General features: G+C 50.7%; 53 protein-coding genes (2 of these 53 cut by a window edge). 19 read left to right on the forward strand and 34 right to left on the reverse strand.

Annotated elements, in window-relative coordinates; all coding sequences use genetic code 11:
* Positions 1–166 carry the 3' end of a YbaK/EbsC family protein gene (locus tag J1C60_RS15115; protein WP_128179001.1) on the forward strand. It extends 299 nt beyond the left edge of the window, so 166 of the gene's 465 nt are visible here — the last part of the coding sequence; its start codon lies beyond the left edge, outside the window; its stop codon occupies positions 164–166.
* A 92-nt stretch (positions 167–258) separates the two neighbouring features.
* Here J1C60_RS15115 and J1C60_RS15120 read toward each other — a convergent pair whose 3' ends face one another.
* The 7 genes from J1C60_RS15120 to J1C60_RS15150 all read right to left on the reverse strand — a co-directional run bounded on the left by J1C60_RS15120 (position 259) and on the right by J1C60_RS15150 (position 6,757).
* The gene (locus J1C60_RS15120) at positions 259–1,008 is read right to left on the reverse strand and encodes an anti-sigma factor family protein (RefSeq protein WP_128179002.1); all 750 of its coding nucleotides are present in this window, start codon (positions 1,006–1,008) and stop codon (positions 259–261) included.
* Complete coding sequence (locus tag J1C60_RS15125) at positions 1,005–1,505, reverse strand: RNA polymerase sigma factor (protein ID WP_128179148.1); 501 nt, start codon at positions 1,503–1,505, stop codon at positions 1,005–1,007. The genes J1C60_RS15120 and J1C60_RS15125 overlap by 4 nt, the downstream gene beginning before the upstream one ends.
* Positions 1,506–1,518: 13 nt before the next feature.
* Entirely contained in the window at positions 1,519–2,058 is a 540-nt protein-coding gene (locus J1C60_RS15130) for a cytochrome b (RefSeq protein ID WP_128179003.1), read from the reverse strand.
* Positions 2,055–3,113 (reverse strand): catalase family peroxidase, encoded by a 1,059-nt coding sequence (locus tag J1C60_RS15135; RefSeq protein WP_128179004.1) that lies wholly within the window; start codon positions 3,111–3,113, stop codon positions 2,055–2,057. The genes J1C60_RS15130 and J1C60_RS15135 overlap by 4 nt, the downstream gene beginning before the upstream one ends.
* A 115-nt stretch (positions 3,114–3,228) precedes the next feature.
* A complete protein-coding gene (locus J1C60_RS15140) occupies positions 3,229–4,215 on the reverse strand; it encodes a nucleoside hydrolase (protein ID WP_128179005.1) in 987 nt (328 codons plus the stop codon).
* Between the two features lie 13 nt (positions 4,216–4,228).
* Positions 4,229–5,263, reverse strand: a complete 1,035-nt coding sequence (locus J1C60_RS15145; protein ID WP_128179006.1) for a LacI family DNA-binding transcriptional regulator — start codon at positions 5,261–5,263, stop codon at positions 4,229–4,231.
* Positions 5,264–5,362: 99 nt separating this feature from the next.
* Positions 5,363–6,757, reverse strand: a complete 1,395-nt coding sequence (locus J1C60_RS15150; RefSeq protein WP_128179007.1) for an MFS transporter — start codon at positions 6,755–6,757, stop codon at positions 5,363–5,365.
* Positions 6,758–7,791: 1,034 nt separating this feature from the next.
* Here J1C60_RS15150 and J1C60_RS15155 point away from each other — a divergent pair.
* Positions 7,792–8,640, forward strand: a complete 849-nt coding sequence (locus tag J1C60_RS15155) for a class I fructose-bisphosphate aldolase (protein ID WP_128179008.1) — start codon at positions 7,792–7,794, stop codon at positions 8,638–8,640.
* A 363-nt stretch (positions 8,641–9,003) separates the two neighbouring features.
* Entirely contained in the window at positions 9,004–11,304 is a 2,301-nt protein-coding gene (opgB, locus tag J1C60_RS15160) for a phosphatidylglycerol--membrane-oligosaccharide glycerophosphotransferase (protein WP_128179009.1), read from the forward strand.
* 82 nt (positions 11,305–11,386) lie between these two features.
* On the opposite strand, the gene J1C60_RS15165 is transcribed toward opgB, so the two are convergent.
* The 8 genes from J1C60_RS15165 to J1C60_RS15200 all read right to left on the reverse strand — a co-directional run bounded on the left by J1C60_RS15165 (position 11,387) and on the right by J1C60_RS15200 (position 20,675).
* Complete coding sequence (locus tag J1C60_RS15165) at positions 11,387–12,514, reverse strand: fimbrial protein (RefSeq protein ID WP_128179010.1); 1,128 nt, start codon at positions 12,512–12,514, stop codon at positions 11,387–11,389.
* Between the two features lie 411 nt (positions 12,515–12,925).
* Entirely contained in the window at positions 12,926–14,053 is a 1,128-nt protein-coding gene (locus tag J1C60_RS15170; RefSeq protein ID WP_128179011.1) for a fimbrial protein, read from the reverse strand.
* 234 nt (positions 14,054–14,287) lie between these two features.
* Positions 14,288–14,860, reverse strand: a complete 573-nt coding sequence (locus J1C60_RS15175) for a response regulator transcription factor (protein WP_128179012.1) — start codon at positions 14,858–14,860, stop codon at positions 14,288–14,290.
* Between the two features lie 105 nt (positions 14,861–14,965).
* Entirely contained in the window at positions 14,966–16,105 is a 1,140-nt protein-coding gene (locus J1C60_RS15180; RefSeq protein WP_242080464.1) for a fimbrial protein, read from the reverse strand.
* A gap of 26 nt (positions 16,106–16,131) precedes the next feature.
* Positions 16,132–18,786 carry a fimbria/pilus outer membrane usher protein gene (locus J1C60_RS15185; RefSeq protein ID WP_375139770.1) on the reverse strand — a complete coding sequence of 885 codons (2,655 nt, stop codon included), beginning with the start codon at positions 18,784–18,786 and terminating at the stop codon, positions 16,132–16,134.
* 52 nt (positions 18,787–18,838) lie between these two features.
* Positions 18,839–19,537, reverse strand: coding sequence for a fimbria/pilus periplasmic chaperone (locus tag J1C60_RS15190; RefSeq protein WP_128179014.1), 699 nt, complete (start codon positions 19,535–19,537; stop codon positions 18,839–18,841).
* A gap of 62 nt (positions 19,538–19,599) precedes the next feature.
* Positions 19,600–20,142, reverse strand: a complete 543-nt coding sequence (locus J1C60_RS15195) for a fimbrial protein (RefSeq protein WP_128179015.1) — start codon at positions 20,140–20,142, stop codon at positions 19,600–19,602.
* Between the two features lie 134 nt (positions 20,143–20,276).
* On the reverse strand, positions 20,277–20,675 hold the full coding sequence (locus J1C60_RS15200; RefSeq protein ID WP_128179016.1) for a winged helix-turn-helix domain-containing protein: 399 nt from the start codon (positions 20,673–20,675) through the stop codon (positions 20,277–20,279).
* 760 nt (positions 20,676–21,435) lie between these two features.
* Here J1C60_RS15200 and J1C60_RS15205 point away from each other — a divergent pair.
* Both J1C60_RS15205 and J1C60_RS15210 read left to right on the forward strand, forming a co-directional pair.
* Positions 21,436–22,245 (forward strand): winged helix-turn-helix domain-containing protein, encoded by an 810-nt coding sequence (locus J1C60_RS15205; RefSeq protein WP_128179017.1) that lies wholly within the window; start codon positions 21,436–21,438, stop codon positions 22,243–22,245.
* Positions 22,242–22,709 (forward strand): hypothetical protein, encoded by a 468-nt coding sequence (locus J1C60_RS15210; protein ID WP_128179018.1) that lies wholly within the window; start codon positions 22,242–22,244, stop codon positions 22,707–22,709. Before J1C60_RS15205 ends, J1C60_RS15210 begins: the two co-directional genes overlap by 4 nt.
* Before the next feature lie 220 nt (positions 22,710–22,929).
* On the opposite strand, the gene J1C60_RS15215 is transcribed toward J1C60_RS15210, so the two are convergent.
* On the reverse strand, positions 22,930–23,823 hold the full coding sequence (locus tag J1C60_RS15215; RefSeq protein ID WP_128179019.1) for a LysR family transcriptional regulator: 894 nt from the start codon (positions 23,821–23,823) through the stop codon (positions 22,930–22,932).
* An 876-nt stretch (positions 23,824–24,699) separates the two neighbouring features.
* Between J1C60_RS15215 and J1C60_RS15220 the strand changes: the two genes are divergently transcribed.
* Positions 24,700–25,065: a DUF4156 domain-containing protein gene (locus J1C60_RS15220; RefSeq protein WP_128179020.1), complete on the forward strand. Its 366-nt coding sequence runs from the start codon at positions 24,700–24,702 to the stop codon at positions 25,063–25,065.
* Positions 25,066–25,235: 170 nt separating this feature from the next.
* Here J1C60_RS15220 and J1C60_RS15225 read toward each other — a convergent pair whose 3' ends face one another.
* A complete protein-coding gene (locus J1C60_RS15225; protein ID WP_128179021.1) occupies positions 25,236–25,457 on the reverse strand; it encodes a YgdI/YgdR family lipoprotein in 222 nt (73 codons plus the stop codon).
* A 509-nt stretch (positions 25,458–25,966) separates the two neighbouring features.
* On the opposite strand from J1C60_RS15225, the gene sodC reads away from it, so the two are divergent.
* Together sodC and J1C60_RS15235 are read left to right on the forward strand one after the other, a co-directional pair.
* Positions 25,967–26,488 (forward strand): superoxide dismutase family protein, encoded by a 522-nt coding sequence (sodC, locus tag J1C60_RS15230; RefSeq protein ID WP_128179022.1) that lies wholly within the window; start codon positions 25,967–25,969, stop codon positions 26,486–26,488.
* Complete coding sequence (locus J1C60_RS15235; protein ID WP_128179023.1) at positions 26,488–26,997, forward strand: DUF3455 domain-containing protein; 510 nt, start codon at positions 26,488–26,490, stop codon at positions 26,995–26,997. The genes sodC and J1C60_RS15235 overlap by 1 nt, the downstream gene beginning before the upstream one ends.
* 70 nt (positions 26,998–27,067) lie before the next feature.
* On the opposite strand, the gene J1C60_RS15240 is transcribed toward J1C60_RS15235, so the two are convergent.
* From J1C60_RS15240 to J1C60_RS15250, 3 genes are read right to left on the reverse strand one after another with little or no spacing between them, the layout of a single operon-like run.
* Entirely contained in the window at positions 27,068–27,871 is an 804-nt protein-coding gene (locus J1C60_RS15240) for a MetQ/NlpA family ABC transporter substrate-binding protein (RefSeq protein ID WP_128179024.1), read from the reverse strand.
* A 21-nt stretch (positions 27,872–27,892) separates the two neighbouring features.
* Complete coding sequence (locus J1C60_RS15245; protein WP_128179025.1) at positions 27,893–28,561, reverse strand: methionine ABC transporter permease; 669 nt, start codon at positions 28,559–28,561, stop codon at positions 27,893–27,895.
* Positions 28,554–29,576: a methionine ABC transporter ATP-binding protein gene (locus J1C60_RS15250; RefSeq protein ID WP_128179026.1), complete on the reverse strand. Its 1,023-nt coding sequence runs from the start codon at positions 29,574–29,576 to the stop codon at positions 28,554–28,556. The genes J1C60_RS15245 and J1C60_RS15250 overlap by 8 nt, the downstream gene beginning before the upstream one ends.
* Positions 29,577–29,913: 337 nt before the next feature.
* Here J1C60_RS15250 and J1C60_RS15255 point away from each other — a divergent pair, with 337 nt between their 5' ends.
* Genes J1C60_RS15255 through J1C60_RS15280 form a run of 6 tightly spaced genes read left to right on the forward strand, consistent with a single transcriptional unit; the run spans position 29,914 to position 35,453 of the window.
* Positions 29,914–30,939 (forward strand): substrate-binding domain-containing protein, encoded by a 1,026-nt coding sequence (locus tag J1C60_RS15255; protein ID WP_128179027.1) that lies wholly within the window; start codon positions 29,914–29,916, stop codon positions 30,937–30,939.
* 5 nt (positions 30,940–30,944) lie between these two features.
* On the forward strand, positions 30,945–31,940 hold the full coding sequence (locus J1C60_RS15260; RefSeq protein ID WP_375139771.1) for an ABC transporter substrate-binding protein: 996 nt from the start codon (positions 30,945–30,947) through the stop codon (positions 31,938–31,940).
* Positions 31,940–32,815, forward strand: coding sequence for an ABC transporter permease (locus tag J1C60_RS15265; protein WP_128179029.1), 876 nt, complete (start codon positions 31,940–31,942; stop codon positions 32,813–32,815). Before J1C60_RS15260 ends, J1C60_RS15265 begins: the two co-directional genes overlap by 1 nt.
* Positions 32,816–32,819: 4 nt before the next feature.
* Complete coding sequence (locus tag J1C60_RS15270; RefSeq protein WP_128179030.1) at positions 32,820–33,629, forward strand: ABC transporter permease; 810 nt, start codon at positions 32,820–32,822, stop codon at positions 33,627–33,629.
* A complete protein-coding gene (locus J1C60_RS15275; RefSeq protein WP_128179031.1) occupies positions 33,626–34,612 on the forward strand; it encodes an ABC transporter ATP-binding protein in 987 nt (328 codons plus the stop codon). The genes J1C60_RS15270 and J1C60_RS15275 overlap by 4 nt, the downstream gene beginning before the upstream one ends.
* A 10-nt stretch (positions 34,613–34,622) precedes the next feature.
* Positions 34,623–35,453: a phosphodiesterase gene (locus J1C60_RS15280; protein ID WP_128179032.1), complete on the forward strand. Its 831-nt coding sequence runs from the start codon at positions 34,623–34,625 to the stop codon at positions 35,451–35,453.
* A 17-nt stretch (positions 35,454–35,470) separates the two neighbouring features.
* Here J1C60_RS15280 and J1C60_RS15285 read toward each other — a convergent pair whose 3' ends face one another.
* The 3 genes from J1C60_RS15285 to J1C60_RS15295 all read right to left on the reverse strand — a co-directional run bounded on the left by J1C60_RS15285 (position 35,471) and on the right by J1C60_RS15295 (position 39,173).
* Entirely contained in the window at positions 35,471–36,679 is a 1,209-nt protein-coding gene (locus J1C60_RS15285; RefSeq protein WP_128179033.1) for an aminotransferase class I/II-fold pyridoxal phosphate-dependent enzyme, read from the reverse strand.
* A 61-nt stretch (positions 36,680–36,740) separates the two neighbouring features.
* Entirely contained in the window at positions 36,741–38,048 is a 1,308-nt protein-coding gene (locus tag J1C60_RS15290) for an LLM class flavin-dependent oxidoreductase (RefSeq protein ID WP_128179034.1), read from the reverse strand.
* 54 nt (positions 38,049–38,102) lie between these two features.
* Positions 38,103–39,173, reverse strand: a complete 1,071-nt coding sequence (locus tag J1C60_RS15295) for an iron-containing alcohol dehydrogenase family protein (RefSeq protein WP_128179035.1) — start codon at positions 39,171–39,173, stop codon at positions 38,103–38,105.
* 329 nt (positions 39,174–39,502) lie between these two features.
* Between J1C60_RS15295 and J1C60_RS15300 the strand changes: the two genes are divergently transcribed.
* From J1C60_RS15300 to J1C60_RS15310, 3 genes are read left to right on the forward strand one after another with little or no spacing between them, the layout of a single operon-like run.
* Positions 39,503–40,087 carry a GNAT family N-acetyltransferase gene (locus tag J1C60_RS15300; protein ID WP_128179036.1) on the forward strand — a complete coding sequence of 195 codons (585 nt, stop codon included), beginning with the start codon at positions 39,503–39,505 and terminating at the stop codon, positions 40,085–40,087.
* Positions 40,084–41,241, forward strand: a complete 1,158-nt coding sequence (locus tag J1C60_RS15305; protein ID WP_128179037.1) for an amidohydrolase — start codon at positions 40,084–40,086, stop codon at positions 41,239–41,241. Before J1C60_RS15300 ends, J1C60_RS15305 begins: the two co-directional genes overlap by 4 nt.
* A gap of 16 nt (positions 41,242–41,257) precedes the next feature.
* Complete coding sequence (locus J1C60_RS15310) at positions 41,258–42,592, forward strand: MmgE/PrpD family protein (RefSeq protein ID WP_128179038.1); 1,335 nt, start codon at positions 41,258–41,260, stop codon at positions 42,590–42,592.
* A gap of 280 nt (positions 42,593–42,872) precedes the next feature.
* Here the strand turns inward: J1C60_RS15310 and J1C60_RS15315 are convergent, their stop codons facing one another.
* The 4 genes from J1C60_RS15315 to J1C60_RS15330 form a co-directional block, all read right to left on the reverse strand.
* Positions 42,873–43,634 (reverse strand): amino acid ABC transporter ATP-binding protein, encoded by a 762-nt coding sequence (locus J1C60_RS15315; protein WP_128179039.1) that lies wholly within the window; start codon positions 43,632–43,634, stop codon positions 42,873–42,875.
* Positions 43,627–44,553 (reverse strand): amino acid ABC transporter permease, encoded by a 927-nt coding sequence (locus J1C60_RS15320; protein ID WP_128179040.1) that lies wholly within the window; start codon positions 44,551–44,553, stop codon positions 43,627–43,629. The genes J1C60_RS15315 and J1C60_RS15320 overlap by 8 nt, the downstream gene beginning before the upstream one ends.
* Positions 44,550–45,446: an ABC transporter substrate-binding protein gene (locus J1C60_RS15325; RefSeq protein ID WP_128179041.1), complete on the reverse strand. Its 897-nt coding sequence runs from the start codon at positions 45,444–45,446 to the stop codon at positions 44,550–44,552. Before J1C60_RS15325 ends, J1C60_RS15320 begins: the two co-directional genes overlap by 4 nt.
* A 390-nt stretch (positions 45,447–45,836) precedes the next feature.
* Positions 45,837–46,973 (reverse strand): porin, encoded by a 1,137-nt coding sequence (locus J1C60_RS15330; protein WP_128179042.1) that lies wholly within the window; start codon positions 46,971–46,973, stop codon positions 45,837–45,839.
* A gap of 1,192 nt (positions 46,974–48,165) precedes the next feature.
* Between J1C60_RS15330 and J1C60_RS15335 the strand changes: the two genes are divergently transcribed.
* Positions 48,166–49,179 (forward strand): LacI family DNA-binding transcriptional regulator, encoded by a 1,014-nt coding sequence (locus tag J1C60_RS15335; RefSeq protein WP_128179043.1) that lies wholly within the window; start codon positions 48,166–48,168, stop codon positions 49,177–49,179.
* 93 nt (positions 49,180–49,272) lie between these two features.
* Here the strand turns inward: J1C60_RS15335 and J1C60_RS15340 are convergent, their stop codons facing one another.
* From J1C60_RS15340 to J1C60_RS15370, 7 genes are all read right to left on the reverse strand, one after another.
* The gene (locus J1C60_RS15340; protein ID WP_128179044.1) at positions 49,273–49,770 is read right to left on the reverse strand and encodes an ureidoglycolate lyase; all 498 of its coding nucleotides are present in this window, start codon (positions 49,768–49,770) and stop codon (positions 49,273–49,275) included.
* The gene (locus tag J1C60_RS15345) at positions 49,770–50,687 is read right to left on the reverse strand and encodes an allantoinase PuuE (RefSeq protein WP_128179045.1); all 918 of its coding nucleotides are present in this window, start codon (positions 50,685–50,687) and stop codon (positions 49,770–49,772) included. Before J1C60_RS15345 ends, J1C60_RS15340 begins: the two co-directional genes overlap by 1 nt.
* Positions 50,688–50,721: 34 nt before the next feature.
* Positions 50,722–51,732 (reverse strand): ABC transporter permease, encoded by a 1,011-nt coding sequence (locus J1C60_RS15350; protein WP_128179046.1) that lies wholly within the window; start codon positions 51,730–51,732, stop codon positions 50,722–50,724.
* A gap of 18 nt (positions 51,733–51,750) precedes the next feature.
* Positions 51,751–53,307: a sugar ABC transporter ATP-binding protein gene (locus J1C60_RS15355; RefSeq protein ID WP_164877305.1), complete on the reverse strand. Its 1,557-nt coding sequence runs from the start codon at positions 53,305–53,307 to the stop codon at positions 51,751–51,753.
* Entirely contained in the window at positions 53,304–54,419 is a 1,116-nt protein-coding gene (locus J1C60_RS15360; RefSeq protein WP_128179048.1) for a sugar ABC transporter substrate-binding protein, read from the reverse strand. Before J1C60_RS15360 ends, J1C60_RS15355 begins: the two co-directional genes overlap by 4 nt.
* Before the next feature lie 291 nt (positions 54,420–54,710).
* Positions 54,711–55,487 (reverse strand): GntR family transcriptional regulator, encoded by a 777-nt coding sequence (locus J1C60_RS15365; protein WP_128179049.1) that lies wholly within the window; start codon positions 55,485–55,487, stop codon positions 54,711–54,713.
* A gap of 226 nt (positions 55,488–55,713) precedes the next feature.
* Positions 55,714–56,904 (reverse strand): amidohydrolase family protein, encoded by a 1,191-nt coding sequence (locus J1C60_RS15370; RefSeq protein ID WP_128179050.1) that lies wholly within the window; start codon positions 56,902–56,904, stop codon positions 55,714–55,716.
* A gap of 323 nt (positions 56,905–57,227) precedes the next feature.
* Here J1C60_RS15370 and J1C60_RS15375 point away from each other — a divergent pair, with 323 nt between their 5' ends.
* Positions 57,228–57,671, forward strand: the 5' portion of a protein-coding gene (locus J1C60_RS15375; protein ID WP_128179051.1) for an oxidoreductase. It continues 396 nt past the right edge of the window; only the first 444 of its 840 coding nucleotides appear in the window; the start codon lies at positions 57,228–57,230; its stop codon lies off the right edge, out of view.

Below are 57,671 nucleotides of genomic sequence, written 5' to 3' on the forward strand. Positions count from 1 at the left end.
ATTTGGGCTTGAAAATCCGTTACAGGTATTTTGTGATATCTCGCTGAAAAGCTTCGATGAGGTACTGCCTGCCGCTGGAGCAATCCACAGCGCGGTCCGTATTTCACCGCAATACATGGCAGAATTAACCAACGCGCAGTGGGTTGATGTCTGTCTGCCCGCCTGATCTCACATCATTACACTAAGCAAGAGGAAAGGCGGGCTGACAGCGCGCCAGATAAGAGGTCCGGCGAAGCCAGGTAGTAGAATATCAATCGCTTAGCTATTGGACAGCGCAACGGCTTTGCGCAAATCGCCAATCTGCGAATGCGTAGACATCGGGCTAACCAGCGCATAATTATAGTGATTATCACTCCAGTATTGCGCGATCAACTCATCGGCCTGACGTTGACCATGTGGCAGTTTGAGCGGGCGTATTGGACGTATATACCAGGCTACCCGTAGCCCCTGCGGATTCTGATACATCACTAATGCGGATGGCCCCTGTTCAGTTGCCATGAGGCGGGCTCCCAACTGTTTGAAACCAAACTGTTCAAGATTTGGCGGGACATTACCGTTGATAAAATAGCGGCTCATCCACTGGCCTACCACCTGTTGTTGGCTGGCAGAGATATCTAAGCTGGCCAGCGCCGTTCCCCCAAAAAGCTTATAGGCCTGTACCGCATCTTCCATCGGCAAACGTTGTGCGGAAAGCTGGGAATCTTTCAGTTGCCAACCTGAATATCCGCCGACTCCCAGCGTCATTATCAGCGCGAAAGCGCCAGCCAATTTCCATTGCCGCTGCTGCCGTACGCGTCGGCGCAACTGCTGCGGCACCGATTGCGCCATGCTAAATCGCTGAAGGGGCATGGCCTGACGCAGTAACTGCGCGTCGCGCCGCCATCCCTCCACCTCTTCGGCTCGTTGCGGATGGGCTACGAGATAATCTTCAATGCGCCGGGATAACGTCGCATCCGCTTCACCATCCAGCCATGCATGTAGATCCTGCTCATTAGGCGGTAGGCTCATTTCAATCTCCTCAGAGGCTTGGGTGGCGCATTCCCTTCCATCTTTTCATGCAGTTGCTTACGCGCGCGGGACAGGCGGGACATCACCGTGCCAACAGGAATATCCAGCGCTTCTGCTGCCTCCTGATAACTGAGTCCCTCAACGCTAATCAGCAATAACAAGGCACGATAATCGGTAGGTAACGTGGCGAATTGCGCCAACGTATCATCAACAATGGCGAGCGTTTCGGCTGACGCGCTGACGCCCTCCTCGCCGGTGAAAAAGGTCAACAGCTTTTGATAACGCTTGCGCCGCCGCTCACCATCAATAAACAGCCGGTACAGGATCGCAAATAGCCACGCACGCAGACTCTGCTGCTCATTACGCTGATGCTGACGCATCAGCGCTTTTGTCAGACAAGACTGAACCAGATCCTCTGCACTGTGCGGGTTACGCGTCAGCCACAGTGCAAAACGCTGCAGATGTGGTGTTACTTCACGGATCTCACTATCGGTCATCACGTTGTGGTACCTAACGTTTACGCGTGCCGGCCATGCTGCTGAACACACCGTCCCGCAGTAGCAGCGCATGGAAAAGCGCAGCGGCTAAGTGGAGTAACACGGCAATAAATAGCGCCAACGCAACAACACTGTGAAGCGAACGCAGTACGGCGTACCAATCATTATTCACCGGGACGATTGGCGGTAACAGCAGGGTAGAGCCCAGCGTAATCGGATAGCCTGCCGCAGAAAGCATTGCCCAGCCGATCAACGGCTGAGCAATCATCAGTCCATATAGCACCCCGTGTGAAAGATGCGCCAGCGCCTGCTGCCAGCCAGATAACGAAGCGGGTAAGGCGGGGGTAACATAGCGAAAGCGTAGCCACAAACGAATCATAACCAGCAGCAAAATCATGATTCCCAGAGGCTTATGGATCATTACCAGCATGCTATGCAGTGATGACACCGTTGAAACCATCGCCACACCAATAAACAACATTGCCAGAATCGCGACGGCCATCAGCCAGTGAATAACGCGCAGCGCCGGATGGAAATGCGTAACCTTTTTCATGAACGATTTCCCTGATGAGCCGCTTCTTCATGCGTGCGGAGATTATAGGATTTAGCATACGCGGCTGAACGTGCATTCAGTAATGGATCGTCTGATGCCGCAATACCATTCGGCAAAATCAGCGGATCATAATTGATGTTATTGCAAGGGCCATCCATTTGATCAACAGCAGAGTTGATCACCAGCGTACCGGCATTCAGCGTCTGACGATCGACTGGCCACGCCTTAGATGCATCGTTACTCACATCACCAGGCTGTGCCAGCGTGACGATCAGATCCCATTTCAAAGGACCTTGCGTCAAACGCTGTTTCAGATCCTGCTGCAGAAAGTTTTTATTTTCCTTATCTGCCGCCCCGATTGGCTGCCAGGATGTTTGCGGTACCATGCTCCAGCGCACCAAATGGCTATTTCCGGATTTATCGATAAAACGAAATGCATTCAGGCTGTTAAATCGATCGCTGGCCCAGCTTGATGATGGCGTGCGTTGTTTTACCCATGCCATAAACGCTTTCACTTCGGGATGGGCGGCAATAAATGCCTGCATCTTCGCTGGATTCGGTTTTCCGGTTGCAGGATCAGGCAAAGAAGCGCTCTGCTGATCGTAAAAACCGGCTACCGTCGCCACCGGGAAAAAAGGAAGCGCATTCATCCCCGTGCGCCATTCTTCACCTCCCGCCATATGGAAAGATAGCGCCATACTGCGCACTGGCACCGCGAAATCTGCCGCATTCGGATTGCCACCAGCGATAGCAAGACGACCAATAACCGGCGTACTACCTGCCGCAAACAGTGTTGCCTGCGACAGATCACTGGCGCGACCGTTAGATTCAAAACTGCCAATCACACACAGGCCTTTAGCATGATTTCGCCGGTAGCCAGGATGATCGCCTCCTGCCTGCTGCAGCACATTGACCAACTTGTCAGCAGAGAGTTGCTGTGGCGTCAGCCAACCTCCAGCCCAAAGTAAAAGCAGTACCAGCAGCAGCGGGATAGCACCGATCACCGTTAGCCGTAGCAAACGTTGTCCGGCAGATAAAGCGTTGGATTGACTCATGGTTATTGCTCGTCTCACACTCAATGAGCCTATAAGACGTACGCGCTTTCACTTTATTCCCGTGACGCAATATTATTTTTTCATCCTTGTTTTTATCGGCACACCAGCCCGACAATCAGCAGGGTGAATGCGCAAGGATGTTTTCCAGCATCGTCAGTAGCTGCACGTTATTCACCGATTGCAAAATATGCACCATACCGCCGACTGGCTGCTCAATACCCACATCGACCCGCAGTGGCTGACGATAACGCCAGGATTTGCCGCGCGTTGCACCCGCGCGTAACTCAATATCGGCGTAATAATCCGCCGCCGTTGCAACATGCTGGTTTAGCAACCAGGCAACCACCAGCGCATCATGGATCCAGCAACCGGATAAATGCCGACTTCTCATGGAGTAATCGATCCATGGACGGAAGGTTTCGGTCACAAAACGCGCCAGAGGCTTATTAATTCGCGCAATACGATCGAGATCCTGATGCGTCATAAGCGTCTGCGTCGTGACATCCATCGGCACCAGCGTAATATTGGCACCGCTATTCAATACCTGATGCGCCGCCTCAGGATCAAGACCGAAGTTAGTATCTTTGATGTAATCATCCAGCGCGAATACGCCTCCCATAATGGCAATTTCCGCTACCGATTCCGCCATCTGCGGGTAGCGCTGCATCGCCAGCGCTACATTGGTCAGCGGCCCGATCGCCACCAGCGTCATTTCGCCGGGGTTGTCACAAATCAACTGCCCCATCGCATCCACCGCACCCTGTTCAGGCGGCTCCGTTGACTGCGGTTGACGCACTCCCTGCCATAAATGCGACAGCGCCAGATCGTCCACACGTTTATCAAGCGCCTGCCGCCATGGGCCCGCGGGCTCACAAAGCGCCTGAGTTTCTCCCTGCCGGACCGGAATAGTTAATCCCAACCGCGCCAGCAGATCTTTCACTACACGGTATCCCACCTCACTCGGCGTGTTTCCTGCCACGGTGGTGATCAGTTCAAGAGCGATGTCAGGAGAGGCAATCGCCAACGCGAGTGCCAGACCATCATCGACGTTCGCCCCAGCAATACCATTCCCCGGATCACAATCAATAATTAATCGTTTCATTTTTTTCTTAGCTTTATTTTATCGTGTTTTGCTGCTTAACCTGTTTGCAGCCGCAGGATTCGCCTATCTCGAGCCGATGGGCAAATTCACGCACCATCGCCTCGCCATTCCACTCCTTAAGCATCGCCATCGCAGTTTTTGCCATCTCTCCGAGAGGCTGACGCACCGTCGTCAGCGACGGGACATGAAATGCTGACAGATCCGTACCGTTAAAACAGACCAGTGCGATCTGCTGCGGCACCTCTATTCGATGCTCGGACAACGCGCGGATACAGCCTATTGCCTGCGCTTCATTGCTGGTGAAAAGCGCACGCGGTAGGCTGTTGCTCTGCAACATGCGCTGTACAGCGTCATAACCGCCCTCGCGCGTATAACTGGCGGGGAAAATCCAGTCAGGATTAATGGTCAAGTGGTGGCTTTCCATCGCATCCCGCCAGCCATTGATACGATCCTGCGCGTTCAGCATATCGGGAGGACCGCAAATAATGCCTACATCCTGATAGCCATGACTTAACAGATGTTCCGTGACCTGCCGAGAAGCTGCGCGCTCATCGACGCGTAACATACTGACGTTTAATTCCGGATCAACGCGATCCAGCATCACAAAAGGGGTTCCACTGGCCTTGAGCACATCAATGTAAGGATGACGATCCACGCTGTTATAAAAAAGGCCGTCAACCTGGCGTCCCAGCAGGCTATGGATAAGTTCAAGTTCACGTTGCCGATCATCACCGGCATCGCCCAGCAGCATCACCTGTCCGTCATTCAATGACTCCTGCAGCAGAGCATGTGCCAGCGAGGCGACAAAAGGGTTGGATATATTGGGCACCACCAACCCGTAGGTTTTGGTCGTGCCGGAAGCCAGGGCTCGCGCCACCCCGTTGGGCCGATATCCAGTCTGCTTGATAGCATCGAGCACGCGTTGCCGCGTTGCCTCCGCTACCGGGCGAGGCCCATTATTCACTACATAGCTCACCACAGCGACAGAGGTTCCGGCCAGTTTAGCGACATCAGAACGTGTCACGCGATGAGGGGGTTGTTTAGTCAAACGTTTACCTGTGCATAATGACGTCAAACAAAAAAGCCAGTCGGGCTAAACCCGACCAGCGTGATCTATAATTCTGGCTTACTCTGCATTATCGTGCGGTTAAATCGCATCCTCAGGAAGATTAAGGTCACGTCCCCGCGTTTCCGGCGCCACAAAAGTGGTAAAGAACCCAATCGCTGCCATAGCAGAGAAGTAAATGGCAATTGGCCACCAGTGGCCGGTCCAGGTGAGCATTGCCGCCGCAATCAGCGGTGCGGTACCACCTGACAAAATTGACCCTAACTCTTTCGCGAAAGCCATTTTAGTATAGCGATGATGCACGCCGAACATTTCAACGCCCCATGCCGCCTGTACGCCAAAAATCCCTAACGACGCTAACGCCATTCCCACCACAATTGTCGGGATGACAATCGCGGGTTCACGCGTATCAAGTAACATAAAGGCGGGCCAGGCATAAATAATCAGCAGCAGACAAAAGCTGCGATAGGTCACACGGCGTCCAAAACGGTCAGACAAAAAACCAGCCAGAGGAATAATTAAGAAGCCCAGTACGGAAGCAATTAATACCGCCGTCGTGGGAACTGATTTATCGACCATCAGCACTTTCGCCACGTAGCCAACAATAAAGCCCTGGGACAAATATGAAGGGCCGTTTTCACCAATACGTAGCCCAACCATAATCCAGAACGCTTTACTGCGCTGCCAGACGCTACGCGTATCGTTCTGATGGCGGGTGGTCTTCATTACGTCGGCACGCTGTGCCTGGAGCTGTGCTTTTTTACGTTCAAATACCGGAGTTTCACGCAGGTTACGGCGGATCCACAGTGCGGTCAGAGCAATCAACGAACTGCACAGGAAAGGAATACGCCATCCCCAATCCTGTAATTGTTGCTGATCTAACTGTACAACCAGCAACCACACCAGCGCAGCCAATAATGTGCCGCTGTTAGAACCCAGAGCAATAACGGACGACACCAGGCCACGACGCTCAACAGGTGCATATTCGCCAAGCATCACGGTACCGCCAGATAGCTCAGCGCCAGCACCAAATCCCTGGGAAAAACGCAGGATGACCAGGCAGGCAGGCGCCCACAGACCAATTGATGCATAGCTGGGGATTAAACCAATCAACGTGGTAGAGAGCCCCATAAGGATAATGGTGGCAATCATTACGACTTTACGACCTTTGCGATCGCCCAACCAGCCAAAGAACAGCGCACCAATGGGACGTGCAATAAAACCGACTGACCAGGTAGCAAAACTGGAGAGTAACGCCATTGCGGGGGTAGATTCGGGGAAAAAAACATCGCCAAAGATGATCCCGGCCGCCAGGCCATACAGGGCAAAATCAGCGTATTCCATTGCGGTTCCGAGCCAGCAGGAGAAGGTCGCGCGCCAAAAATCTTTACGCCCTTCGTCCGTACTCAGACGCTCATCGGCAGCCGAACGCGATGCCAAAGAGGCATGTTGCTCAGCAGAGTGGTGTGCAGTCATGTAAAAATTCCCTGATTTGAGGAGATCTTATGAGCACCGTTCCGTGAATCAACCCCCGTATAAGCCTGCAGAGGGGTAACGTCACGGTGGAGACGCTCTGTTGCTGAGCCATGTTGAAAGGTCAGTAAAGGGTTCCCTGGTGTTAGGATCTTATTTTTAGTCTGCGCTCGTTGGTTTTAACGTAACCAATCGCATAAATAACACAAACCTAAAGTAGACCAACACTGAACAGCCAGAACATCAAACACCGTGCGTTATCACTACTCTTCGATTGTATCTACGCGCGTAGATAAATCAATAGAGAAAATCAGTAATAGTTAAATAATCTTCACATTCCTGAGGGTGGCTTTTTCAGTTTTCTGAGAAAATCAGTAAGTTAAATCACGATGCCGCATAAAAAAAACGCGAAAAATTTACAAAAATGATGGTTTTCTGTCCATTTGCAGGGAACACATCCTGTGCTGTACTTTCGACTCGGTCACTTTTTAGCATATAAAAATGTCAATAAAATGAATGATTGCCAAAAACAGACCATTCTTCAGCACTGCCTGAAACGTTTGCATAGCGACAGTAAAAAGCAAAACGGCGACCTGCGATGGCAACGTAATTTACGGGCCCTTACTGCCTTGCTCATCACTTCAAAGTGTCCAACCTTACGGATCTCTCGCCAGGGGCGTCAGTCAGTGAAAATGTACGGCATAAACCCGTTTTTGCTTCTTTCATTCTTGATCCTTCTCACACTTATGTAACGGACTATTTACCGTTTATCGCTCGTGCCCTCCCCCCAAAAAACAAACCTAAGAAACTGATTAATAAAAATTAAAAGCAACATCCTGATGAAGGGCGCCTTCTTTTTTTGCCTCGTACAGCGAGATAAATTTTTCGGGTACGAATGCCATAGAACGCTATCTTAAAAAAGGGTTTACCGCCCTATCGACCATCATACGCATCCAGATCGGCCGCAAGCGGTGCACCTTCACGCCTCGCAAACCTGCGCAGGTTCAACGTCATCCACTATGATAAGGAATAACGCCATGCCAGGACCTCATAAAGTACGACTCAACCGCCTGTTCAACCTGGGTAAATGTCTGGATGTTGCCATCGATCACGGCATCGCCAATGAACCCGATTTTCTGATAGGGCTGGAAGACATTAGCAAAGTAATGGGAAGTTTGATCGACGCGTGTCCTGATGCTATCCAGGTCAATGTTGGCCAGGCTGATCTCCTGCAACAGGTTGCCCGACAGCCCAAGCCCGCCCTGGTCATGCGCACTGACGTCGGTAATGCTTATAACACTACGCGACACCGTGAAATGTGGGCAGTGTTGCACAACCCCGAAGAGCCGATCCTGGCCGCGTTGCAGCTGGATGCCGCCGCGGTGGTCGTCAACCTGTATATGATCCCCGATGAACCCGGTATTTTCCGTCAGTGCGTAGAAAATATTAGCCGGTTGCGTCACGCCTGTGACAAATATGCGATGCCGTTGATGATTGAGCCATTGGTCATGGCACCTGCCGGGCAAGGAGCAGCTTACGGTTCACTCGGCGATGTAGAGAAGATTGTCCCTCTGGTGCGGCTGGCACGCGAACTTGGTGCCGATATTATTAAAGCCGATCCCACTGAAAACGTATCCGATTTTCATCGGGTCGTTGAAGCTGCCCGCTGTCCTACGCTGGTTCGCGGCGGCGGTAAAGGCGATATCGCTGGCGTGCTGGAAAAAAGTGCGGCGCTAATGGCACAGGGCGCTTCAGGTATGGTGTATGGCCGTAATGTGTATCAGCACGACAACCCATCCCGTATGGTAAAAGCACTTATGGCCATCATTCACCAGGGTGCCAGCGGTGGGGAAGCACTGGCAATTTATACCGCAACGGGGCGGTGAATCCTCATACCCTATCCTCTCGCTGACACCAGACTGCGCCTGCGGCGGCGGTTAATCCTAAACGTCGAAAGTAACCAGCATCGAGCTATTCACACTGACGCAGTCAACAAACCTGTAGCTCTAAGTATGACGGGCATAACACACAATTCTGATACGACAAGTTGCCTGTCCTTCACTGCCGCGTTAGATTGTTGGGCTTTATTGTTGCCGGTAGCGAGAACTTCAGCGACGAAAAATGCATCAACCTGTGACGCTGGCAATACTGCCCGGACAAGATCGAGAACACTGATAATAATCAGCGATCTGCCATTGTAGTCGTTGATGTGCACGGGACAGTCGATGTGAGCAAAAGAGGAGTGAACGGTGTCTGAACTACTTTCAGTCATTCTATTTTTAGCATCAATTTCAATTTATTCAGCAAAAGCCGGGCGGAACAAAATTTGGTTTATGACCCTTCTGGCGATCCTGGGTCTGTTTATTATTCTTAATGCGACTTTATTGGCCAGCAACTATTTTACTGGCGACGGCATTAATGATGCGGTGATTTATACCCTGACCAATAGCATGCAAGGCGCAGGGCTAAGTAAATACGTGCTGCCAGCCATTGGGTTAATCCTGGCGCTTTTTTTAATTTTCTGTCTGCTGTCATGGGTTCTGTCACGCCATAAAGATAAACCACATCACTTTGGCTGGAGCCTGTTTGCTCTTGTGCTGGCACTGGCATCGATTAAAACAACCCCAGCTTTTCAACAGGTTACCGATTTAGTTCGTACCCAAACGCGACACGGCGCATCGGATTTTCATGAGCACTATAAAGTGCCGAACAAAACCATGAGCGGTGATAAACCCAACCTGGTCTACATCTATGGTGAAAGCCTGGAACGCACCTATTTCGATGAAAAAGCGTTCCCGGGATTAACTGCAGAACTTAACGCGCAGAAAGCGCAGGCAATTGACTTCAACCAAACCGAACAGCTGCCGGGCACGGAGTACACCATTGCCGGAATAGTCGCTTCCCAGTGTGGCATCCCTTTGTTCGCTCCATTTGAAGGCAATGCCTCTTCCTCACTTTCCAGCTTTTATCCACGGAACATCTGTCTTGGCGATATTCTTAAGGCTTCCGGTTATGAGAACTACTTCTTGCAGGGTGCCGATCTGCGGTTTGCAGGTAAAGACCTGTTTCTTAAATCGCACGGCTTCGATAGCCAAAATATGTATGGTCTTAATGAGCTAAAAAATAGCGTTGACGATCCTAATTATCGCAATAATTGGGGTTACTATGACGACACGGTGCTGGAAGAGGTTTACCGCAAGTTTATCGATCTGTCTCAACAGAATAAACGCTTCGCACTCTTCACTCTGACAGTCGATACCCATCACCCGGATGGCTTTGTTTCCCGCAGCTGTCAGCGCAAAAGTTACAGCGTAGATGGCAAACCTAATCAGTCATTTAGCGCTGTCGCCTGTAGCCAGGAACATATTGCGCATCTGATCGAACGCATCAAGGCCTCACCCTATTTTAAAAATACCGTAATTGTGGTTTCCAACGATCATCTGGCCATGAATAATACAGCCTATAAATACCTGACTAAAGAGGACAGGAAAAACCTGTTCTTTGTTATCCGTGGTGATAAACCGCAGACGGAACTGAGCTCGGTGAAGCGCAGTTCTCTGGATAATGGTGCCACGGTACTGGATATCCTTGGCGGCGATAATTATATCGGGCTCGGGCGCAGTAGCGTCTCCAGCAGTTCACTTTCCTCTACCTTTCTCGATATGAAGAAAAAAATTAACGAGTGGAAACCGAATATTATCCAGTTATGGAACTTCCCCAAAGCCATTAGCAGCTACACCATCGACAAAGAAAATGGCAGTTTCAGCTTCTCGGGCTCCCACTTCAGGCTACCGCTGCTGCTGCGGGTCAGTAAAAATCAGGTCGAGCCGATGCTTGAAGGCGAGTATTCCGCACCGCTGCGCTATCAGCTGGCAGATTATGCCGCAAGTGATAAATTCGTCTGGGTGGATAAATGTTACAAGATGGCCCGATTGTGGCACCCCGAGCTGGCACTCTCCAGTGAGCTTTGCCTGTCGCATGGCCAACTCGGTGGCAAACCGGAAGTCACGTTAATCCCAGGCAACCGTTATCAAGGTAAAGTCGCCTTTACTGATACCGCCGTTAGCGACGAGCAGTTCAAACATAATGTTGAACAACTCAGGATCCTTGATAACGATATCCGTTACCCGGCGGATAGCTTTATCTTTAATATTGTCGGTGCTCCGCAGACGGTAAAAAGATTCGAGGGTATTTCACGCGCCGAGGAGTGGGGACGTTGGTCAAACGCAAATCTCGCGCCGGAAGTGAAAATTGAGTATATCGATCCGCTGCCTCAAAATATTGATGTGGTGATTACCGCGCGCGCCATCGGGCCTAATGTGCATCGGCCAATACCCGTCAGCCTTGGCAATGAGAAGCAGATGCTGACATTAGGTGAAACCGACAGCACCACGACGCTACATTTTCGCAACCCACAGAAATCCAATACGTTAGTGATTGCACCACCCGAGCCGCTCGCCTCTAATGAAGGGAATATTATTGGGCAGGACCCACGCAAATTGGGTATCGGTATGGTCAATATCAAAATCGAGACGACAACACAGCCTTAATAGCCAAGGTCTAATGCCGGTGGACCACCGGCTTATACCGTCCTGGTACTGGTGCTTATCTGCCTTAGTACCAGGACGTGGGTTAATAATAATTAATAATAAATTTCATCATGCCATCTGCACTTCCGGGAGTCACATTACTCTCAGTTTGGATATAACGCGACACTAAGGGCAGCGTCACATCCCCCTGTGAGCCAATCGCCTGCACATATTTTTTACTTTGCCCTAAATTGACCGGTGTCGCGGATGACGGCGTGCCATACGCCAACTGAATCCCCACTCCGGAAGCCGAGCCCGGACGCTCATTGAGCGCGATAATTCCCTGAATACTGTCCAGAACCTTTGTGACCGGCGAGAATTGCAGCTCCAGCGAATTCTGCGTTGGCCTGCCGGGCCCATTGGTCCCGGCGGCATCAAGATACCAGTTACCATAGCCATTGTAGCCATGGAAAGCCGGGCAATCGGTAAGTTTGATCGAAGTATCAACCCAGGGCGTCGTTGATCCCTTCCCATTAAATTCCTGCACCTGATATTTTCCTAAATTGACGTTCACATCGGGGGTTTTACAGGTGTTAGAGACAATATTCACACTGCCAGTCATGCAGGTGTTTGATATCATATTCTGCGCGGTGTTCACGTCATTGGTATAGTTGACCTGAACGCAAGGGAGGCTGCTTCCAAGTACGGTTCCCGGGCTTACCGGGCCAGTTTTGATCAAAACCACATCCCAGCGTCTGTAGTTCCCCATCACCGTACATTTACCGGTAGCGCACCCAGATCCGGGCGCCGTATTGTACTCCGAAGTCGCAAGCTTACTGATCGGCACAGCACTCGCGCCCTGAACGCCCTGATGAATCCACACGCCAATACCCGGTACGTTTGTCTGATAAACTTTTCCGTTGGCGGCCCCTGACGGTGACCAGGAGGCGAGCGGCATGGGTAATTTTGATAAGGAATAGTTAACCATGACAGGCCGTGGATCGGTACAGGTCACCGTATTCCATGATTTCCCACCCTGGGTAAGATTCATGTTGTAAGTGAGCCACATTAACTGTGTGCCCAATGGGGCATCTGCACCTACGGTAATATTCGCCGCTTGCAAAGGCATGGGGGTGATATTTGAGATCACATTCACTGTGCAGGAAGCATAGCCAGTATTGATAAACAAACCCGAAGTCATCAGCACGATTAAAATAAGTATTCTATTCAACAGGAAACCCCATCTCATTGCTCATATGCCCGTAACTGTGTTATCGCGATGAATAACCGGGAGCGTTAAACCCGCAATCATAATCCAGATTCAGCTATCGCGGATAGAGCCCAGTTACCCGGATTACATGCCGACGATAATTGTAGACCATCCCAAATCAGCCTTTCCCGCAGATTTCTTTACATGGAAATACGGGTAACGTTGCAAAAGTTTGGTAAAAATGGTCGTACTGTCTATGTCGAGAATACAGGCCCTATTGACCATAAATGGCACGGCGTCAGGGTGTTACAGGGAAGATACGTTTTACGTGCGGCAATTATCAGAGATTTTTATCGCAGGGGAGACGGAAATGATGGGCAAGAGGATACGTGATTTTCCCTCCCGATACCGCTGTCGGGAGGGAGCGATGACTCAATAATAGTTGATAATAAATTTCATCATACCGTTTGCTTTACCCGGTTTGAGCTTATCTTCGGTCTGAATATAGCGTGAAACCAACGGGATCGTGACATTGCTCTGTGAACCGATTGGTTGCGGGTATTCCTTCTTCTGACCTAAATTAAAGGGGACGGCTGATGCACTCGTCCCACTGGCTATCTGAATACCTATTCCTGAGGCAGAATTAGACTCTTCGCTTAATCCGATAATTCCCTGGGCGCTATCCAGCACGGTAGTCACCGGGGAAAACTCCAGCTCCAGCGAGTTTTGCGTGGGGCTCCCTGCATTATTGGTTCCGGAGCCATCAACATACCAGCTACCGGCACTATTATAACCATGGAAAGTCGGGCAATTTGTCAGATTGATTGAAGTATCTACCCACTCGGTGGCACTTCCTTTACCTTTAAAATCCTGAACCTGATGCGTGCCTAAAATGACATTTACGTCAGGTGTTTTACAGGTGCTTGAAACAATATTTATCGCTCCCGTAATACAGGTATTCGATAACATATTAGCGGGAGTATTTACGTCATTGGTATAGTTAACCTGAACGCAGGGCAGGCTGCTCCCCAGCAGTGTTCCTGGTTTTACTGGCCCCGTTTTTATCAGCACAACATCCCAGCGTTTATAGTTACCAATAACCAAGCAGGTTCCTGACTCACACCCTGTACCGGCGGGAGCATTATTTTCATTAGAGGCCAGTTTACTCACCGGTATAGCCTGAGCGCCTACAACACCCTGATGAAATAACACTCCAATCCCGGGTACATTCGTTTGGTATACCTTACCTGCGGAATAATCGTTCGGTGACCAGGGCGATAACGGCATCGGCGTTTTTGAAAAGGTATAATTGGCCTTCACAGGCTTTTTATCAGTACAGGTCACCGTATACCAGGACGCCGCACCTGTAGCAAAATCTAGGTTATAGGTTTGCCATAATAACCGGCTACCTACAGGAATTTCATCACCTACCGTGATATTCGTCGCCTGTAACGGCATCGGTGTCATAATGGCCTGCGTATTCACCGTACAGGAGGCATAGCTGCTGTTTATAAATAAACTGGAAGCAAGCGTTGCCATCGTAATAAATATTTTCTTCATACAATATTATCTCGTTTCACTGGCATGATGGATATCAACATTATTTCTAAGCAGATTTTCCCAGGGCCACCGGTGAGGTAAACCTTTACGGGTAATCCAGGTATATTAATTGCACCCGCGCATGTCAGATATTTTTTCAAAGGGTTATAATTTTCTTATGATAAATACTCTGCCAACTGCCGTTGTTGATTTCCATCATACAATCAGTAATGATTAATCAGTAACGAAAATTTTTTATTTTATCAGGTGTCGGTAAAAATTATTAAAATTTTGAAAGCCATATTTTTGCATGATGTTTCGTCTGTGTGTATAAACAGACTTTTCGCTGAGGTTATAAATTTCGGCTATTTTCCGGATAGGCAATCCCAGCATAAAAAAGTTAAACACCTCACGTTCTCTTCTGGTCAGCCGGATATCACTCTCATTCACCACACTTGTGCTTTGGAGATTACACCTAATCTGATAATTTATTTTTTCAAACTCACACTTAACCGCTAACAGATCCGAAGACATATCAATATAATAACTGTTTTTTCCTGTGCTTTCTTTACCTGAACAGGTTGAAAACGTTAGTATAACAGGCGTTATGCATTGATAAATATTAGTATAAACATCTTGCCACAGGCTAATGGTTTTTGATGGAAGCCTATCATCAATTAATAATATCAGTTTTTCGCCTTGTACTTCCTTATCGATTAACTCCTCACTGACATGGCACTTCATTGGGGGCAAGCCTAAATATTTATCACTCATCGCTCGATAAAGAAACAAATCCTCCGAAAGAAGAATACAACTATATGTTGACATATATTTTCCTCAGGAAGCACCCGTAATAATATACCGGGTGCTTTTACTGAAACTAAAATTATTCAGAAATAGCCGATCAAAACTCCTGAATGCCGAATTAAAAGGTTACCGATAAGAAATGGTAAAGGTTAACTTCCCGTCTGCCTTGCCAGGCTTAATGGCTCTTTCCGTTCGAATATAACGTGCAACTAACGGAAGTTTGGCATTATTCCCCTCAGCAGAGGGCGAATCGTAAGGTTTTTCCTGAGAAAAATTAAAATTCACAGGGGTGCCATTTAACTCACCAGTTGCAATTTGTATCCCGATACCGCTGGCCGCACTGCCGCCTGCTGAATCAATGGCCATAATTCCCTGGGCCGCATCAATAATACCGTTGTTCGGCTTCAGGGAAAGGCCAAGCATATTCGGGGTCGCTTTGCCCTGATTGAGCGTACCTGAACCCCTTATCCAGTTAACAGCAGCTTTCGGGTAGTAGCCATGGAAGACGGGACAATCCTTAAGCAAGAGCGATGAATCCACCCACGGCGTCGCCGACCCTACGTTCGGAATCTGGCTGGCATCATATTTACCCAGATTCACCATCAAATCCGGCGTCACACAGGTGCTGGACTTAATAAACAGATTACCGGTAAAACGTACGGTTTTTAGCGTCAACGGCAGGCCTGTGTAACCGGCCTTAGCCGGGATAGTTTCCCGAAGTGTTGGCAACTTCGCACCGTCAATCACACCAGGCGTTACAGGACCGGTCTTAATAATCATAAGATCATATCCCGTAGGGACCACGGCAAAGTCCCTTTCTGGCCATGCATTTGTATAGGATAGATGTTTTGGAAAAACCCCATCACCATCATACGTTCCCAGGTATACCGACAGGCCAGGTACGCCGGTTTCATAAACAGTGCCCGTTCTGGCACCCGACCAGGCAGTGCTGGGCATTGGTTTCGTTAAATAATCTATATTGCTGGTAAAATTAAAAGATCCGTTACAGGCCACACCATTTGTTATTTGCCCACCACTGGCCTGGGTCGAAGTAAACACGATACTTCCAACGGGAACATCCGGCCCCACAGAAATCGTTATTCCCCCCAGATTAATCATATTTTCTTCTGGGGTGCGACCTATCTCCCCGCCTTCATGCAATGCCTGGGCAGTGTAGTGACAATCTATCGCATACGCAGAACCACTCATCCAAACGGGGGCAATAAACAATATATTTTTTAATATTTTTGCGAGATTCAGTTTCATATTAACCTCAAAAGTATTCCGTTCCGTCAGCCGTATGGCGTCGCGTCATGGTTGCTCTGTGCCATTTGGCCAGCACCCTGCGATACGGGGCTCACAGTTTCTTCACATACCGCGTTTAAGCGCGTTATAGACTGTGCGGCCTCTGTCTTCGACTTCACTGGCAAATGGTAAGAGAGTGAACACTGTTGATCTGCCGCCTCGCCCCATTTAACACTCAGTTTCCCTTGATCTTTATCTACTCGGGCATAAATCTGTCCGCCCTGACCTACAGAGCCCACGCTGTTGCCCTTGCTATCTACAACATTTGCACCGAAAGGCACCGGCTCACCGTTAAGCGTTGAAGTCACCAGCACTGGCGTTCCGCGACGGGTGTTATACTTCAGCATGACCACAGCACCCGAGTAAGGCGCAACTTTCTGTGAAGTATTCTCCAACTCAACATCGTTGGACATTCCCTTAGGATCGATACTGACTTCGTTTAGCGCATAAGGGTTCATGTAAGGCACTGCGGCATAACCAAACCGGTCTACATACACCCCCGGATAAGAAGAAACCGCCGCGCCTGCTGCGCCTTTTGCTTCAACTATCGCCATTGTCTCAGAGGTATAAGGCGTCAACGTAATCCCCCCCGGGTGAGCAATGACCGTCCCCGTTAAGCCCATAGAAGCACCCTGGTAATGTTTCCCGGCGCTATAGGTCGCGTTCATCGACGTCATCTGGCTACGATACTGCCCATTTACCGAACCGCTGCTGCCCGTTCCCTGGTTAGCGTTCATGGCCGTTACACCATAGCTATACTGGTTGTTCGCCCCCCCCGTACCGGAGATAGTGGCTTGTTCCCCATAACGCCCGTTATTGTCATGGCTAAGATCGAGTCGAACTTGCGGCGTATGCACACTATCAGCACGTCCTAACGGCATACTAAAACTGAGCAGATAGTTGTTTTGCGCTCGCCCGTAATTCGAGAAGCTACGGCTCATCGTCAGCCCATAAGTCAGACGTTTATAGCTGTTGTTGTAACCGACCTGAAATTGGCTATCACTTCCCTCTTTATTCCAGTAATTCTGTACTGAACCACTGGCATAAAATTGTCCCCAGTTATCCGGTAAACCCTGGCCTGCAGTCACGGTAAAGCGGTTCTTCGCGCGCCAGACCGTATCAGGGTTCAGACCATCAGCAACCGCATCACGCGTTTGCATTGCGGTCATATAATCCATATAGCCGTTAGTAGAAAAGCGATAGGCGGCCAGCGACAGATTACTGTTGGTTTCGCTGATGGCTTTGCTATAACTGATCTGATAGCTTTGTCCACTCAGTGTATTGCCGGATTGAACTCGGCCTGATTCATCGCTGTTTTTGCCCAGATGAGTACGTGCCTGAGTGGCGTCAAAAGCCAGCGCACCAATTGGCGTACCCAGTGCCACACCTAACTGTAATGCGTAATAATTCTGGCTCGCCTGCACACCACCATAGCCGGTGATGGCATTGGTTAGTCCGCGCTGATAAACCGCCTGATACAACGCTGGCTTGCCACGAATATTTTCATTACGGGCTTCACCCAGCGTCACGGAATAACGGGATGACCCCGGACGTAAAAGCTGCGCCACAGAGGCATACGGCACCAGGAAAGTCTGCTCACTACCATCGGCCTCATGAACAGTAACTTCGAGGTTACCGCCGTAGCCGGTGGGGTACAGGTCATTGATCAGAAACTCGCCGGGTGTCACCGTGGTTTCATAAATGGTCTGGCCACTCTGTTTTACCGTTACCCGCGCATTTGTCCGGGCAATACCGTGGATATCCGGCGCGTAACCGCGTTGTGATTCTGGCAACATACGTTCGTCACTTGCCAGTTGAATACCGGAGAACGGTAAGGTGTCGAATACCTGTCCTTGCGTGTTCGATTGCCCCATTAATACCCGACCCTGTAGCGCAGGAATATCACGCTGCAAATAGGTGTTAATAGTGTTGTATTGTTTCGGGCCATTATCCATCCAGTTATAAGAACCGTTATGGCGTAAATACCAGGCACCGATATTCAATCCGGCATTTAATCCGGCATAAAAAGAATTTGTTGATGTTCCGCGTGAACGATTGTTATAGCCATTGAGGTTATAACCGACGAATGCGGCAGGCACACCGCTATCCCACAATGCCGGGCTAACGCTGCCACGAGCCAATTTATTAATATAAATTTGTGGGATCGTGATATCCAAACGCTGTTCACCACTATCAAAGCTAATCTGCGTTTCAGGCAGTTGTTTTTCCAGATCGACACACTCTTGCCCGGCAACCCCGGCACTGAGCGCATTCGCCGGAAGCTTTTCATAATTAAAAGGAATATTTTTTAATAACGAGGGCGTCAGGCAAGGAAAAACCGTTTTATCCTCACGTGCAATAAACTTAATTTCTTCATTGCTAATCAGCTGTTTATTGACATAAACCGCAGTACGATAAACACCGGGTAATGCTGAGGCTCCGTTGGCAAAGCGTGTTAAATCCACAGAAGTATTGTTGGCCAGGTTGAGAAATGAGGGATCAAACTCCACATTCTTCGCTATTTCTTGTGTCGCCGCTGGCATAACTTCGGCCCATACTGTCGCTCCTGGCAACGCCGAAAGTAAAGCGATAACGAGCGGCGACATCTTCCATGAATATCCATCTCGAGAAAATTTACGCATGATGATCCCTTTCAACCCTTGATGCTGAAATAATTAAGAACTGCTGAGAATATTATTTAATCGTGCTTTCGAATTTATTTATCGCGCCGTAATCATTGACAAATTCGCCGCTAATTTTACTTCCAGATGAGGCGGCTAATTTAAATGTACGCGTTGATTTAGGTGCTACCATCTCTCCCTCAGCCTGCTTACCATTCGCAGAAATCGTTACCAGCGATACGTAATAGGGCGTTGGGTTTGTTGCCTTCACGCCACCAGAAACAGCCTGCCAGGTCAGTTCAGTACCAGCATCATTCGCATTACCCTGCAGTCCGGTTGGGCGATAGAACAACTTGATACGAGAACGGAAAGCCAGTTGCAGAAGATTCTCGGTGGTTTTAGCCTGCTTTTTAGCCGGAATCTCTAATACATTCAGCCAGAACACACTTTCACGATCGGCGGGCAGTGATGTTGCCGTAGAGCTGATGCGCAGTGTTTGACCTTTAGCCGGATCGACACGATTCATCGGCGGAGTAATAATGAACGGAACTTTAATCGAATCGGGCTTAGCCTCGACGTCGCCGGTATCAATCCAACTCTGGATGAGTACCGGATTAGAACCCACATTACTTAACTTAACGGTGACTTCTTTAGCATCAGACGGATAAATAACGCGAGTTCCACTGATGATGATACTGGCATAAGATGTTGCACTCGCCAGACACAATGCAAACACACTGATAATATTGAATATCCAGGCAAACTTCTTCATACAACACCTCATTAAGAAAAAAGTAGAGAGGGCGAACCCTCTCTTGAGAGACACAATGTTACTTATTTGTACTGAACAGAGTAGATCACGTTGCTAACAACGGTACCGGCAGTGGTTTTACCGTTCGCATAGTACTCAACGTGGTAAGGCAGATTAGCGGAACCAGAGCTAACATCAACATAAGTGGTGTTTTTAGTCTGATTTGAGTTACCCGCTTTGATAACTTCGTTAGAAGCATTTGAACCATCACGCAGCTGCAGGCTAACATTGGTCGCGCTACCAGAAACGTTTTTCAGGCGGCCAGTCACCAGGTCAACAGATGAACCCGCTTCGAAGAATGCAGAAGCAGTTTTCAGCGTGCCTTCACAGTTGCTCAGAGCCATATTAAAGCCAGTCTGACCAGCAGTCTGACCTGCTGCAGTCAGTTGGTTAATACCAACAGTTGGCAGTACGATGGTCGCATCAGCAGCCTGACCATCAACAATTACGTCACACGTCGTGGCGGTTAACTCGCCGTTAAAAGTGATGGTACCGGTTGACGCGGCCTGAGCATTAACACCAGCGAAAGCAGCAACAACAGCAGCAGCAACGATTAACTTTTTCATGATATTTCCTTTTCAATTACGACATTTTATTTAATTAAATAAATCCATTTTCCATGTAATGGATCTACATTCAGGTTCACCATCTAAGGTGTGTTTTTCTCTACGGAAGTCTTATTCTTCAGATAGAGATGCTACTAATACTCAATCGTTTTCTTATAGTAGAGAGGCGTAACAGCCCCTTCACGAATAAAGAATCCTTTCGTCTCGACACGTATAATAAAATCATTCGGAATGCCTACTGCATTTAACCGCTGCCTGAGCGCCTGCATGACTTGCCACAATCTTTGTGTTGATGAGCTAAGTTCATACTTGTCCCAAACGTTAAGTAAAATTTCATCATTCTGAATAACTTTTCCATTCGCGTTTTCAAGTAAATAAGCCAGTAAACGCATCATGGTTTTTCTCAGGGTAATAATGTTACCGCCCCTGGATAGTCCTACAGCGTTGATGTTTATTATTCTGTTATGAACAATATCAACCTGTACATCCGGATGAATGAAATACCCAAAAACCTGTCTATTAGCATCATTCATCCTTTCCTCCTTTTTATTACTACTCCTTTCATATCCTCACCTAAACAAACAGGAAGCAATTTACTGCTATTTACCCGCTGTTATTTTCGGTCGGATATACTATGCGCTTAACTGTAATGTTGACAATCACATCAAAAACTCACAGTAAACCGCTAAAACACCCTCCTTTATAGATTATTCCACTGAAAAATCCGAAAACAATCAAAATTTAATTCTGCACAATAAGGATAATGCAACACCTTAAACCAATCGCAATCACATTCAAATCATCAAATGATTATGCTGTTTTTGATTCTATATAGAGAGAATAAAACCGCCTCACATTTATTATGAAAGTTTTGATGTTTACTGTTAACATAATCGAAACATCAATCTCATCTATAATTTATCTAAAACTTTTATCTATTCAGGAAAGCGTGTTGCCCCCTGTTGATGAGATAAATATTATGCTTCACCAAACCTTAATAGAAGTGAAGTCGTTGTAATAAAATCTCATCCGAAACTTTATGAGAATGGTTAAATATTCCTATTGTAAATTTATATGACAATCCACATAACAAATTCGCAACAAATTTATCTTAAGTTATATTTTTCAATGAGTTATGAAGATCAGTTTTTAGCCAATGCGTATTAGAGTAAATATCACCAGAATTTACCAAGAAAGTTCTTAATTCAGCTATGATATACTTTGTGATCTTAATAAGGTCACAATAAACGCGGTTAAGATGCCGTTAAGAGGCTGACAAGCAGGATTTCATCTATGAGTAAAGGTTATTTGATTAACAATACCCTCGAATTTTGGCCAGAAGATCATCTGCTGGTCTCGAGAGGTGCAGAACGCAAGACAATTTCAATCAATGTTCCTGCCAGTCGGTGCTTTTTATTAATCCTGGAGAGAGAAGGAGAGCTCATACCACAGCTCGACTTTTTCAATTTTGTGTGGGGAGAAGCGGGAGAAAATGTCCCGCCTAATACGTTATACCAGAACATATCCATACTAAGAAGAGGGTTGAAGGCAGTAATGGAACAGCCTACTGATTTGGTTGTTACTGTGCCTAAGCAGGGATTTAAGCTGAGTGACGGAACTCATGTTATTGTGCTGGAAAGTGAAAACGATCCCGAACTTAACATATCCCTTCCCGAAGAAATTAACGGACAGATAAATACTCTATCATCGGAGAATGAACTACCATCTGAGCCGACAGCTCTGCCATCCGGAAATTTTCGAAAATGGTACGCCATGCTCGCTATATTGTTATTACTGATCACTGCCGTACATTACTATCTGCTAAACCGGGAACATGTTTACCCCTACTTTGATAATTACACGGCGCTGAAGAACAGCGGGCAGTGCCATATATATGTTAACAGCGATGCCGAAGATTACTCGGTGCATCAGAAAGCCCTGCAAATGATCAATCTCAATTGTCGACGTTATCCCTATGTTTATCTCTCCGCTTACAAGGTTATGCCCTCCGTATCATTCATTACCTGTAACCGGCCATTCGACGATCAGAAACAGACGTTAAGTTGTGCTTCCTATAATTTGCGTGGGGTTCATTTACCATGAAAAAACCCATCGTTTACATGCTCACTTTGGTTGCTGTTTTCTTCATAGGAAATACAGCAATGCATGACAGCGAAATAAAAGATGATAGCCCATTTAGCTGTACTGCCCGTTATACCACGCAGATGAATGACGTGCAGATAAGCGCTATCATCCGTTTTATATTTAATAACGGTGACGGTATTGCTACTCTTGACGGCAGCATGATCGATGGCCCTGGCCCACAAAAAACCGTGAGCAGAAAAGTGTTGTTTAAATACCAGCGAGAAAATACCAGTTACTTTCTCACAACAACCAATGCCATTACCCAGCTAGATGATGACAGCAATACCGATGAACTGAAGAAAAACATACCCGACTTTTATCTCATGAAGGATGGCACAATAAATTTCGGCATCTATCCACTGAAGCAAAAAAGTTACCTATTCACCACGCGTAAAATTCCTTTTTTTTACTGCAAAACATAGTCTACTGTCCGTACGTCAGCAGAGCGGCCTCAGCCACATATCGCTACCGCTCTGCTGTTATGTTCTCCTTCCCCGCTTCGGCCTTCATCATCATTTACTGCTGTAGCCTCGCCCACCGCTAACCGCTAAGAATACCGTTGCCGCCGCATAAAGGTTCTCATTCGACTCTTTCTGTTCGCACCATGCTATGTCTGCAAAAAAAGGTGTCCGGCTATCCCACTCACAACCGGCGCTCGCGAATAAAATCGACAAAAGCCTTTAACACCGTTGGTAGCTGACGCCGGCTGGGGTAATAGAGATATAGCCCAGGATACGAAGGACACCAGTCTTCAAGTACCCGCACCAATCGCCCATCTGCTAATGGCGCGGTCACCAGTTTCTCGAAAGCATAAGCAATGCCTCCACCATACAATGCGGCCTCAACCGTTAACCCCATATCGTTTAGCGTAATCGGTCCGTTCACTTCGTTGTCCAGCTTCACACCCTCTTTTTCAAACTCCCACCTATACAGGCTTCCGTTGGAAAAGCGCAGGCGAACACAGGGAATACCAAGCAAATCTTTAGGGTGCAGAGGAACCGGATAACGCGTAAAAAATGCAGGCGTAGCGACTACCGCTGAACGCATATAACCGCCAATAGGGATTGCCACCATATCCGCATCGACCGTTTCACCAAACCTGACCCCGGCATCAAAACCCTCTGAAACCACATCAACACGCGTATTGTTGGCATCGATCTCTACATCGACTTGCGGATACTGTGCGATAAATTCCGAGATCAGCGGCAGCAGCACTATCTGCGTCGCGGGACGTCCGGCATTAATTCGCAACGTTCCTGATGGGGTATCACGAAACTGATTCAAATCCTCCAGCGCATCGTCAATGTCACGAAAGGCAGGCTTCAAGCGGGTAAACAAGCGATTCCCGGCATCGGTCAATGCGATACTGCGCGTAGTACGGTTAAATAACCTTAGCCCTAACCGTTCTTCTATATTACGTAACGCATGGCTCAATGCAGAAGGCGTCACGCCTAACTCTACCGCAGCCCGACTCATATTCAGGTGCGTGGCGATAGTCAGCACAATCGCCAAATCATGATTAGTTACTTTTTTCATTTGTGAGTCCGATTCATGAAGCCATCACATTTTCCTGGCATTAAATCACTTATTAATCCGGAGTACAGTATTCTCAAGCGCCAAGATGAGGAGCACGTTGGCAAGGAAAAGAGTCTGCAAGTGTGGTTCATTCCCATCGCTTCCCACGGGTTGGTGCTGTTATCGCCGAAAAAACATTAAAATCTGCCGGTGGTGTCATCGCAACATCATACGATCAACAACAGTAATCGATGACCAGGACAAATATCCCCATCTGCTGGTCATTAAACTGGCTGTGATAGATAAACGCGCGGTGCAACGGCACTGGCGCAATGAAGAACGGCACAACTTAATCTGGAAATACCGGCATTCATGTGACGGTTTCGGGAGCTATCGGACGGCGAGGGCTCGTCAGCGGTAATCGGCCACGGCACCAACACGTTACTCAAATGAGCAGACTGAAGCCGAGGGATAGCCGTAAGCAAGTATATTCGCCACAATCGAGGGAGATGTTGAAAAAAATCTTATTAAGATGCTTATTAAACAGCATTAAAAACAAATGCCACAACAATTTAAAACACATTATAGGTATGCATTGGAAAATCGCAGCAATAGAATAAATGATCCTTAATTTGGCGCAATAAGGTAAATAGTCATACATGATTTCATCATCGATAAGACTATAATCCGGGTGATAACCAACAGATTTCTCGTTGAATTTGCGTTGGCTATATCCATTCCCTTCGATCACAGAGTAAGCTATGCTCACGAGTTGATGGGTTTTCGGGCTAATGCACACGTTACGCAAACAGGGAAATCGATTTGCTAATCAGGCCCCCTCCCCGCTATTCGCATTGTTTAGAGTATATTCAGATCCTATTTTCTTAGAGAGCAATCATGAATTATCGTCATTTTTTACCTGCTTTTATTCTGCTACTTGCAGGTTGCAGTGCCAACTCACTCTCCCATGCCGCAAAAAATATACGCGTTGCCACGTCCGAACCCCCTGCCAGTTGCCATTTTCTTGGCGTCGTCACGGGTTCGCAGGGGAATTTTTTAACCGGCGGCTGGACATCAAATAAAAATCTGGAACAGGGAGCATTAAATGAACTACGCAATGAAACCGCTAAATTAGGCGGCGACGTGGTTAGCCTGATCACCAACCGTGCGGGCACCACAGGCTCTGCCTATAGCGGCAGCGGCAGCTCCCAGGAAACCAACGTTGTTATGACGGGCAATGCGTGGCGTTGTAATAATCAATAAGCTGGCCGTCACCGTACTGATGCTGATATTGCCGGGATATATACAGGGCTGCTAAATCAGTGCCGATGGTTGTATAGCAAAATATAGTCACCCCGATAGCATGATGACTACGGCTCTCGGGGAGTTCATTGACTTGCCGCTGAAGGCATTAACGAGGGTATAAAAGCAGATTAATTATCTAATTCACCCATATCTTTAATCTGGTTCCGATTGATCTGGGCTTTTTTACCCGTACTTGCATCGTAATAACTTACCAGCCCCGTGCTCTTATCAATTTCTGGTTTCCCTTTCGTGATAATTGTTTGACCATCGGTGGTATGAATCGCCTGATTAGCCTGACAGCCCGCGACCAGAAAAGAAAGTAACAACGCCGGAACCATTAACTTTTTCATTTCAAACCTTATTAAGAAATATTTTACCCTTGCATTCTTATCCTTTTTTATACAACAGGGAAGAATGAAATGTGTAAATAATATTTACTGTCATGAGCTGGCATCTTTACATCAGGCGTCCGGGGAAAATACCGCTTTATTACGCTCTGTCAGCAATACCACTCGCTCTGCCATGGTCTGGCTACAACTCCTCCACTCTGCGAAAAGCAGATCGAATCCATAAACCTCCCATTCGTATCATCTTCTTTCCTGGTCAGATGCAAAACAATAGAACATCACGCCATCATTAGCCAAATCAATGAAATACTCATCCAACCCCCTTCCTTTTTCCGCCTCATACTGCTCGCGACCGACCGGGACAAACAGCACATCCTGATAATTTATTCATCGGTTATCACTATTGATGAAATAAGTCTTTATGACTTTTTAACCTGCTATAAAGACGGGGCTATGCAGGATTCTTTTTCCCTTTGGCAGGGTATTACTCAATCATAAACAGGAAATAAAAAATGCGTAAAGTGCTCCAGATGATGGTCGTTGCAGGTGGTTTTGCATTAGCAGGTTTAGCGCAGGCGACAACCGTCACAATGAATGAAGTGGATGCTGATGGCGTCGTAAAAGCAGCGGGCACCGTTGACGTAGAAGCAACGCAGTATGGCGTGCTTTTTACCCCACATTTGCAAGGCCTGCCACAGGGTATCCATGGCTTCCATGTGCATGCAAACCCAGACTGCAGCCCGGGCATGCAGGATGGTAAGAAAGTCGCAGCGCTGGCAGCAGGAGGACACTTTGATCCAGCCCACACCGGCAAGCATGAAGGCCCGTGGGGCAATGGTCATTTAGGTGACCTGCCTGCGCTCTATGTTGATTCAATGGGTAACGCTAACTATCCGGTACTGGCTCCGCGCCTGAAACTGGCAGATGTTAAAGGACACGCATTAATGGTCCATGCGGGTGGCGACAACCACGCCGACATGCCAGCCATGCTGGGCGGCGGCGGCGCACGCATCGTTTGCGGCGTGATCAAATAATGACGCTTTTCCGCCCCACCCTCGCAGCCATCATGCTCACCGCCAGCGCCAGTTCACTCGCTGCCGGTAATGTCATGCCGCCTGAAGGGGCGAAACAAGAACTGCAGGTATATGCGCGCGGCGTTCAACTCTATCGCTGCGCAGCCCCGGCCGATAACGCGTCAACAGGGAGCTGGATATTCCAGGCACCCGAGGCCGATCTGTTTAGCGATAAAGCGATGACACAGTTGGTAGGAAAGCACTATGACGGCCCGCACTGGGTCTGGCTGGACGGCAGTATCCTCGCAGGCAAACTCCTCACCTCGCAGGATTCGCCACATCCCGGCGCAATCCCGTGGTTACTGCTGGAGGGCACCAGCACAGGTCATGCGGGACGCCTTACCGGCATCCATTATATCCAGCGCGTGGATACGGTGGATGGTAATGTCGGTAACACGCGATGTGATGCGTCACGCTATGGCATGACGCTCAACGTACCCTACACCGCCACTTATCGCTTTTGGCGCTAGTCGGGCTCTCACAAAAACGGGCGGGCAGATGCTCGCCCGTTTTTTATTGTCATTAACGCGCTGCGAAAAATCAGTTATTAACCGGGATCACTGCGCCTTTATATTGGGTACGGATCCAGTCCTGAATCTCTTTGGAGCGCAGCACGCTCACCAACGCTACGATATCTTTTTTCTTCTCATCGCCGCGATGAACGGTGATGATATTGGCATATGGATTATTCTCACCGCTCTCAACTGCAATAGGATCCTTCACCGGATCAAGGCCGGCATCAATGGCATAGTTCGCATTAATCACTACCGCGTCCCCTTCATCATTGGCGTACATTTGCGGCAGCAGCGACCCTTCTACGTTCGGCAGAAACTGCAGTTTTTTCGGGTTATCCACGATATCACTGATACGAGCAGCGACTTTATCCACGCCCGGCTTCAACTTAATCACCCCTTCTTTTTCGAAGATAGAAAGAATGCGTCCCTCTTCGGCCACTGCATCACGCATGATGACCTTACCGCCCTGTGGCAGATCCTTCAGGGATTTATACTTTTTCGAATAAATACCAATAGGCTCGATATGAATCGCCCCCGCGCTAACGAAATCATAAGATTTATCATCAGCATGGTCTTTCAGCACGCTATTCAGATAGGGAATGTGCTGGAAATAGTTAGCATCGATATCGTGGCTGGCCAGTGCCGTATTCGGCAGGATGTAATCCTGGAACGGTTTAATTTCCAGATCGATACCCTGTTTAGCAAGAATTGGTTTTGCTTGCTCAAGGATCTCAGCATGTGGCACGTTGGAAGCACCAACGGTCAGGGTATCTGCCCAGGCAGAAAAGCTCAGCGTAGCTGCGGCAATCAGTGTGACGACTTTTTTCATGATGTGTGTTCTCTATTGTTTTTAACGTTTATCTAAATAAGAGGTCAGCGCGTCACCGATAAACTGGATAATAAAGACGATGATCAAAATGGTCACCGTTGCCACTAAGGTAACGTCGCTGTGGTTACGCTGGAATCCTTCCAGATAAGCAAGATTCCCCAACCCGCCAGCACCAATCACGCCCGCCATGGCGCTGTAACTCACCAGGGCAATCAGCGTAACGGTAATCCCGGACACTAACGCTGGCGACGACTCAGGAAGTAAGACGCGAAAAATCAGGGTGCTCATGCGTGCTCCCATCGAACGCGTTGCTTCAATCACCCCTTTATCCACTTCGCGCAGTGCAATCTCCACCAAACGTGCATAAAACGGTGCAGCCCCGACAATCAACGCTGGCAACGCGGCATTTGCGCCAAGGATGGTGCCTACCAGGGTTTTGGTTACAGGGATCAGTAATACAATCAGGATAATAAAGGGGATCGAACGAAAGACATTCACCACAAAAGAGATCGCCCGATACGCCAGACTATTCTGAAACATTCCACCTTTGGTGGTTAAAAATAGTGTCAGTCCCAACGCAATCCCAAGAATAAAGGTCGCGATGCCGGATAATGCCGTCATGTATAACGTTTCCTGCGTCGCGGCCAGCAGTTGTTCCCATTTCAGATGGGGAAAATATGACTCAAACACCTTTGATCACCTCGCACTGAATATCATGCTGCTTCAACCCGTCCAGAATGGCTTCCAACTGCTGCTGCGTTGCCACCACCTGTAACCAGAGCTGACCGAACGCGCCGTGAACGGTTTGCGTCATCTTGCCGTGCAGGATGTTAAATGGCAGGCCATAGCGAAGCGTTAATTCGCCAACGACGGGCTGATGTGCGCTGTGCCCGACAAAGGTGAGTTTTAAAATCGCGCCGTTGATGTCGCTAAGGAGTGCAGAGTCAAAATCATTATCGCCCTCCAACTGGCTAATCTGCCGAACAAACTGCCGGGTAATTTCTTGCTGTGGATGAGTAAAAACCTGGAGCACACCGCCCTGTTCAACCACTTTGCCGTTCTCCATTACAGCAACCCGATCGCAGATCTTACGCACGACATGCATCTCATGGGTAATCAGCACGATGGTTAAACCAAACCGGCGGTTTATATCCTTAAGTAAATCGAGAATTTGATCGGTCGTTTGCGGATCGAGTGCCGAAGTTGCTTCATCGCACAGCAACACATCAGGGTTATTCGCCAGTGCACGCGCAATGCCCACCCGCTGTTTTTGCCCGCCGCTTAGCTGTGAAGGATAAGCGCGCTCACGGCCGGTTAATCCAACCAGTTCGATCAGTTCGGCGACGCGCTTTTTGATATCGGCTTTAGGGACACCGGCGATCTGCATAGAAAAAGCAATATTTTCACTGACCGTACGCGACCAGAGCAGATTAAAATGCTGAAACACCATACTGATTTTCAATCGAGCCTGGCGTAGTGCCTCGCCCGTTGCAGCACTAATATCCTGCTCAGCAACGACAACACTGCCGCTGGACGGTTTTTCCAGCCCGTTAAGCAAACGAATCAGGGTACTTTTCCCCGCGCCACTGTAGCCGATAATACCGTATATCTGCCCGCGTTCGACGCGCAGGCTGACATTATCCACGGCGGCAATAGCATCCTTCCCCTGGTAAAAAATTTTAGAAATATTCTTCAGAACAATCATGACGTTTTACTATCCTGAGTGGCCAGTAATACGCTCAAATATACGCTGTAACGCATTATCTTTTCAGGCATTTTGGCGTTTAACAGAGAAATATACCGGAAATACGGTATTTGAGAATGAATAAAAAGACATTTCTTATGCAGGATGGCTATAAATAACGGAGCAGGCAGGCACGCCAGCTATTTTATTCCAGTACCGTCTTGTCGGTGCACACTTCACCCGCCACGCAATCCGTCACTAACATTTTTCCGTCACTCCTTCTTCATGAAAATGACATCTTTCTACGCCAGTCTGTCAACAAATGAGATCGATCTCATTCAATCAAACGAGATAAAAAATGACCGACCTGTTACGCGTTGCCCAACTTGCGGGTGTATCACGAGCCACTGCCGCACGTACCTTCTCCGAACCGGAAAAAGTACGGGAAAGCACGCGCAATAAGGTCGTCGCTGCCTCAAAAGCACTGGGCTTCCGCCCTAATTATGTGGCGCGACAGCTACGTACGCAGTCAACCCGCATTATCGGCGTCATGCTGCCCACCCTCAGCAATCCCATTTTTAGCGAGCAGCTGCAGGCAATGGAAAGCAGCGCACGCAATAACGGTTATTCGCTGATGGTCGCCACAACCGATTACGATCCCGCGCGTGAGTCAGTGGTGTTAGAAAATATGCTGCGCCAGCGTATTGATGGGCTGATCCTGACCGTCGCCAATGCCCGGGAAAGCCGGTGCCTCAGCATGCTGGAACAGGAAACACTGCCGGTCGTGCTGGTACACAACCCGGATGCTGATGCGCATTTCGTCACCGTCAGCGTGGACAATAAACGGGCGATGTACCAGGCCACTTGCCACTTACTGGCGCTCGGCCATCGGCAGATTGCCATGACGGCAGGTCCGGTACAGCAATCCGACCGTGCCCATCTGCGCTATCTGGGCTACTGCCAGGCGATGGAAGAAAACGGGCTCACCCCGCTGCCGCTGATTGAAATGGCGCATCACACCTGCGTGGATATTGAGACGCTGCGCCCCTGGCTTTCTACGCCAACGGTACTGACCGCCCTGCTCTGCTCAAACGACCTGCTGGCGCTAAGCGCCATCGGCAGCCTGCAGCGCATCGGCTATCGCATTCCTCAACAGCTCTCTGTCGTCGGTTTTGATGGTATTGCATTGGGCAGAATGGTGTGTCCTTCACTCTGTTCAGTGGAACAGCCTCAGCAACAGCTGGGCGAAGTCGCGATAGAAAGCCTGATGAAGTCTATCGCTGGTGAAGAAGTCACTTCACAGGTACTGAATTTTACGCTGCGGGACGGTGAAAGCATTGCCGTTCCACAGCATCTTTGTCGTCACACCAGGGAAACACCATGAAAAAAATGACCATAACATCACTGTGCCTGGCGGGGGGGCTGCTTCTCTCCGCCCAGGCCCAGGCCTCCACAGCAATCTGCTATAACTGTCCGCCAGAATGGGCTGACTGGGGAACGCAGCTCAAAGCGATCGCCAAAGACACCGGTATCGTCGTCCCTCAGGATAATAAGAACTCTGGCCAGGCACTGGCACAGATCGTGGCCGAAAAGGCCAGTCCTGTGGCAGATGTCGTTTACCTTGGCATCACTTTTGGCATTCAGGCAGCCAAATCAGACGTGCTGGATGCCTGGCGTCCGGCAGCCTGGAATGATATTCCGGCAGAAATGAAAGACCCGGAAGGAAAATGGGTAGCACTCCACTCCGGTACTATCGGTTTTATGGTCAACGTTGATGCGTTGAACGGAGCCCCTATCCCGCGCTCATGGAATGACCTGCTTAAACCCGAATATAAAGGGATGGTTGGCTACCTCGACCCGGCCAGTGCTTTTGCTGGCTATGCCGCTGCGGTATCGGTGAACCTCGCCGAAGGCGGCACGCTGGACAACTTTACACCGGGCATTAACTACTTCAAAAAGCTGATCAAAAACAGCCCGATAGTGCCAAAACAGACGGCCTACGCACGCGTACTCTCTGGTGAAATCCCGATTCTGCTGGATTATGATTTCAACGCGTACCGGGCGAAATATAAAGATCACGCCAATATTGCCTTTGTTATTCCGCAAGAGGGCAGCATCAAAGTCCCTTACGTTATCAGCCTGGTAAAAAATGCACCACACAGTAACGAAGGCAAAAAAGTGATCGATTATGTGCTGTCGGATCGCGGTCAGGCCATCTGGGCCAACGCCTGGCTACGTCCGGTACGCGAAAAGGCAATGTCCGCAGCCGCTAAAGCACAGTTCCTACCGGACAGTGATTATGCGCGTGCCCGCACGGTTAACTATCAACAAATGGCTGACATTCAAAAATCCTTCTCTGAGCGATACATGAGCGAGGTTAAGTAATGTCGCTGCAGTGGCAAACCGCCATGCCCTCCCGGTCGGGAGGGCTTCGTCATCGTAATGACAGGGCAACGTTTCGCGCCATCGCGTTCGCACTGGTTCCCACACTCACGGTATTTTGTGCTTTCTGGCTAATCCCGTTGGGGTATCTGGCCGTGCTGGGTACCACGCCAGATAACAGTACACATCTGAATGCTTACTGGACCATACTCAGCCGCCCACAATATCTGGTATCCCTCGGCGTAACGCTGTTGCTTTCTGCCAGCGTGGCGCTGGTTGCCGTCGCAATGTCGGCGGTCGTGGCATGCTTCCTGGCACGTCATTCTATTCCGGGAAAAGGCTTCTTGTTGGCGTTACTGACATTTCCACTGGCTTTTCCCGGCGTGGTGGTCGGTTTTCTGATAGTCATTTCCGGTGGACGACAAGGGCTGTTTGCACAGCTTGGTCTGGTGCTAACCGGCGAGCGTTGGATCTTCGCCTATAACCTGGTGGGGCTGTTTCTCGGTTATCTGTACTTTTCGATTCCGCGCGTGATCATGACGCTAGTGGCTGCCTGTGAAAAACTCGATCCAAGCCTTGAAGAGGCCGCCCGTTCGCTAGGCGCAGGAAACTGGCGCATCGTGCGGGACGTCATTATTCCGGGGCTGGCGCCGTCACTGCTCTCGAGCCTCGCACTCTGTTTTGCCACCAGCATGGGCGCCTTTGGTACCGCCTTTACCCTCGGCACCAATTTGGGGGTACTGCCGCTGACGATTTACAACGAATTCACCAACTACGCAAATTTTGCAACTGCCGCCGCGCTGTCGGTGGTGATGGGAGGGGTGACCTGGATCGCGCTACTACTCGCACGCAGCCTCTCCGGTACCGATCGGGAATAATCTGATGAAACGACCCTTACTCTTTGTGCTTCAGCTCACGCTGACGGTTGCGGTGATCCTGTTTTTGATCGTACCTATCGCGTTATCAGTCACTGCTGGCTTTACGGAAAACACCTTTATCGGCATTAAAAGTGGCCTGACGCTGCGCTGGATCCTCGAAGTGTGGGATCTCTACGCGCCGACAATCTGGCTCTCACTGATTATCGCGCTCACCTGTCTGCTCTGTACCATCGTACTGGGCGTCCCCGCAGCCTGGGGATTATTGAAAAGCCCGTCGCGCTTTGCCGCCTGGATCGAAGAGTGCCTGATGCTGCCTGTCGCGCTGCCGGGACTGGCAACGGCTCTCGGCCTGCTGCTGGTTTACGGCGGTTTCCAGCTTCTACGTGCCAGTTGGGTATTTATCCTGATTGGCCACGTACTGTTTACGCTGCCATTTATGATCCGCCCGGTACTCTCTGTTATGAAGGCCGCCAATATGCAACAGATGGAAGAAGCTGCAGCCAGTCTGGGGGCTACAGGGTTTCGTCGTTTTATCACCATCGTTGTGCCTAACTGCCTGTCCGGTATTCTCGCCGGTGCCTTCATGGTCTTCACGCTATCAGTGGGCGAATTCAATATCACCTGGATGCTACACACGCCGCTGACAAAAACGCTGCCCGTCGGGCTGGCTGACAGCTATGCCTCCATGCGGCTGGAAATCGGTTCGGCCTATACCACATTATTTTTACTCATGGTTGTTCCACTACTGACGGCTATGCATTTTTTTAGCCGCCCACGTCGCCGGGCGGAGAATAAGAGAGAGGTATCGCCATGACGACCAAGCCGGTTGGCATTCGCCTGCGCAACTGCTCGCGCACATTTTCCCGCGATCATATCGCGCTCCATCCACTCAACCTGGACATTCAGGCTGGTGAAACGCTGGTGTTGCTCGGCCCTTCTGGCTGCGGAAAAACCACCACTTTACGTATTATCAGCGGGCTGGAACAGTGCGATCGCGGTGGTGAAGTCTGGTTTGATAACCGTAACGTCAGCGCATTACCGATTGAAAAGCGTAACGTCGGCATGGTGTTTCAAAACTATGCGCTGTTTCCCCATCTGAATGTAGCGGCAAACGTTGCTTACGGGTTACGTATACAGCGTCTGCCGGAGGCAGAGATCCGCAGTCGGGTAGCGGAAATGCTGGCGATGGTGGATTTAAGTCACTTTGCCGATCGCTCCGTGAAGGCGCTATCGGGTGGACAAAAACAGCGCGTTTCGCTGGCGCGTGCGCTGGCTGCTCGTCCACAAGTGCTGCTGTTTGACGAACCGCTGGCGGCACTCGACGCCAAACTGCGTGAAAAATTACGCGAAGATATCGGCACCTTATTGACACAGCTTGGCATCACTGCCGTTTATGTTACCCACGATCAGCAGGAAGCGATGGCGCTGGGCGATCGTATCGCCGTCATGCGCAACGGGCGCATTGAGCAAATCGGCACGCCGCGTGAAGTTTATCACCACCCTGCCACCGATTTTGTCGCGGACTTTGTCGGCGCGGTGAATCATCTGGTGCTCAGCAACGGTGAATGTTACTGCCGCCCGGAAGATATCCAGTTGGGCGATACGCTAAACGCCCTGCTAACCGGAGAAATCATACAGAGTACTTTTCTCGGCCAGACCCAGCGCGTGCTGGTGAATATCGGTCAGGGCCAGCCCGTCACGGTGGAGTGCTCCGCGCGCGAACTGTGGCAGCCTGGACAGCATGTTGGACTGCATGCCAACCAAAATAGTCTTTTTCAGATCGCGATAAAACGATAAGGAGTCGTTCTTGAATAACACATTTGTCCTCGCTCAAATTAGCGACCTTCACATTAAGGCGAATGGCCGGCTTTCCTACCAGAAGGTGGATACGCTGAGTGCACTTAAAGCCTGTGTCGCTCATTTGAACGCGCTGACGCCGGCGCCTGATGCACTGGCAATCACCGGTGACCTTACCGATTTCGGCAATGCCGATGAGTATGCCGAGGTTCGCCAGGTACTGGATACCTTAACGCTTCCCTGGTTCGCCATCCCCGGTAATCATGATGCGCGTCCGGCCTTTCGCGATGCATTTTCCGACCAGCGCTGGCTTCCGCAGCAGGGCGAGTTTCTACAATGGTGCGTTGATGATTTTCCGGTACGGCTGATTGGGCTGGACTCGACAGTGGCGGAAAAACCGTGGGGGGAGCTGTGCGGCCAACGACTGGAGTGGCTGCGTTCGCAGCTGGCAAACCAGCCTGAAAAGCCGACGATCGTGATGCTGCATCACCATCCTTTTATCAGCGGGATCGATCATATGGATCGGCAAAATCTACGCGATACGGAATCATTTAAGCAGGTTCTGGCATCCGCGCCGCAGGTCATACGCGTACTCTGCGGCCATGTGCATCGCTATATGGTCACACAGTTGGGAAATACGGTGGTTTGCAGCGCACCCGGTACGTCGCACCAGGTTGCCCCTGATTTTACACCGGACGGGCCGGCGCACTTTATGATGGAACCCGCGGGTCTGCTGCTGCACCGCTGGCAGCAGGAAAACGGCGTCACCACTCATTACTGCCCGATAGGCACCTTCGACGGGCCCTGGCCATTCTATGACAGCAATGGCCTGATCGACTAAGTTACGCGCGCTGGCGGTTATACTGCCGTCAGCTGCTCGCAAGCCTGCCGGATACGCCGCCCGGCCTCTTTTACGCTTTCAATATCGGTCGCAATTGATAACCGGAAATAGGGAGAAAGGCCATAAGCGCTGCCCGCTACACCGGATACGCCACTCTCCAGTAGATAATTAAGCACATCCTCTTCACTTTCCAGCCGCTGCCCATCCGGGCGGATTCGCCCGATCAAATCACCGCAGTGGCAGAAAACGAAAAATGCCCCTGCCGGTGGCAAGACCTTCAGTCCGTCGATGCCGCTCAGCACTTCAACCAGGCTATCACGACGCTGCTGGTAAGCCTCACGCTGTGGGGGCAGAAACGCCAGCCCGCCATTAAAAGCGGCGACGGCGGCGGCCTGACTAACCGAACTGGCACCGGAGCTGTTTTGCGATTGCACCACCGTCATTGCCTGTACCAACGCTGTAGGTCCAACACCGTAGCCAATACGCCAGCCCGTCATCGCATAGGTTTTGGAAACGCCGCCCACCAACAACGTTCGATCGCGTAGTTCAGGTGCCACATTCAGTAAACTGACATGCTGACGGCCGTCAAACAGTACATGTTCATACAGCTCATCCAACAGAATCATCACCTGTGGATACTGGCGTAATATCTCAGCCAACGCGTTTAACTCGCCAACGTCGTAGACCGCCCCGCTGGGGTTGCCCGGATTATTCAGCACCAGCCAGCGCGTTTGCGGGCCAATAGCCGCCTCAAGCTGAGCAGGCCGCAATTTATATGCCTGCTCCAACGGACATGGCAGCAGCACGGGTTCGCCGCCGTTAAACTTCACGCTATCGGGGAAAGTTGGCCAGTACGGCGTCGGGATCAGCACCTCATCCCTCTCATTGAGGGTCGCGGCAAAGGCATTAAAGATGACCTGCTTGGCACCGTTAGCGACCACGATCTGGTCAATATCGCATGTCAGCTGATTCTCGCGTGCCAGTTTTTGTTGTACCGCTTTGCGCAGCCTGGCCGTCCCGGACGTCGGCGTATATTTCGTATCGCCTTCCTGAATAGCATGCCAGGCCGCCTGCTTTATGTGGTCCGGCGTGTCAAAATCGGGCTCACCGGTGGTGAGATCCAAAATATCCACGCCTTCCGCCTGAAGCCGCTGAGTGAGTTGACGTGCGGCAGCATTCGCAGAAAGGGAAACGCGCTGAACACGCTGCGACAGAATGATCTTCATGGTTAGGATCTCGCTGGCCACCGGCGATCTCGCCTCCGGCGGCTAATGGATGACAGATCGGTTAGCGGTATTCTGGCAGGCCTAGGTTCTGACGCAGCGTATCGTACTGATAATGCTTGCGGAACAAGCCGCGTTTCTGCAGTTCAGGTACCACCAGGGCAACAAACAGATCCAACTGATCCGGTATGGTCGCAGGCATGATATTAAAGCCATCCGCGCCCTCTTCTTCCAACCATTGTTGGAAGTCATCAGCGATGTCCGCGGCCGTACCGACAACCACACGATGCCCGCGTGATCCCGCGGCTACCGCGGCCAGTTCACGCAGCGTCAGGTTGTCACGCTTCGCCATATCGGTAAAAAGTTTTACCCGGCTCTGATTCCCTTCACCTGCTGGTGCTTCCGGCACCGGACCGTCAAGCGGGAACGGGCTGAGATCGATACCAAAACGGGCAGAAAGTTGGCGCAGGCCGTTTTCAATATCAACCAGTGAATTCAGTTGTTTCCAGGTTGCCTGGGCCTCTTCGCGCGTGCGTCCCACAATCGGCATTACGCCGGGTAGAATCAATAACTGCTGTGGATCGCGACCGGCTTCCTGAACGCGCTGTTTCTGCGACCGATAAAACGTCTGCCCCTCTTCCAGGCTGGCAGCGGCGGTAAACACCACTTCTGCCGTAGCGGCAGCCAGTGCCTGCCCGTCACTGGACGAGCCGGCTTCAATAATCACCGGCCGTCCCTGCGGCGAACGCGAGATATTCAGCGGTCCCTGCACCTGATAGTGCTCGCCATGATGGTTAATCGGCTGAATTTTATCATCAACAAAGTAACGCCCGCTGGCGGTATCCGGTTCAACCGCGCCCTCCTGCCAGCCTTCCCACAGTTTAAACGCCACCTGTAAAAATTCCCGTGCCTGCGCATAGCGATCCGCATGGGTCGGCATATCTTCACGACTAAAGTTACGTGCCACATCGGTCGAGAACGAAGTCACCACATTCCAGCCCGCCCGTCCCCGACTGATATGGTCGAGTGAAGAGAAACTTCTCGCCAGGGTAAAAGGGTCGCTGAAGGTGGTGGACGCGGTCGCCGCCAGGCCAATATGTCGGGTATTCACCGCCAGCGCGGAGAGCAGCGTCAACGGCTCCAGTCGCGCCATGGTTGACGGCAGTCGGTGTACGCTAGTCGCCAGCGCATCACCGATAAAAAACATATCGAACAGACCTTCTTCGGCCTTTTGAGCAATCTGAATCAGCCAATCGATATCGGTTGGCGATCCCAGGTGGCTGGTGAGACGCCAGCCGCTAACATGGTGCCCCAGCGGCTGAACAAACAGACCCAACCGAAGCTGGCGCGAAGATGATGTTGTATTTTGCATATCGTTTCCTGAATGATTTACGACCGCAGACGTATTGGTTCCGGCGGAACCGATCTAGCCAGCGTCGGTTGCCCGTAGCGCCCGCTCCAGCGCGGATGGGGAAATTTCAAAAGGCAAACGCTCAGCGCTGGCGATAGAAAATTTTACTTCGCGTGCAATGGCCTGGATCGTCGCGCTACGATCGCCCTGCAGCGGGGCCAGCGTCAGCGGCGCGCCATACTGATGCAATAGCGCCAGCAGCTCAGCATCCGGCTCACCGTCGGGATACTGCATATGCGATTGCACCAGCAGGCTAAACCCGACCTTCTCACCGTGTAACCAGTCGTGCAGTTCAGGTTGATATGTCAGCCGATTATGAATTGCATGCGCATAGCCCGGTGTCGGCTGAGCATCACGGATGCTATTTGCCATACCTGCCAGCGCGATACAGGCATCAATCACCTTAGTCAGCGCAGGTGTCACCCGCTGCTGTTCATTATCTTTAACCGCCTGAGCACCGAAAGCCTTAAAGACATCAACGGCCTGCCGGGCCATTAGCGCTTTTAGGTCCAGCGCCAGACTGTCCGGATCCTTCTGCTGATAAGGCTGAAACTCGTACCACTTGGCCAGCGCATCAACGATACCGGCTTTAAGATAGCGGACGTCGCTGCGGGCGATCACTTCACTGTCTACCAGCACTCGATCCGGCATATGGTGTAACGGCTGGCTGCGGATATGCCCACCCTGCGCATTATAAATAATCGAGATGGGCGACCAGGCAGCGCAGGTTGCCGCCAGCGTTGGCATCGTGACCAGAGCAAGATCATCGACCAGATTTGCCACCGCCTTGGCAGCATCCAGCACGCGTCCACCGCCGATACCGAGTACCAGATTTGCGCCCTCGTTTTTTACCTGTTCGCACAGCGTCGCGATGGCTTCATCGGTACATTCCGCCGCAAGCATCGCTACCGCATAATGAATACCAGCCGCCTTCAGACTGATTTCCAGCTCAGGGTTGACCGATTGCCAGGCCCGAGGGCTGGAAACAATGAAAATATGGTGTGAAAGCGGTGCAATATAATCACCGAGCTGGGAACGGATACCGGACAACTGGCAATAATTCTGGGGGGATTTTATTGAGAACACGCCTGAGCCTTTTTTATTTTATGAGCAGAGCGATTCCGGACAACACCCTGACAGAAGCCAATGATGGTCTGAACCGACTATCGCTATCTGACACTGAGTTTTCATCATGCAACAAAGAAAAGTGCATAAGCAAACGCACTTTCCCGATCCTTTCTGCCTAATTCGCAAAAGCTTATACCAATACCAGATTAGGCGATTTATCGCTTGCTGACCGCTTTGCGCGAACGGCATGATGATTCTGAATATTCAGCATGACCTTCCGCTGGCTGACCTGCGGGAGAAGACAATGGAACGCGGCATTCTGTCCTCAATAATTCGGGTTACACCCTATGAAACTGCATTTCCGCCAGCTGACGCTGGATGATCGTCATGAGTATCTTGCCCTGATGCTGACGGCTTATGCCCCTATCCGCGAGCTTGGCATCCATTTTGATGCCGCGACCGCCGATCTGGCACGTGTCAGCCTGCATCTTGAACAACATGCTGTTTATGCTCTGTTTGCGGACGATACCCTCGCCAGCTCGCTGACCCTGCGCTTTCCCTGGGGACCGCTACCCGGTCCGTTCGGCTTGCCACATATCGGCTGGTTCGGCACGGACCCGCAATTTCGTGGACGGCAGTTAGGGCGTCACCTGCTCGAATGGGTTGAGCAACATATCCTGCACGATCGGCTGAAGGCTCCCGCCGTCTCTCTGGGTACTGCCATCAACCATCCCTGGCTGAAAGAGATGTATCAACAGCTGGGCTTCGTCCCGCAGCACCAAACCGATTTAGGTAAAGGGCACATCACGCTGTATATGAAAAAAATTCTTGATGATGCAGCGCATACTCAGTGGATGCGAAAGCATGCAACAGACGCGAACAATTCGGTTGCAGCTCCGTCTGCTTCATCCGTAAGTCAGGAACTACGATGATGATTTCTGAGCAACATCAGCCACTGGCGACATTTCTTGAACGCTTCCGCCATGAGCTTCATCGCCACCCGGAGCTCTCCTGGCAGGAGTTCGAAACCACCGCGCGCCTGCGCACAGCCCTCACGGAACATCAGATCCGCATCCTGGATTTGCCACTGAAAACCGGTCTGGTTGTCGAAATTGGCGCGCAGGACGGTCCCCTGGTGGTACTGCGTTCCGATATTGATGCGCTGCCGATTGAAGAAAAATCAGGTGTTGAGTATCGCTCGCTTAATGCAGGGGTGATGCACGCCTGTGGCCATGACTTTCACGCCTCAGCTGCGCTGGGTGCGGCAATATTGCTACAGAAACAGGCATCATCGCTACGTGGACGTGTCCGCATTCTTTTTCAGGCTGCCGAAGAGACGGGCCAGGGCGCTTCCGCGCTGATGGCCACCGGTGCGTTGGATCAAGCTCAGGTCATTTTCGGCATCCATAATGATCCGACGCTACCCGTTGGCGTCGTTGGCAGTAAAGCGGGTGCACTTACCGCTGGCGTCGATCGTTTTGTTATCACAATCACCGCCAAAGGTAGCCACGCGGCTCGACCGCACGACGGCAACGATCCTATTGTGATCGCCAGTCAGATCGTCGTGGCAATGCAAACCCTGATCAGCCGTAATGTGCCTTCAAATGAAAATGCTGTGGTATCCATCACTCAGCTACACAGCGGCACAACCTGGAATGTGATCCCCGATGACGCCATGCTGGAAGGTACAGTACGGACATTCAGCGCCGATGCGCGCACGCTAATTGAACGCCGTTTACGCCAGCTTTTAGAGGGCATTGCTCAGGCTTTTGATGCCCAAATCGCGCTGGACTGGCAGCCCGGTCCGCCGTCGGTGGTAAACCATGAAGAATGGGTGGATTTCGCACTGGAACAGGCACCGCTGGCAGGATTGGAACCTCGCGTAGTCACAGCCAGCCCTATCGGCGAAGATTTTGCATTTTATCAGCAGCAGTTGCCCGGTGCTTTTCTGATGATTGGCTCGGGCGGCCCTTATGCCCTGCATCATCCGGCATTCCGCGTCGACGATCGCGCCCTGTTCCCCACCGCGGATTATCTGGCGACGCTGGCCATCAACGCGCTTGAGAAACTTAGCGTTACGATGTAATCACCAAGGAAGCACCATGACGGATGTAACGCACGATCTGGCCACCCTGATTGTCGAAAGCCACCCCAGCGAAGAGGCCAGAGATCGCGCGCGCGACGGCTTGCTGGATTTTATTGCCGTAACGCTACCGGTATTACGCGGTGAAGCACGCGATAGCGGGCTGGAGAGCCTGCGCAAAGTTTGGCAGGCTAAAGATGCGCAAACACGCGCGTTGCTGTTGGGCTACGCCGGACATGCACTGGATTATGACGATTTTCATCCCGACTTTCGCGGTCATCCAGGTACGGTGATTTTACCGACGCTGCTAGCGTTAGCAGAGGAGAGCCATCCGAATACAGACGGGCTGCTGGATGCGTATATTATTGGCGTAGAGGTGGCGGGCAGGCTGGGTCTGGCAGCCGGCCAACAACACTATAAACGTGGATTTCACAGTACCGGCACGCTGGGTACGCTTGCTGCAGCTGCGGCGGCTGCGCGTCTGATTGGCGCCGATGTGGCGCAGACCGCCATCATTCTGGGGCTGGCGGCAACCCAGGCAAGCGGTTTACGGGCGCAGTTTGGCTCCGCGGTTAAACCGCTACATGCAGGACTGGCCGCGCAGGCGGCGGTGATCTCTGCCCGGCTGGTACAAGCTGGGCTCAGCGGCCAGGCCCGGGGGGTCATTGAGGGCTTTCTCGCAGCCTGCTGCGGTGAAAACGCTCATGGTGAACGGCTGACACAGAATTGGGGCGCACCCTGGCGGATTATCTCACCCGGGCTGGAGTTCAAACCCTATGCCACCTGCGGCGGTACTCACAGCGCCGCCGATGCCGCACGTCGTTTGCATCAGCAGTGGATAACGCAACATGGCGGCACCGTACAGCAACTGGTTGCAGCGATTGAGCATATCGAGGTGGCCTTCCCTCCGGGCGGGGATATTGCCGCCTCGGTTACCCGCCCCAAAACGGGTATTGAAGCACGATTCAGTCTGGAGTACGTCATTGCCTCTTGTCTGCTGTATGACAATGTGGCGCTGGAGGATGTCGCGGAAGGTCCGGTCAACCCCACTATCGCCGCACTGGCCAGCAAGGTACAGCGCTGCCCGGATAATAGCGCACCGCCGGATGAGATCGATCCAACGCGGCGCTTCCACCAGGTAACGCTGTTTTTCCATGATGCGCCACCGCTGCTATGCAGGGTTACGCGGCAGCAAAGTGTGGCAGAACCCGTCGATCTACAGGCAAAACTGCGCCGCTGTTTGTCGGGCGCAACGAAGGAAGAGATAGAACAAATCGCGACGCTATGCCAGCTAAACACACCGCAGGCGATCTCCGAACTGAATCGATTGCTGAACGAGCAAGATCCCCCTTAAAAAACACCTACTTTTCGCGTATTCGCCACGATGATTGAATATATAGCTGTTATGATCATGCACAAGCGGAAAGCGTTTTTCCTCTGCTGAAAGTGGAATGCATAGACAGTGAAGGCTGTATCAGACGGGAAATAATGCAAACTGCGGATGGAATGCGACAACAATTGGCGGCGTCGTCACAATGTTCACAGCAATATCGCCCCTGAATTCGAAAACAAGGGCTTTACTCATGTCTGTGTCCAGATGACAGGGATAATATTCTTTGCTTATAAAGAATAACTTACAGTACCGTCGCTAAAAAATGACGCACGCGGGGATTGGGTGCTTCATTCAGCACCACCGATGTTGGGCCTGCCGCAACAATGCGCCCGTTTTCCATAAAGACAATATTATCCGCAACCTCGCGCGCAAAGCCGATCTCATGAGTAACGATCACCATTGTGATACCGGAGTGAGCAAGCTTTTTGATCACTTGCAACACTTCGCCCACCAGCTCCGGATCCAGCGCGGAAGTCGGCTCGTCAAACAGCATGACGTCTGGATCCATTGCCAGCGCACGGGCTATCGCCACGCGCTGCTGCTGACCGCCTGAGAGCTGCTGCGGCCAGTCGTTTTCACGCCCGGCCAGCCCAACCTGTTTCAGCAGCGCCATACCTTTGCTGACCGCCTGTTGGCGATCAATTTTTTTCACGCGTACGGGTGCATCAATAATGTTTTGCAACACGGTACGATGTGGGAACAGGTTAAACTGTTGAAAGACCATGCCAATCTGGCTGCGCTGCACGGCAACCTGCTTATTACTCAGCTCATACAGCAAGTGCCCTTTTTGCTGATAGCCAACCAGCGCATCACCAATATGGATAGTGCCACCATCCAACTTTTCCAGATGGTTGATGCAGCGCAATAACGTTGATTTCCCCGACCCGGAAGGGCCCAAAATAACAGTAACGGAACCGGCAGGCATATCGACGTTAATCCCATCAAGGATGGTGACACCGGAAAAACGCTTAGTAATGTTACGCAGTGCTATCGCTTCAGCCATGGCCCACTCTCTCTTCTTTTAGAACGCGCGCTGCGGGTTTACGCTTGATCCATCTGCGTTTCTCACCACGCGTAATGCCACGCGCAAAATAACGCTCTACATAGTACTGACCAACAGACAGCACGGATGTCATCAGCAGATACCACAGCGTCGCGACCAGCAACAGAGGGATCACCTGATAGGTACGCTGGTAGATAATTTGTGCTGAGAACAGAACGTCCTGTAGTGAAATAACCGAGACCACAGCGGTCGTTTTTAACTGCCCGATCATTTCATTACCTGCCGGGGGCAGAATGGCGCGCATGGCCTGTGGCAGTACGGTATAGCGGAAAATTTCTGCCGGCCGGTAACCTAATGCTTTCGCCGCTTCCAGTTGGCCGTTCCCCACACTTTGGATACCCGCACGTACAATCTCTGCCGCATACGCGGCCTGGTGCATCACCAGCGCAATCACCGCCGCGCTAAACGGGCTGATTAGCGTGTTAGCGGAGGTACTCCATAGCTCTCCCAGGCCCGGCAGAGAGATCGAAACAGTCGGATATAGCGCCGCAATGTTGTACCAAAGAAATAGCTGTACCAGCATTGGAACACCGCGAAAGAACCAGGTATAAGCCCAACTGACACTCACCAACACCGGATTGGAAGAGAGTCGCATCAGCGCCAACACCGTTCCGCCTGCAAAGCCAAGAATGACGGAGATGGCAGTAAGTTGCAGCGTCATCAGCACGCCGTTCAGAATCGACTCGGTGGTGAAGCTGTCAGCAATCACCTGCCATTCAAAGCGGGGGTTATGTACCATTGAGTTAGCGGCGGCCAGCAGCAGCAGCAACACAATAAAAGCGCTAATCCAGCGACCGTAATAGCGTTTCCCGACGATACGCAACGTATCGCGTTCGTTCACGCTTTCGGGTGAATTCATTGAAAAATATCCTGATTACGTTTGGCTGCGGTTACCGCGCCAAAGCCAATCGACCACTTATCGAGGATTTTCTGATAAGAACCATCCTTAATCAGCGAGTTCAGCGCAGACTGAACCGCAGGCTCCAGCGGAGAATCTTTAGCCAGGGCTACGGATACCGGTGCATCATCGACCTGGATCTGTCCGCTCAGGGCCAGCACGGGCACTTGGCTGACCTGATAGATCAGCCCCTCATAGGGGCCAAAAAACATCGGTACGCGCCCGCTTACCACCGCCTGAACACCAGCCGGACGATCCGGGAAGACGGCGGTTTTAATCGCGTCTTTCCCTGCGGCCTCACATGCCTTACTTGCCTCATCCAGGCGTGTCAGTTGCGTGGTGCCAGCACCGGCGCCCACGGGTTTACCACAGACATCAAGCAGCGAGGTGAACGGTTTTACGTTAGCATCCTTGCGGGTAATAATGCCGAGGCGAGACGCATTGTAATAGCCGATAAAATCGACCTGCGTCAGGCGCTGTTTGGTTGCATTAATATTTGACAGGGCTACATCGTAGCGACCGGACTTCAGTCCGGGAATAATGTTGTCAAAGCCGCCGGTGTCGCGCCACTGCACCGGGATACCCAATCGTTCCCCGACCGCGTTCATGATATCAATCTCCCGGCCCGCCAGGGTGCGGTTATCTTCTTTATAGAATGTCGTTGGCGGCGTATTCGGATTGGTTCCCGCAATGATATAGCCACGTTTCAGGATATCCGCCGGCAACTGACTCTTCAGGCTGGCATCTGCGGAGACGTGCAACGTACTTTCGGTTGGTACATTTTGCTCAGCGGCCCATGCACCGGGAAAACTGCCTACCAATAGCACTGAGAATAGCCATTTTGACACTTTCATTTGCACTCTTCCTCCCGATCAAACATAACAACCCGTTCCGCAACGGAACGCATAGAAACCAACTCTTGTGTCTTGTGAGTAGTCTGAAGACGGCTCGCCTCAGCCTCTCAGGCCATTCTCACTGAACCCGCGGAACCGGAGCAAATGCGAAAAAAAGCTAAGCTTTGCCGGATATCACACAAGTCGTTACTGGGTAGAAGCGTAGGAACATTGCCGAGCGAATAAGTGTGTCCGGAAGCCACCGCATAGCCGCGGCGAGAGAGACTACTGAGCGGGAGCGACAAAAATCGCGCAGCAAGAAAGTGGGGCATTGATCGTCCACAATCTCCCCGGCGTCATGCAAAAAAAAAGCCGCGATTATTATCGCGGCCTTTTTTAACCCGGTCTCGATTAGAAATCGTAGAACACGGTAATCCAGGTAGAATCGGGTTCGTCATCAGAACTGTTGGCCAACGTGCGCTCAACATATACCGACAGACCATAACCAATGGTAGTACCCGCACCAAGATAAACATGGTTCGCATGGAAATCTTCATTACCTTTAAGCTGCAGAGAGTCTGCTGCGACATAAGGCTGAATAGATTTCAGGAATGGTTTATCGATATTAAAGGTATAACCGACAAAACTCTCTACACCGTAACCACTACCCGCGAAAAACTTATCAACCGTATTTTCACGGCGGCTTGGCACAAAGTCTTTAAAGTAACTGGCGGTACCAACAATGTACCAGTTATTCGGTTGCCAGGTTAACGCTGTACCAGAAAGTTGCTGGTGATACTCTTTCTGACTATTTATATTATCTTTGATGTTGGCATTAGTACGGCTATATGCTGCACTCCATACCAGATCGTTGGTCAGTTTATAATCAAAGCCCAACCCACCGCCGTGCGTACGACGATAATCTAACGAATCGCCAACCGGGGTTTCGTCTGCCGGCAGCAGATAATCGGCATATAACGTTACCGGGCCAAAATCGTTGGTATATTTAATAGAGCGTTTAGGGCGGTTACTGCCGTCGAAATCGCCACCTATGCCTACGCCTGCGCCGTTAACCAGACCATCGTTATCCCAGACGTCACTTTTAATCGCAACGGTTGAGAAGTAAACGCCACGCTGGTGACCGTACGTCAGCGTACCATAACGATCGTCTTTAAAACCGGCATATGACTGGCGTTGACGATCGCGCAGACCACGCTCGTTGTAGTGACCATCCCACTCCAACGCATGCCCTAAATCCACTCCCCATTCGTAAAAACCAACAAACGAGGTATGTTCAGCTAATTTATAATCAGCGCCAAAACGGAAACGCGTACCGCCATCGTGGCCATTTTTATAATAGCCCGGCTCTGGACCGTTATTAAAAATCCATTCAGGGCGAATGCTTCCGCCCACTTTTAAACTTAATGGCGCCAGCAACGAATTACTTTGTGGGTTTTTCTCTAAAACGGTGATCTCAGCCCGCGCATTGGCAGATAACGCTGACAGAACAGCGCCGCCAATGAATATTGACGTTTTTAATTTGCTCATTAATTACCCTGTCTCCAACTTTTATTTTTGTTATGCCCGTCATACTTGAATTTGCATCATGACCTTATTAATTCAGCTTGCAGAAAACTCGAGATACCGCAATTCCGTCGAAGTTTATAAAAAAATAAACCTCGGGGAACTAACGTATCTGCAATTTGAAGATTCAGAGACATATTGCATTTACGTGACGTTGCGCCACGAATAAATGTTTAACACAAGTGTAATATGCAACAAAGTAAAAAATACGAACACCCACATGCTATTGATGATCGGGATTTGGTTGTTTTATAAACAAATGTATTTATGAAAGTAACAAAATGAAAGGAAATACAAAATAGCGGTCAACATATCAGCAATATGCGTCATTATTAGTCTTTTTAATAATTAAAGGCATAATTATTAGAAACATTTAATAACAATTTAATCTGATGAATAGCATCATTAAGTAAACATTTTGCAAGTTAGCCGTCAATTCATGGTTAAAACTGTGGGTATATCTCGCCAAAAATATAAAAAAAACAGAGCAATACACTAATGAATAAGAAAAATCCAATTTTATCAAATGGATGGATTAATCTCTAAAAAAACGTTTATCACCTTACAATAGGATACAACCATCAATCTCGCGAAGATAAGGCGATACTTTTGTACTCCCCTTGGGCAGCCGTTATATGAAAAAGTTCCATTTATCTGCGATAAACGCTCTCACAGTGCTCAGCTATTAAACAGAACCATTTCTGAAAACGGCATGATTGACTCCGCTCCACCTCTTGAATAATGACATCGTATTTGTCCTCCGATTTAATTCTTATCGTTAGCTAACTCGACACAGCAAATAAAAAACCATTATATCCCCCTGTTTTTCTGGCATTGATGCGGGACCTGAAGGAGCTTACCCTGCAACTGAAAACGGCGGGTTCTGCCGTTCAGCCAATGAGGCCACGCCATTCTGCCCTCACTCGGTTTAAATCATCTTCGCTAAAGGTATATCATCAGATTTGCCGCGCTATCCGATGAACCGTTAGTGATGTAGCAGTTCCTGCTGAATATTGGCTCGCGGGAATTTTCCGCCGTCAGCCCACAGCGGCCCCTTAACCATCAGAAGAAAGTCTTTCAGGTGCAGAAGATGGCGGTGCCGTTCACGGCATGATTGATATGATGTGGAATTCCTCTGCTACAGGATGTATCACCGATGTCAAAGACGGTAGAACAGATCGCCACCGCGCTGAGTCTCTCAGTGACTACCGTCCGCCTGGTGTTGAACGGTAAAGCCGAACAGCACCGTATCAGTGCTAAAACGCGCGCTCGGATCGCGACTTATGTTGATCGCTATGGCTATACCGTGAATCACACAGCGCGTAGCCTTAAGCTGAATAAAACCGATACCCTTGGACTGATTTTACCTCATCTGACTTCTCCCTTTTTCTCCGCACTGACGGAAAAGCTGGAGATGCGCTGTCGCGAAAACGGTTACCAGTTGATGATCGGCTGTAGTTATGATGACAGCCAGCAGGAAAATCAGCTGCTGGACTCGCTAGCGCAGCACAATGTTGACGGGTTATTTATAGTGCCTTCCACGCGGCAATCGCAGGAAAGCCACATTAAACACCGCAACCGCCCGATGATCGTTCTCGATCGAGATGTTGGTCGTCGTGACCGTCCTCTGGTCGTGAGTGACAATCTGCAGGGGAGTGAAATGCTGACGGAAGCGATGCTGCAGGCGGGAGTAAAACCCGCGCTGTTTATGGCGGGTGATATCCAACATCCCGTCATCCGTGAGCGGATTCTGGGCTATCGTAACGCCTTACGCGCCGCCGGGCTGACCGACACTCAAGAAGGGCAGTTGGCAGATTGCCATAACCGCTGTGAGGATGGAGCGCGTATCATGCGCCAGTATCTGCACCGCCACCCACAGCCGCCCGATGCCTTTATTGCGTCATCGTTAGCGATGCTGGAGGGCGCGTTACGTGAATTACGCGGATGGTGCGGGCATATTCCGCCGCATATTCATATCGGTACCTTCGAAGAGCACGCCATGCTTGGTTTTTTGCCCAACACATTGTGGTCTGTCAGGCAAAATGAACATTTATGGGCCCAACACGCCTTTGATGCCATGCAGCAAGCGCTGGCCGGCGATCGCCAGCCGCAAAAACATGTTATACCGATGTCATTGATGTATCGCGCTGGCGCGGTTATGCCCGAATGATATTGATGATGGCACATCCCACCAGCGACGTCATGCTAACTCACGCTCGCGCCCGCGCTTCCGTAAACACGTCTTATCACACCTCAAGCATACTCATTGGCGTATGGCGTTCCCCCTTTCATCGATTACGGTAATCGCCTCGCTAAGCGGAACAAATTGCTCATCAGTGCGTGTCCCGTTGATAAAAGTGAGCACCACAAAACGGGCCGGTTGACCACAGGCTGTTATCGGATAGTGCCAGGTATCAGGATGATAATGAATGCCGAAATGCGTCGGCACACGAAAAGCACGCAGTGTCGCGAGATCGGGAAGATCATCATCACCATGTTGCGCCACCAGCACCATATAGCTCTCCCCATAGCACGGCATAAACACCTGCGATGAAAAGATATGCCGCTCCATTTCCGCAACCATTAGTGGAAAGGTCGTTGGGGGAACCTCAACAACGCTCAGGCGTGGCCTGGCACTGTCTCGACCGTTGTGCAGTTCATCGATCAATTCGACACGCGTTTGTCCATGCCCCAGTGGCAATAACTGACCAAAGGGAGCAAAGGCATTGGCTGAGATCGGCTCGAGTATGATGTTTGCCATTATGCTGACGCCCTGAACGGATGATGCTGAAGCCAGTGCGAGGCTATCTCATTCCGCTTACAGATCCAGACACCGGGCTTGCTACGGACATAATCCAAAAAACGCATCAGACCCGAGGCTCTGCCGGGATGCCCTAACAGCCGCATATGCATCCCAACGCTCATCATCTTCGGGGAAATCGCCCCCTCGGCATATAACACATCAAAACTTTCCCGCAGATAAACGAAGAAATCATCGCCGGTAGCGAAGTTACCCGTGCTCCACTTCAGATCGTTATTCGTCAGAGTATAAGGAACCACCAAATGCGGACACCCTGCCAGCGTCACGTAGTAGGGAAGTTCATCGTTATAGCTATCACTGTCATACACAAAGCCTCCTTCCTCCATCAACAGGCGACGCGTGTTGATGGAGGGTCCGTAACGGCAATACCAACCCGATGGACGTTCTCCCATGGTCTTATGCAGGCTGTCGATTGCCAGCTGAATATGTTTTCTCTCTTCTTCTTCGGATAATTTATAGTGTTCTATCCAGCGCCAACCATGGCAACAGATATCATGTCCTGCCTGTTTTATCGCGATGGCCGCTGCGGGGTTTCTTTCCAGCGCCAGGGCACAGGCAAACACCGTCATGGGCAACTGACGCTCGGAAAAAATACGCATCAGCCGCCAAAACCCTATCCTGCTGCCATATTCAAACATCGACTCTGCGGCCAGGTCTCGCTCACCCCGCACAACTGAAGAAGCGGACATTTCCACCAGCCCGATATCGCTGTAGCCGTCACCATCACCGATGCTGTTTTCCGAGCCCTCTTCATAGTTAAGTACAAAGTTCAGCGCCAGACGTGCTCCGCCCGGCCAACCGGCATGAGGAGGATGCTCACCATAGCCGGTAAAATCACGTTCCAGGGATATGCTCATCAAATGTCTCCATCAGGATTATCATAAAATACACTCAGAACTGTTGTTCCTGTCGGCCACGAACTATCTGCGATAAGGTGACGGCGATAATCAACGCGCCACCGTAGAACATCTCCTGAATAAATGAACTGAATCCCAGGAACACCAGCCCGGTAATGCCTGTGACCAGAAAGTAGACCGCGACCGTCGTCCCCCACGGATTAAAACGGCCAGGAACAATACAGGTAGAGCCGAGGAACGCGGCGGCAAAGGCCGGTAACTGATAGGAAATCCCCGAGACCGGGTCGGCCGCGCCCTGGGTTCCGGTATAAAGCACACCCGCCAGCGCACCTAAAAAACCCGACGCGATCATGCAGAGCACCCTGACTCGATCTGTGTTGATACCCGATAGCCGGGCAACCTCTCGCCCTTTCCCCACGAACAAAATACGGCGACCAAACGCGGTATATTCCAGGACGTACCACAACACCAGAGCCACACCGATGGCGTAATAAAATTCAAGCGGAATACCGAACAGACGTTGCACAATAACCGCATTGATCAATACATTTGACACGCCGCTGATTGTCATTGAATCGCTCAGCCAAAGCGTAATACCGTGCACGAAAGTGCCAACCCCCAGCGTGACAATCAGCGAATGGATGCGAAATAAGGTCATTAACAAACCGTTGATGGCACCAATAACGATACCTAATAGCAACGCTGCGGTAATCGCCCAGCCAATGCCGATACCATGATTCACATTCATGACTGCAATCAGTACTGAAGACAGCGTCATGGTATAAGCGATGGACAAGTCGAAATCATTAGCCGTTAGCGGAATCAACAGACCCAGCGTAATCACCACCAGTACCGCCTGCGATCCCAGGATGGTAGAAAAATTGCCCCACGTGAGAAAAGTATCGGGTTTCAGATAACCAAAAAAAGCCATCATGACGATCCAAACGATAATTAATCCGAACTGTTCGGCACGCTGGATCCATTTTTTTGAGGATGGGATAGTGTGCTTCACTGACGATAGTGCATTAAGCGTTTTATCTGACATGCGTACACCTCGTGTTGATTAGCTACCCTGCAGGCAGCGTTCGGCAATATGCTCTTTGGTCAGTCCGGTGCCGCTTAGCGTGGCAATAACCTTCCCCTGAGAAAAAATCAGTACGCGATCGCAAATCATCGCCAACTGTTCATAATCAGAACTCGCGCACAGCACGGTTGCACCTGCGCTCGCGGCATCGCTGATATGACGGAATACGGTTTGACGTGCGCCGACGTCAATACCCTGGGTCGGTTCATCCAACAGAACTAAACGGGGGGATTGCTGTAGCCATTTGGCTAACAGCACTTTTTGCTGGTTACCACCGCTTAGCGCCGACATCGGTAAAGCGGGGTTTGAGGGCCTAACGTCAAAATGCCGTCCTAACTCACCGGCCCGCTGGAGCATACCGTTACGATCCAACTTCAGGCGGCGAAACCAGTGGCGCAATACCGGCATGGTGACGTTATCGACCACCGACAGCGAACCGATCGCACCGTTATTCAAACGATCGCCTGGTATCAGCACAATACCTTGCCGAATGGCTCGCCGAGGGGTCAGATGGGCCGGGTTCAGTTGTTGGTTGCCAAGCACAACGCTACCGGTTGCCTGACGCGCGCCATACAACAGATAAGGCACCTCGTCATAACCGGAACCGATCAGGCCGGTCAATCCGATCACCTCTCCGGCACTGGCTGAAAGCGTCAAGTCATCCAGCATTCCCCCACGCAACTTCGTCACCGTCAAATGCCCGTCGGCTACGGATGGAGAGAGTGCTGGACGATCGCTGAGTATCAGGCGGCGACCGATGATGGCTTCAATAATGTCCTGCCGTGTAGAGCACCCGGTATCAATTCTGGCCGCGACCTTACCATCCCGTAACACCGTCAGCCGCTGGGTAATTTCAAGAACCTCATCCACATCATGGGAAACGAACACCACACTGGCTCCCCCGGCTACCACATTGCGCACCACCTTAAATAAGGTCGAGACGTCCCGACGGGGTAAAAATGGCGTCGGTTCGTCCAGCACCAATAGGCCATTACCGGCCCCACCGCCGCTACGCATCTCTTCAGCCGCTCGGACAATGGCCAGCAAAGCACGCTGCACAGGAGAAAGGTCGGCAAGAATCGCCGTAGGATCGAGGGCAATGCCATAAGATTCAAAACACGTTTCTGCTGCACGCCGCTCATGTCGCCAATTGATCGCCACAGATTTTTCGTTAGCCAGCCGACCTATCAGCAGGTTTTCCAGCACGCTCAACGCGGGAATCAACGCCAACTGCTGGTGAACAAAACTGATGCGATGATGACGGAAGGCCCCGGCAGCCAAAGGAAGCGGTACATCAGTGCCACAGATCGCCAACTGCCCGCCAGGATCCGGGGCGTGGAAACCCGCCAGTATTTTTATCAGCGTTGATTTTCCACAGCCGTTTTGCCCCAGCAGACCATGCACTTCGCCACGGGCGATCTCCAGCGAAACATTATCCAGCGCCCGCTGGCCACCAAACGTTTTGGTTATTCCCGACAATCGCAAGGCCGGTGGCTGGGCAGATGCGCTCTGCCACGCGAGATTAAGCGCGCTCATGGCAACTGCCATAGCTGGTGAAAACCAGCCAGATAAGCATCGCCATAACCCTGAGAGAGTTGCGGCGGCGTGCCGGCGTCTTTGGCGTTATCCTTTGTGAACAGGTAAAAAGGAATTTTTGCATCCGCGACCGTCGGTAATCCGCAGGCGATACGCATTTCTGAATCCATAATAGAATGCGCAATCCAATCAAGGTTTTCACCGATATCCATTTCAACCTGATTACGCTGCACCATGCCAAGAACAAAGGGTGTGCCGTTGAATGCATTAATCTTGACCCGATTTTGCGCACCGGTAATCGTGACGGCAGGTACAACGAACTGCACCATGCTGTCGTAAATAACGATAATGTAGTTAATGGTGGGATCGGCTAACAGTGCGGCCTGAACGCCAGGAGTAATCCGGGTCGCCCAGTCAGTGCCAATATAATCCAGCATTTTCGCCTGACAATCAGTGCAGTGTTTCAGCTCCGCCTTGATACCCGCGACCATTGAGTCAGTAGAGAGTGGGCCGCTGGAGATCAGCACCAGTGCATTCAATTTGCCTTTGGTACTCACGACCGCACCATCTACCAGCAGTGCACCTGCTTTAAAATAATCCACTGCGACATTGCTATCGGTGTATTTACCTAACGCTGCCGACTGTTCAAGACCGTTGTTATGCGAGGCAACAACCTTGATACCGGCGGCCTGAGCCGCTTTAATTTGCGGCGTCAGTACCCGGGGATCGGCGCCACCGAGCAGGTCAACCATATTCACCTGTTGATTCAGCGCGGTATTCATCCCCTGAACCCATTGAGAACTCTGCCCCTGATTTTCCCAGGTGGTGAAGGTGAAACCGACCTTGTCGGCCACGCCTTGCATGGCTTTTTCAATCGTGGCGGTAAAAGGATTGGCGCTTGATTGGGGGATACTCATTATCGATTTACCGCGCATGCAGCTTTTCGCGTCAAACGCCGGGCCGGGTGCGACAAAGGCTGGTTTTTCCTGATAAGGCTTGAGCTGTGCCTCAAACCAGGCGAGATCGTCAGCTCTGGCGGTCGATTGCACCACCAGCGGTATCACACTGCTGATGAACAGGGTCATTATTATCTTTGCTACTTTCTGATTCATAACGTCCTCTTACCCTCAGATGCTCCAACACGCTGGCTTCGGAAACGCTATCTGCCAGCCGTTCTAAATTGCACGCAATATTGCAGGCAATACTGTTTAAGCAATAATTACGCCATTTACTGACTGAATGAGGTGTAAAAAATCGAACGTTGAATAATTAGTTTAAAAAACAGCGGGGTTAATACAGCAGGGATACTGGCGGGCCACGGTGTACTCTTTTTAATCAGGTTGGCGAAAAAGCGGCCACTGCCCTGACAAACATCAGGCGTGCTTCATTAGAGGGCAGCGTTCTCAGGGACGATCTCCGGGAAGGAGAACGGTACCGTAGATATCGACTTCAGCACGCCGACGTTCGCTGAGATCGAGGCTTTGTTCAATATGCTGACAGTGTGCCAGAGCGACAGCTGCCGCACCATCGGCATCATTGGCATCAATAAGCGCGATCAGTTTCTCATGCTCATGCACCAGGCACAGTACGCCGTTTTGTTTTTCATACAGCGACTGAATCAGACAGACCCGCCGCATCAGTAAGGTCAACATCCTGGTTAATACTTCATTACCGGCCATCTCGGCCAGCAGCATATGGAACTCGCCAGCTATCCGATTCATTTCAGGTAATCGGTTATCGAACACTCTCCGCTGGGTTTCCAGATGGGTATACAGCTGGGCAATATTCGCCTTCGTTGCTCTGGCGCAGGCCAATCTGACAATAATTGATTCGAGGTGTCGTCGCGCCTCAAACACATCTCTGGCCTCGTCCACCGTGGGGCGGCGAATAAAAGCGCCACGATTTAATTGGAATTCGATAACCGCTTCGTCGCGCAGACGTTCAAGCACCCGACGCACCCGCGAGCGAGGCACCCCGTAGCTTTTAGCCAGCTTCACTTCGTTGAGGTACTCTCCCGGTCTGAGCGTCTTATCAATAATAGCGTCCACCAGGCGATCGTATATCAGTTGCTCTTCCGGCAGTTGGCCTCGCACGGGCAACAAAGCGACTGACTCTGACGCTGCCGATACATCGCTGACATTCTTTGCCATCATTTGCTCTTTATTAAACCCGGTGCCCATAAATAACCTTGCTTATTACCGCGTCATTTTCGCCAGACTACGCGGGTTTTACTGGGGAACAACGTGGCTGCCAGGAACAGGCACGCTGCGCCAATATGTTAATAGATTCTTTGTATAAAACAACAGCACCATCAAGCCGATGGCGCGAATAGTTTAGGAACCGAGCGCGCAGCAGCAGCTCTGGAAACGACGCGTGGCACTTCCTTAAGTTCACCCTTTTCACTTATCAGAACAGGCATTGGCCGTTCTCCGCAACCAGCACACCGCGTTTGAAAACCTTACGCTCCCGCGGCGTTTCTACCAGTGCTTCTACCATGCTACGCCCGGGAACCAGCACCAGATCGGCATAATCCCCCTGTGCAAGGCCATATTTTTTCAGCGCCATGACCCGCGCGCCACCGTAAGTAATGGTCTGCGCCGCCTTCATGATTTCACTGTCTTTCCGCCAGCGGTAACGCAGCCCCATGGTTACCGCACGCTGTAGCATATCGCCATTGCCATACGGGCTCCAGGTATCCCGTACACCATCATTACCGGCACAAATATCCACCCCCGCATCCGTTAGCTTGTCCCATGGCGGTACAGAAATATCCGCAGGTGCCGTGGTGGCAACGCTAATACCGAGCTCGGCCATATCCTGTATTAGCCGATACTGTTGTTCCGGCTCAACCATACCCAGACAGAAACCATGGCTCAGCGTGACGCGATTTTCCATCTGATAGCGGCGGGTAAAATCGAGCAGCAGCCCCAGACTGAACGCCCCCAGTTCACCGCGCTCATGCAGATGGATATCAATTTTCTTATCGTGCCGTGTGGCCAGTTCAAAAATAAGGGTTAAGTGACGAACAGGATCTTTTTCATAAGAGCAGGGATCCAGCCCACCAATCAGTTCAGCTCCCATTTGCAGTGCTTCATTAAGTAATGCTTCCGTACCCGGATTTTGCAGGATGCCACTTTGCGGGAACGCAACGATCTCGATATCCACCTTTCCCGTCAGGGCTTCACGCGCGGCCAGTACACTTTCCAGATTCCCCAGACCGACTTCATTATCGATATCAACATGAGTACGGATAAATGAAGTACCGGATGCAATCGCACGTCGTGAGATCTGCTCGGACTGCCGTTTCACATCAGGTTGCTGCTCACGGCGGTAACGCCGTTCATTCGCGATGATGTCCGTCAGGTTGCGCGGCACGTCGTTCACGTACCAGTCGCGCCCAAGCAACGTTTTATCAATGTGGGCGTGCCCATCCACCAGGCCGGGAAAAGCCTGGTAACCGCTACCGTCAATCACGGTGGCCTGCGGCGGAACCGACAAATTCTCACCACGCGCGGCAATCACGCCGTCGCGCAGCAGCAGATCCACCGAAGTGGATTGATCAAAAGGGGTCACATTTTTCAGGATAATTTCGGCCATGATAAAACCTTTATATCGGGGAGGAGGGTGACTGCGCACAGGAAGAATGACAGCTAGCGTCATCCGCCGCCCGGCGAAAACGTTAGGCGGACAAAAGTCATAAATATACCGATCGTGCCATCGCTAACCGGATCCATTAATGAATTTTCCTCAATACTTCATGAAAAAAACAGGCCATTAATTCAACAAATTGATAATGGCATACTTGCTTTCACGAATGAAGGTGCTCATCGCGCCATTATTTCGAAAGCAGCGAACTGTCGCGACAAAGGTTTTACGTTGCTCTACCTCATGTCGCATCTGTTGAATATAGGGGAATTAAGATGAGTAAAATTTGGTTTATTACCGGTGTAAGCAGCGGCCTTGGTCAAGCCATTGCAAAAGCCGCATTAGCGTCGGGCAATAGGGTGGTCGGCACATTGCGTAATGAAGAACAACGTCAGGCATTCACCCACCTCGTCCCAGGACGCGCTTATGGCATGCTACTGGACGTCACCGATGAGGCGGCGGTCAAGGCAACCGTAGCCCGTATTGAACAGGAAGTCGGACCAATTGACGTGCTGGTCAACAATGCAGGTTACGGACTGGAAGGCGCGGTTGAAGAGACCAGCCTGGCGCAGGCACGTCATCAGTTTGATGTTAACTTTTTCGGTCTGTTAGCCGTCACTCAAGCGGTCTTGCCGGGCATGCGCGAACGCCGTAAGGGATACATTTTCAATATTTCCTCTACCGGCGGCGTGATGGCCTTTCCAGGCCTGGGGGTTTAT

It is taken from the genome of [Pantoea] beijingensis, assembly GCF_022647505.1.
In the GTDB taxonomy this organism is placed as follows: domain Bacteria; phylum Pseudomonadota; class Gammaproteobacteria; order Enterobacterales; family Enterobacteriaceae; genus Erwinia; species Erwinia beijingensis.

Bases quoted from the DNA above. Each gene is read 5' to 3' on its own strand.
- J1C60_RS15255 (WP_128179027.1), top strand. From the start codon at position 29,914: ATGACCGACCTGTTACGCGTTGCCCAACTTGCGGGTGTATCACGAGCC.
- J1C60_RS15365 (WP_128179049.1), bottom strand. From the start codon at position 55,487: ATGGGCACCGGGTTTAATAAAGAGCAAATGATGGCAAAGAATGTCAGC.
- J1C60_RS15125 (WP_128179148.1), bottom strand. From the start codon at position 1,505: ATGACCGATAGTGAGATCCGTGAAGTAACACCACATCTGCAGCGTTTT.
- J1C60_RS15140 (WP_128179005.1), bottom strand. From the start codon at position 4,215: ATGAAACGATTAATTATTGATTGTGATCCGGGGAATGGTATTGCTGGG.
- sodC (WP_128179022.1), top strand. From the start codon at position 25,967: ATGCGTAAAGTGCTCCAGATGATGGTCGTTGCAGGTGGTTTTGCATTA.
- J1C60_RS15265 (WP_128179029.1), top strand. From the start codon at position 31,940: ATGTCGCTGCAGTGGCAAACCGCCATGCCCTCCCGGTCGGGAGGGCTT.
- J1C60_RS15150 (WP_128179007.1), bottom strand. From the start codon at position 6,757: ATGACTGCACACCACTCTGCTGAGCAACATGCCTCTTTGGCATCGCGT.
- J1C60_RS15275 (WP_128179031.1), top strand. From the start codon at position 33,626: ATGACGACCAAGCCGGTTGGCATTCGCCTGCGCAACTGCTCGCGCACA.
- J1C60_RS15370 (WP_128179050.1), bottom strand. From the start codon at position 56,904: ATGGCCGAAATTATCCTGAAAAATGTGACCCCTTTTGATCAATCCACT.
- J1C60_RS15270 (WP_128179030.1), top strand. From the start codon at position 32,820: ATGAAACGACCCTTACTCTTTGTGCTTCAGCTCACGCTGACGGTTGCG.
- J1C60_RS15305 (WP_128179037.1), top strand. From the start codon at position 40,084: ATGATGATTTCTGAGCAACATCAGCCACTGGCGACATTTCTTGAACGC.
- J1C60_RS15180 (WP_242080464.1), bottom strand. From the start codon at position 16,105: ATGAAACTGAATCTCGCAAAAATATTAAAAAATATATTGTTTATTGCC.
- J1C60_RS15210 (WP_128179018.1), top strand. From the start codon at position 22,242: ATGAAAAAACCCATCGTTTACATGCTCACTTTGGTTGCTGTTTTCTTC.
- J1C60_RS15340 (WP_128179044.1), bottom strand. From the start codon at position 49,770: ATGGCAAACATCATACTCGAGCCGATCTCAGCCAATGCCTTTGCTCCC.
- J1C60_RS15320 (WP_128179040.1), bottom strand. From the start codon at position 44,553: ATGAATTCACCCGAAAGCGTGAACGAACGCGATACGTTGCGTATCGTC.
- J1C60_RS15285 (WP_128179033.1), bottom strand. From the start codon at position 36,679: ATGAAGATCATTCTGTCGCAGCGTGTTCAGCGCGTTTCCCTTTCTGCG.
- J1C60_RS15220 (WP_128179020.1), top strand. From the start codon at position 24,700: ATGAATTATCGTCATTTTTTACCTGCTTTTATTCTGCTACTTGCAGGT.
- J1C60_RS15225 (WP_128179021.1), bottom strand. From the start codon at position 25,457: ATGAAAAAGTTAATGGTTCCGGCGTTGTTACTTTCTTTTCTGGTCGCG.
- J1C60_RS15310 (WP_128179038.1), top strand. From the start codon at position 41,258: ATGACGGATGTAACGCACGATCTGGCCACCCTGATTGTCGAAAGCCAC.
- J1C60_RS15325 (WP_128179041.1), bottom strand. From the start codon at position 45,446: ATGAAAGTGTCAAAATGGCTATTCTCAGTGCTATTGGTAGGCAGTTTT.
- J1C60_RS15130 (WP_128179003.1), bottom strand. From the start codon at position 2,058: ATGAAAAAGGTTACGCATTTCCATCCGGCGCTGCGCGTTATTCACTGG.
- J1C60_RS15290 (WP_128179034.1), bottom strand. From the start codon at position 38,048: ATGCAAAATACAACATCATCTTCGCGCCAGCTTCGGTTGGGTCTGTTT.
- J1C60_RS15335 (WP_128179043.1), top strand. From the start codon at position 48,166: ATGTCAAAGACGGTAGAACAGATCGCCACCGCGCTGAGTCTCTCAGTG.
- J1C60_RS15360 (WP_128179048.1), bottom strand. From the start codon at position 54,419: ATGAATCAGAAAGTAGCAAAGATAATAATGACCCTGTTCATCAGCAGT.
- J1C60_RS15195 (WP_128179015.1), bottom strand. From the start codon at position 20,142: ATGAAAAAGTTAATCGTTGCTGCTGCTGTTGTTGCTGCTTTCGCTGGT.
- J1C60_RS15345 (WP_128179045.1), bottom strand. From the start codon at position 50,687: ATGAGCATATCCCTGGAACGTGATTTTACCGGCTATGGTGAGCATCCT.
- J1C60_RS15330 (WP_128179042.1), bottom strand. From the start codon at position 46,973: ATGAGCAAATTAAAAACGTCAATATTCATTGGCGGCGCTGTTCTGTCA.
- J1C60_RS15315 (WP_128179039.1), bottom strand. From the start codon at position 43,634: ATGGCTGAAGCGATAGCACTGCGTAACATTACTAAGCGTTTTTCCGGT.
- J1C60_RS15260 (WP_375139771.1), top strand. From the start codon at position 30,945: ATGACCATAACATCACTGTGCCTGGCGGGGGGGCTGCTTCTCTCCGCC.
- J1C60_RS15250 (WP_128179026.1), bottom strand. From the start codon at position 29,576: ATGATTGTTCTGAAGAATATTTCTAAAATTTTTTACCAGGGGAAGGAT.
- J1C60_RS15120 (WP_128179002.1), bottom strand. From the start codon at position 1,008: ATGAGCCTACCGCCTAATGAGCAGGATCTACATGCATGGCTGGATGGT.
- J1C60_RS15350 (WP_128179046.1), bottom strand. From the start codon at position 51,732: ATGTCAGATAAAACGCTTAATGCACTATCGTCAGTGAAGCACACTATC.
- J1C60_RS15200 (WP_128179016.1), bottom strand. From the start codon at position 20,675: ATGAATGATGCTAATAGACAGGTTTTTGGGTATTTCATTCATCCGGAT.
- J1C60_RS15155 (WP_128179008.1), top strand. From the start codon at position 7,792: ATGCCAGGACCTCATAAAGTACGACTCAACCGCCTGTTCAACCTGGGT.
- J1C60_RS15235 (WP_128179023.1), top strand. From the start codon at position 26,488: ATGACGCTTTTCCGCCCCACCCTCGCAGCCATCATGCTCACCGCCAGC.
- J1C60_RS15170 (WP_128179011.1), bottom strand. From the start codon at position 14,053: ATGAAGAAAATATTTATTACGATGGCAACGCTTGCTTCCAGTTTATTT.
- J1C60_RS15185 (WP_375139770.1), bottom strand. From the start codon at position 18,786: ATGCGTAAATTTTCTCGAGATGGATATTCATGGAAGATGTCGCCGCTC.
- J1C60_RS15300 (WP_128179036.1), top strand. From the start codon at position 39,503: ATGAAACTGCATTTCCGCCAGCTGACGCTGGATGATCGTCATGAGTAT.
- J1C60_RS15205 (WP_128179017.1), top strand. From the start codon at position 21,436: ATGAGTAAAGGTTATTTGATTAACAATACCCTCGAATTTTGGCCAGAA.
- J1C60_RS15215 (WP_128179019.1), bottom strand. From the start codon at position 23,823: ATGAAAAAAGTAACTAATCATGATTTGGCGATTGTGCTGACTATCGCC.
- J1C60_RS15240 (WP_128179024.1), bottom strand. From the start codon at position 27,871: ATGAAAAAAGTCGTCACACTGATTGCCGCAGCTACGCTGAGCTTTTCT.
- J1C60_RS15355 (WP_164877305.1), bottom strand. From the start codon at position 53,307: ATGAGCGCGCTTAATCTCGCGTGGCAGAGCGCATCTGCCCAGCCACCG.
- J1C60_RS15190 (WP_128179014.1), bottom strand. From the start codon at position 19,537: ATGAAGAAGTTTGCCTGGATATTCAATATTATCAGTGTGTTTGCATTG.
- J1C60_RS15135 (WP_128179004.1), bottom strand. From the start codon at position 3,113: ATGAGTCAATCCAACGCTTTATCTGCCGGACAACGTTTGCTACGGCTA.
- J1C60_RS15175 (WP_128179012.1), bottom strand. From the start codon at position 14,860: ATGTCAACATATAGTTGTATTCTTCTTTCGGAGGATTTGTTTCTTTAT.